Source organism: Pseudomonas abyssi, from assembly GCF_003444685.1.
In the GTDB taxonomy this organism is placed as follows: Bacteria; Pseudomonadota; Gammaproteobacteria; order Pseudomonadales; family Pseudomonadaceae; genus Halopseudomonas; species Halopseudomonas abyssi.
The window spans coordinates 227,918-284,388 of the sequence record NZ_LMAZ01000004.1; the positions used below are offsets into that span (position 1 = coordinate 227,918).

The 56,471-nt window shown below is 63.0% G+C and carries 50 protein-coding genes; 19 read left to right on the forward strand and 31 right to left on the reverse strand.

Features of this window, described 5'->3' with window-relative positions; translation table 11 throughout:
• Window positions 1-151 precede the first annotated feature (151 nt).
• Both ASB58_RS13980 and ASB58_RS13985 read right to left on the reverse strand, forming a co-directional pair.
• On the reverse strand, window positions 152-3,271 hold the full coding sequence (locus ASB58_RS13980; RefSeq protein WP_118131296.1) for an efflux RND transporter permease subunit: 3,120 nt from the start codon (window positions 3,269-3,271) through the stop codon (window positions 152-154).
• On the reverse strand, window positions 3,268-4,512 hold the full coding sequence (locus ASB58_RS13985) for an efflux RND transporter periplasmic adaptor subunit (RefSeq protein WP_118131297.1): 1,245 nt from the start codon (window positions 4,510-4,512) through the stop codon (window positions 3,268-3,270). The genes ASB58_RS13980 and ASB58_RS13985 overlap by 4 nt, the downstream gene beginning before the upstream one ends.
• 377 nt (window positions 4,513-4,889) lie before the next feature.
• Here ASB58_RS13985 and ASB58_RS13990 point away from each other — a divergent pair, with 377 nt between their 5' ends.
• Complete coding sequence (locus tag ASB58_RS13990; protein WP_118131298.1) at window positions 4,890-6,596, forward strand: long-chain-fatty-acid--CoA ligase; 1,707 nt, start codon at window positions 4,890-4,892, stop codon at window positions 6,594-6,596.
• A gap of 26 nt (window positions 6,597-6,622) precedes the next feature.
• Here ASB58_RS13990 and ASB58_RS13995 read toward each other — a convergent pair whose 3' ends face one another.
• Complete coding sequence (locus tag ASB58_RS13995; RefSeq protein WP_118131299.1) at window positions 6,623-8,245, reverse strand: methyl-accepting chemotaxis protein; 1,623 nt, start codon at window positions 8,243-8,245, stop codon at window positions 6,623-6,625.
• A gap of 207 nt (window positions 8,246-8,452) precedes the next feature.
• Here ASB58_RS13995 and ASB58_RS14000 point away from each other — a divergent pair, with 207 nt between their 5' ends.
• Window positions 8,453-9,424, forward strand: a complete 972-nt coding sequence (locus ASB58_RS14000) for a calcium/sodium antiporter (protein ID WP_118131300.1) — start codon at window positions 8,453-8,455, stop codon at window positions 9,422-9,424.
• Window positions 9,425-9,521: 97 nt separating this feature from the next.
• On the forward strand, window positions 9,522-10,235 hold the full coding sequence (locus ASB58_RS14005; RefSeq protein WP_096004519.1) for a VC0807 family protein: 714 nt from the start codon (window positions 9,522-9,524) through the stop codon (window positions 10,233-10,235).
• Between the two features lie 238 nt (window positions 10,236-10,473).
• On the opposite strand, the gene ASB58_RS14010 is transcribed toward ASB58_RS14005, so the two are convergent.
• The 11 genes from ASB58_RS14010 to ASB58_RS14060 all read right to left on the reverse strand — a co-directional run bounded on the left by ASB58_RS14010 (window position 10,474) and on the right by ASB58_RS14060 (window position 22,291).
• Window positions 10,474-11,607, reverse strand: coding sequence for an aminotransferase class V-fold PLP-dependent enzyme (locus ASB58_RS14010; protein WP_118131301.1), 1,134 nt, complete (start codon window positions 11,605-11,607; stop codon window positions 10,474-10,476).
• 344 nt (window positions 11,608-11,951) lie between these two features.
• Window positions 11,952-12,455: a DUF4334 domain-containing protein gene (locus ASB58_RS14015; RefSeq protein ID WP_118131302.1), complete on the reverse strand. Its 504-nt coding sequence runs from the start codon at window positions 12,453-12,455 to the stop codon at window positions 11,952-11,954.
• A gap of 40 nt (window positions 12,456-12,495) precedes the next feature.
• Entirely contained in the window at window positions 12,496-13,086 is a 591-nt protein-coding gene (locus ASB58_RS14020; RefSeq protein WP_165771257.1) for a TetR/AcrR family transcriptional regulator, read from the reverse strand.
• A 229-nt stretch (window positions 13,087-13,315) separates the two neighbouring features.
• The gene (locus ASB58_RS14025) at window positions 13,316-14,182 is read right to left on the reverse strand and encodes an ABC transporter permease subunit (RefSeq protein ID WP_096004515.1); all 867 of its coding nucleotides are present in this window, start codon (window positions 14,180-14,182) and stop codon (window positions 13,316-13,318) included.
• On the reverse strand, window positions 14,179-15,078 hold the full coding sequence (locus tag ASB58_RS14030; RefSeq protein WP_096004514.1) for an ABC transporter permease subunit: 900 nt from the start codon (window positions 15,076-15,078) through the stop codon (window positions 14,179-14,181). Before ASB58_RS14030 ends, ASB58_RS14025 begins: the two co-directional genes overlap by 4 nt.
• Window positions 15,075-16,211: an ABC transporter ATP-binding protein gene (locus tag ASB58_RS14035; RefSeq protein ID WP_096004513.1), complete on the reverse strand. Its 1,137-nt coding sequence runs from the start codon at window positions 16,209-16,211 to the stop codon at window positions 15,075-15,077. The genes ASB58_RS14030 and ASB58_RS14035 overlap by 4 nt, the downstream gene beginning before the upstream one ends.
• Window positions 16,212-16,343: 132 nt before the next feature.
• A complete protein-coding gene (locus tag ASB58_RS14040; RefSeq protein WP_202974639.1) occupies window positions 16,344-17,435 on the reverse strand; it encodes a polyamine ABC transporter substrate-binding protein in 1,092 nt (363 codons plus the stop codon).
• Between the two features lie 114 nt (window positions 17,436-17,549).
• Window positions 17,550-18,644 carry an extracellular solute-binding protein gene (locus ASB58_RS14045; RefSeq protein ID WP_118131417.1) on the reverse strand — a complete coding sequence of 365 codons (1,095 nt, stop codon included), beginning with the start codon at window positions 18,642-18,644 and terminating at the stop codon, window positions 17,550-17,552.
• A 112-nt stretch (window positions 18,645-18,756) separates the two neighbouring features.
• Window positions 18,757-20,121 (reverse strand): aspartate aminotransferase family protein, encoded by a 1,365-nt coding sequence (locus ASB58_RS14050; protein ID WP_096004511.1) that lies wholly within the window; start codon window positions 20,119-20,121, stop codon window positions 18,757-18,759.
• A gap of 60 nt (window positions 20,122-20,181) precedes the next feature.
• Window positions 20,182-21,528, reverse strand: a complete 1,347-nt coding sequence (locus ASB58_RS14055) for a glutamine synthetase family protein (protein ID WP_096004578.1) — start codon at window positions 21,526-21,528, stop codon at window positions 20,182-20,184.
• Between the two features lie 7 nt (window positions 21,529-21,535).
• On the reverse strand, window positions 21,536-22,291 hold the full coding sequence (locus tag ASB58_RS14060) for a gamma-glutamyl-gamma-aminobutyrate hydrolase family protein (protein WP_202974640.1): 756 nt from the start codon (window positions 22,289-22,291) through the stop codon (window positions 21,536-21,538).
• A 285-nt stretch (window positions 22,292-22,576) separates the two neighbouring features.
• Here ASB58_RS14060 and ASB58_RS14065 point away from each other — a divergent pair, with 285 nt between their 5' ends.
• From ASB58_RS14065 to ASB58_RS14095, 7 genes are all read left to right on the forward strand, one after another.
• The gene (locus tag ASB58_RS14065; protein ID WP_118131305.1) at window positions 22,577-23,998 is read left to right on the forward strand and encodes a glutamine synthetase family protein; all 1,422 of its coding nucleotides are present in this window, start codon (window positions 22,577-22,579) and stop codon (window positions 23,996-23,998) included.
• A gap of 67 nt (window positions 23,999-24,065) precedes the next feature.
• Window positions 24,066-25,343 (forward strand): NAD(P)/FAD-dependent oxidoreductase, encoded by a 1,278-nt coding sequence (locus ASB58_RS14070; protein ID WP_118131306.1) that lies wholly within the window; start codon window positions 24,066-24,068, stop codon window positions 25,341-25,343.
• Window positions 25,340-25,966 (forward strand): TetR/AcrR family transcriptional regulator, encoded by a 627-nt coding sequence (locus ASB58_RS14075; RefSeq protein ID WP_118131307.1) that lies wholly within the window; start codon window positions 25,340-25,342, stop codon window positions 25,964-25,966. The genes ASB58_RS14070 and ASB58_RS14075 overlap by 4 nt, the downstream gene beginning before the upstream one ends.
• Before the next feature lies 1 nt (window position 25,967).
• Window positions 25,968-26,747 (forward strand): M90 family metallopeptidase, encoded by a 780-nt coding sequence (locus ASB58_RS14080; RefSeq protein WP_202974637.1) that lies wholly within the window; start codon window positions 25,968-25,970, stop codon window positions 26,745-26,747.
• A gap of 118 nt (window positions 26,748-26,865) precedes the next feature.
• Window positions 26,866-27,744, forward strand: a complete 879-nt coding sequence (aguB, locus tag ASB58_RS14085; RefSeq protein WP_118131308.1) for an N-carbamoylputrescine amidase — start codon at window positions 26,866-26,868, stop codon at window positions 27,742-27,744.
• A 4-nt stretch (window positions 27,745-27,748) separates the two neighbouring features.
• Window positions 27,749-28,846: an agmatine deiminase gene (gene aguA / locus ASB58_RS14090; protein WP_118131309.1), complete on the forward strand. Its 1,098-nt coding sequence runs from the start codon at window positions 27,749-27,751 to the stop codon at window positions 28,844-28,846.
• Window positions 28,847-28,989: 143 nt separating this feature from the next.
• Window positions 28,990-30,339, forward strand: coding sequence for a hypothetical protein (locus tag ASB58_RS14095; protein ID WP_096004504.1), 1,350 nt, complete (start codon window positions 28,990-28,992; stop codon window positions 30,337-30,339).
• A 96-nt stretch (window positions 30,340-30,435) separates the two neighbouring features.
• Here ASB58_RS14095 and argH read toward each other — a convergent pair whose 3' ends face one another.
• Window positions 30,436-31,830: an argininosuccinate lyase gene (gene argH, locus ASB58_RS14100; RefSeq protein ID WP_118131310.1), complete on the reverse strand. Its 1,395-nt coding sequence runs from the start codon at window positions 31,828-31,830 to the stop codon at window positions 30,436-30,438.
• 87 nt (window positions 31,831-31,917) lie between these two features.
• Between argH and ASB58_RS14105 the strand changes: the two genes are divergently transcribed.
• The 6 genes from ASB58_RS14105 (at window position 31,918) to ASB58_RS14130 (ending at window position 37,914) form a co-directional block, all read left to right on the forward strand.
• Window positions 31,918-33,021, forward strand: coding sequence for a sensor histidine kinase (locus ASB58_RS14105; protein WP_118131311.1), 1,104 nt, complete (start codon window positions 31,918-31,920; stop codon window positions 33,019-33,021).
• A complete protein-coding gene (locus ASB58_RS14110; protein ID WP_118131312.1) occupies window positions 33,002-33,757 on the forward strand; it encodes a LytR/AlgR family response regulator transcription factor in 756 nt (251 codons plus the stop codon). Before ASB58_RS14105 ends, ASB58_RS14110 begins: the two co-directional genes overlap by 20 nt.
• Window positions 33,758-33,835: 78 nt before the next feature.
• Window positions 33,836-34,774: a hydroxymethylbilane synthase gene (gene hemC / locus ASB58_RS14115; RefSeq protein WP_118131313.1), complete on the forward strand. Its 939-nt coding sequence runs from the start codon at window positions 33,836-33,838 to the stop codon at window positions 34,772-34,774.
• Window positions 34,771-35,523 (forward strand): uroporphyrinogen-III synthase, encoded by a 753-nt coding sequence (locus ASB58_RS14120; RefSeq protein WP_118131314.1) that lies wholly within the window; start codon window positions 34,771-34,773, stop codon window positions 35,521-35,523. The genes hemC and ASB58_RS14120 overlap by 4 nt, the downstream gene beginning before the upstream one ends.
• 14 nt (window positions 35,524-35,537) lie before the next feature.
• Complete coding sequence (locus ASB58_RS14125) at window positions 35,538-36,692, forward strand: uroporphyrinogen-III C-methyltransferase (protein WP_181977942.1); 1,155 nt, start codon at window positions 35,538-35,540, stop codon at window positions 36,690-36,692.
• Complete coding sequence (locus ASB58_RS14130; protein WP_118131316.1) at window positions 36,685-37,914, forward strand: heme biosynthesis HemY N-terminal domain-containing protein; 1,230 nt, start codon at window positions 36,685-36,687, stop codon at window positions 37,912-37,914. Before ASB58_RS14125 ends, ASB58_RS14130 begins: the two co-directional genes overlap by 8 nt.
• Window positions 37,915-37,923: 9 nt before the next feature.
• Here the strand turns inward: ASB58_RS14130 and ASB58_RS14135 are convergent, their stop codons facing one another.
• The 5 genes from ASB58_RS14135 to trxA all read right to left on the reverse strand — a co-directional run bounded on the left by ASB58_RS14135 (window position 37,924) and on the right by trxA (window position 43,141).
• Entirely contained in the window at window positions 37,924-38,625 is a 702-nt protein-coding gene (locus ASB58_RS14135) for a substrate-binding periplasmic protein (RefSeq protein WP_118131317.1), read from the reverse strand.
• 99 nt (window positions 38,626-38,724) lie between these two features.
• Complete coding sequence (locus ASB58_RS14140; RefSeq protein ID WP_096004495.1) at window positions 38,725-39,696, reverse strand: 2Fe-2S iron-sulfur cluster-binding protein; 972 nt, start codon at window positions 39,694-39,696, stop codon at window positions 38,725-38,727.
• Window positions 39,697-41,163, reverse strand: a complete 1,467-nt coding sequence (ubiD, locus tag ASB58_RS14145; protein ID WP_118131318.1) for a 4-hydroxy-3-polyprenylbenzoate decarboxylase — start codon at window positions 41,161-41,163, stop codon at window positions 39,697-39,699.
• A 173-nt stretch (window positions 41,164-41,336) separates the two neighbouring features.
• Window positions 41,337-42,602 (reverse strand): transcription termination factor Rho, encoded by a 1,266-nt coding sequence (gene rho, locus ASB58_RS14150; protein ID WP_083728235.1) that lies wholly within the window; start codon window positions 42,600-42,602, stop codon window positions 41,337-41,339.
• A 212-nt stretch (window positions 42,603-42,814) separates the two neighbouring features.
• Window positions 42,815-43,141, reverse strand: a complete 327-nt coding sequence (trxA, locus tag ASB58_RS14155) for a thioredoxin TrxA (RefSeq protein WP_083728234.1) — start codon at window positions 43,139-43,141, stop codon at window positions 42,815-42,817.
• 250 nt (window positions 43,142-43,391) lie between these two features.
• On the opposite strand from trxA, the gene ppx reads away from it, so the two are divergent.
• Window positions 43,392-44,897, forward strand: coding sequence for an exopolyphosphatase (gene ppx, locus ASB58_RS14160; protein ID WP_118131319.1), 1,506 nt, complete (start codon window positions 43,392-43,394; stop codon window positions 44,895-44,897).
• On the opposite strand, the gene ppk1 is transcribed toward ppx, so the two are convergent.
• The 3 genes from ppk1 to ASB58_RS14175 are packed head-to-tail and all read right to left on the reverse strand — an operon-like array spanning window position 44,876 to window position 49,399.
• Complete coding sequence (gene ppk1 / locus ASB58_RS14165; RefSeq protein WP_096004492.1) at window positions 44,876-47,089, reverse strand: polyphosphate kinase 1; 2,214 nt, start codon at window positions 47,087-47,089, stop codon at window positions 44,876-44,878. The two genes, ppx and ppk1, sit on opposite strands and share 22 nt — an antisense overlap.
• Window positions 47,090-47,105: 16 nt before the next feature.
• The gene (hemB, locus tag ASB58_RS14170; RefSeq protein ID WP_118131320.1) at window positions 47,106-48,119 is read right to left on the reverse strand and encodes a porphobilinogen synthase; all 1,014 of its coding nucleotides are present in this window, start codon (window positions 48,117-48,119) and stop codon (window positions 47,106-47,108) included.
• Window positions 48,120-48,166: 47 nt separating this feature from the next.
• Window positions 48,167-49,399, reverse strand: coding sequence for a GGDEF domain-containing protein (locus ASB58_RS14175; protein ID WP_165771255.1), 1,233 nt, complete (start codon window positions 49,397-49,399; stop codon window positions 48,167-48,169).
• Between the two features lie 220 nt (window positions 49,400-49,619).
• Here ASB58_RS14175 and ASB58_RS14180 point away from each other — a divergent pair, with 220 nt between their 5' ends.
• On the forward strand, window positions 49,620-50,207 hold the full coding sequence (locus ASB58_RS14180; RefSeq protein WP_118131321.1) for a DUF6436 domain-containing protein: 588 nt from the start codon (window positions 49,620-49,622) through the stop codon (window positions 50,205-50,207).
• A 48-nt stretch (window positions 50,208-50,255) separates the two neighbouring features.
• On the opposite strand, the gene ASB58_RS14185 is transcribed toward ASB58_RS14180, so the two are convergent.
• Window positions 50,256-50,705 (reverse strand): YaiI/YqxD family protein, encoded by a 450-nt coding sequence (locus ASB58_RS14185; RefSeq protein ID WP_118131322.1) that lies wholly within the window; start codon window positions 50,703-50,705, stop codon window positions 50,256-50,258.
• A gap of 14 nt (window positions 50,706-50,719) precedes the next feature.
• Window positions 50,720-52,633 (reverse strand): ATP-binding cassette domain-containing protein, encoded by a 1,914-nt coding sequence (locus tag ASB58_RS14190; RefSeq protein WP_118131323.1) that lies wholly within the window; start codon window positions 52,631-52,633, stop codon window positions 50,720-50,722.
• A 41-nt stretch (window positions 52,634-52,674) separates the two neighbouring features.
• Here ASB58_RS14190 and ASB58_RS14195 point away from each other — a divergent pair, with 41 nt between their 5' ends.
• Window positions 52,675-53,133, forward strand: a complete 459-nt coding sequence (locus tag ASB58_RS14195) for a TIGR02444 family protein (protein ID WP_118131324.1) — start codon at window positions 52,675-52,677, stop codon at window positions 53,131-53,133.
• Here ASB58_RS14195 and ASB58_RS14200 read toward each other — a convergent pair.
• The 6 genes from ASB58_RS14200 to ASB58_RS14225 all read right to left on the reverse strand — a co-directional run bounded on the left by ASB58_RS14200 (window position 53,120) and on the right by ASB58_RS14225 (window position 56,099).
• Window positions 53,120-53,629: a hypothetical protein gene (locus ASB58_RS14200; RefSeq protein WP_096004484.1), complete on the reverse strand. Its 510-nt coding sequence runs from the start codon at window positions 53,627-53,629 to the stop codon at window positions 53,120-53,122. The genes ASB58_RS14195 and ASB58_RS14200 overlap by 14 nt on opposite strands.
• Before the next feature lie 25 nt (window positions 53,630-53,654).
• Window positions 53,655-54,128: a sigma D regulator gene (rsd, locus tag ASB58_RS14205; protein WP_118131325.1), complete on the reverse strand. Its 474-nt coding sequence runs from the start codon at window positions 54,126-54,128 to the stop codon at window positions 53,655-53,657.
• A 109-nt stretch (window positions 54,129-54,237) separates the two neighbouring features.
• Window positions 54,238-54,747 carry a disulfide bond formation protein B gene (locus tag ASB58_RS14210; RefSeq protein ID WP_096004482.1) on the reverse strand — a complete coding sequence of 170 codons (510 nt, stop codon included), beginning with the start codon at window positions 54,745-54,747 and terminating at the stop codon, window positions 54,238-54,240.
• Window positions 54,748-54,878: 131 nt separating this feature from the next.
• Window positions 54,879-55,367, reverse strand: coding sequence for a protein-export chaperone SecB (gene secB / locus ASB58_RS14215; RefSeq protein ID WP_096004481.1), 489 nt, complete (start codon window positions 55,365-55,367; stop codon window positions 54,879-54,881).
• Window positions 55,368-55,417: 50 nt separating this feature from the next.
• Complete coding sequence (grxC, locus tag ASB58_RS14220) at window positions 55,418-55,675, reverse strand: glutaredoxin 3 (RefSeq protein ID WP_096004480.1); 258 nt, start codon at window positions 55,673-55,675, stop codon at window positions 55,418-55,420.
• Between the two features lies 1 nt (window position 55,676).
• Entirely contained in the window at window positions 55,677-56,099 is a 423-nt protein-coding gene (locus ASB58_RS14225; RefSeq protein WP_118131326.1) for a rhodanese-like domain-containing protein, read from the reverse strand.
• Between the last annotated feature and the right edge of the window lie 372 nt (window positions 56,100-56,471).

Here is a 56,471-nt window from a genome sequence, read left to right on the forward strand (position 1 = left end):
GCCTCCAGCCTCCAGCCTCCAGCCTCCAGCCTCCAGCCTCCAGCCTCCAGCCTCCAGCCTCCAGCCTCCAGCCTCCAGCCTCCAGCTCCAAAACAAAACCCGGCACCAAGGCCGGGTTTGCTTGCAGCTTGAGGCTTGCAGCTGACGACCGTCAGGCCGTCCCGCCCGCTCTACGCTCCTTCCACCCCTCCAGCATCGACAGCAGTGCCGGCACCACCAGCAACACCAGCAGGGTCGAGAAGCCGAGACCGAAGGCAATCGAGGTGGCCATCGGGATCAGGAACTGCGCCTGCAGGGACGTTTCGAACAGCAGCGGCAGCAGGCCGCCGATGGTGGTCAGGGAGGTCAGCATGACGGCCCGCAGACGCTGCACCACCGCTTCGTTCAGGGCGTCGTTGACGGCCAGTCCACGCTGGCGTTGCTCCTGATAGAAGCTCACCAGGATGATCGAGTTGTTGACCACGATACCGGACAGACCAAACAGCCCGAACAGCGACAGAATGGTCAGGTTCAGCCCCATCACCCAGTGACCGAGCAGGGCGCCGACCAGCGCCAGCGGAATCACCGACATGACAATCAGTGGCGTACTCCAGGACGAGAACACCCAGACCAGTACCGCGTACATCAGCAGCAGCCCGATGATCAGCCCGTCGCGCATGTCGGCGAGGGTTTCCTGCTGGTCGACCGAGCGTCCTTCGAAGCTGTAGCGCACGTTGTAGCGGCTGGCCAGCGCGGGCAGCTCTTGTGCGGCGGCCTTGAGCACGACGCCTGCGGTGGTCTGGCCGCTGTCGATGTCGGCGGTGACGTCGGTAGCCAACTGGGCATCGGCATGACGCAGCGCCGAGAAGCCCTGATTACTGGTGAAGGTCACCACTTGACGCAGCGGCACGAAGCGGCCGTCATCCAGGCGAATGTTCAGATTACCCAGGCTGGCGAGGCTTTCACGCTCGGCACGGGGTAGCTGTACCCGTACTTCGATTTCATCGCGCTTGTCCTGGTAGATCTGCGCCAGGCGGCCATCGTAGGCCGCACGCAACTGGTTGCCGACGCTCTCGATGCTGAGCCCCAGCGCCTGGCCATAGGGCGTCAGGCTGTAGACCAGCTGCTCGCGCCCCCAGGTCATGTCGTCATCGGTGCTGACCACCCCTTCGATGCCCGCGAGAATGACCGACAGCGCGTCTGCGGCTTCCTTGAGCTGCTGCGGCTCGGATCCGGTCAGGCGAATATCGACGTCCTTGCCGGGCGGGCCGCTCTGCTGCTCGGTGATGTTGATGCGCTCTATGCCCGGCGGTGGCTGGATGCGCCGTTGCCACTCGCGGATAAACGCTTTGTTGCGCACGTCGCGGTGGTCCGGCGAGACCAGCTCGACCATCATCGAACCCAGGTTGTCGCCCTGACGGGCGACCCCGTTGTCTCCCAGCACTTCGCCTTCGCGGGTCAAGGCGGTGAGGATCAGCTCGCCCCCCAGCGCCTGCTCGGTGTCGCTCAGGCTCTGTTCCAGCTCCCGCATGAAACTGACCATGCTGGCGCGGGGGGTGCCGGCGACGAAGCTGACGTTGGCATATAGCACCTGCGGCTCGGGCGTGGGGAAGAAGCTGAAGCCGATGCGCCCGCTGCTGAGCAGGCCGACGGTGATCACCACACTGACCAGGGCGCAGGCCAGCGTGGTGCCGCGATTGGCCAGCGCCGCCTGGGACAGGCGGCGAAACTGGCCATCACGAAAGCGATTGAAACTGCGGTCGAAGCGCGCGCGGACGCTATCAAGGCGGTTGCCGACGGCCGCCAGGCGTCCGGTGCGGGGCTTGCCGGGTCGGAAGGCTTCACGCAGGTGATGCGGCAGCACGACGAAGCACTCCAGCAGCGAGGCGATCAGCACGCAGATCATCACCGTGGGGATGTCGCCCAGAATATTGCCGAAGATGCCGCCGACCATCAGCAGCGGCATAAAGGCGGCGATGGTGGTCAGCGAGGAGGCCACGACCGGCCAGAGCATACGTTTGGCCGCCCCCTCCGAGGCGCGCTCGGACGCCTCGCCATTGCGGTGGTGGGCGTCGGCGTCCTCGCCGACCACAATGGCGTCGTCGACGATCACCCCCAGCGCCATGATCAGGGCGAACAGCGAAATCATATTAATCGATCCGCCAATGACCCAGAACACTGCCATGGCGGCGAGGAAGGCGGTCGGAATACCCACCGCGACCCACAGCGCCACCCGTGCAGGCAGAAACAGATACAGCAGAATCAGCACCAGCACCAGACCGCTCAAACCGTTGTTCACCAGCAGGCGGATACGGTCGTCAATCAGCTGCCAGGCCTGGTCATAGGCATGAATCTGCAATTGCGGCGGCAGGGTGGGGCGGATGTCTTGCAGCCAGTCGTTGAGGATCTTGGCCGACTCCAGGGAGTCGCCGTCTTCGCTGCGCTCGAGCTGCAGCTCCACCGCCGGATAGCCGTCGTAACGCAGCAGCACCTGATTGCGGCGTGGCTCCTGGCGGATATCGGCAATATCGCCGAGGCGCAGGTGGCTATCGCCTTCAGGTTGCAGGGCAATGCTGCCGAAGGCCTGCGGGTCGCGACGTTGCTCGATGGCGCGCAGCTCACGGGCTGAGTCCTGCTCACCGGCCTGGCCGGCGGGCAGATCGCGTGATTCGGCGTTGATGCGAGCGGCCAACTGGTCCAGCGACATGCCCAGACGGCGAAGCTCGGCATTGGGTACTTCGATGCTGATCTGCTGCTCGGGCACGCCGTTGATGACGATGCGGTCCACACCGTGGTTGAGCAGGTCATCTTCCATGCGGTTGGCGATGCTGCGCAGTTCGTGCGGTTCGAACGGCCCGTACAGCAGCAGGTTGGCAATCGGGTCGTAGCGGGCAACCCGGACGACCTCGGGTTTCTCGGCGGCGGCGGGCAGGTTGCGGAACTCGTCGACCTGTTGTCGCGCGTCGTCCAGGGCGACAATCGGATCAGTGCCCTCGCGGAATTCCAGGGTGATGCTGGATACGCCCTGGGCGGAGGTCGACGTCATGGTCTTGAGGTTCTGCAGGCTGCGCAGTCGCTGCTCCAGCGGGATGGTGATGGCCTGCTCGACGTCTTCGGCAGCGGCCCCGTTCCAGATCACTTGTACGGTGACGAAGTCGAGTGCGAAGGTCGGAAAGAACTGGATGTTCATGCGTGACAGGCCGATTACACCGCCCATCAGCATGATCAGCATCAGCAGGTTGGCAGCAACCTTGTGACGAACAAAAAAGCCCAGCGGCCCGGTGCTGCTCATTCCGCCGACTCCGCCGCGGGCTCACCGGTATCGACCCGCAGCCCTGACATGGCATTGGGCAGGTGGGTGGTGACGATCTGCATGCCGCTTTGCAGCGCTTGCGAACGTACCAGCACTCGGCTGTTGCCCTGTTCATCCAGCGTCTCGCCGACACGCTCAACGGCAATCGCCTGCAGACGACTGTCGTTGACCGTGTAGATGGTGTTGTTGCCATACAGGGCGCTGTACGGCAACGCGACACTGTCATTGCGGCTTGGACGGGCGACGCTGACGGCCATCAGGTTGCCCAGGCGCAGGTCGGCACGCGGGTTGTTGACGCGGAACAGCGCCTCGATACCACTGGCGTCTGCCTGGCCGGCAATGCGGGTCAGCGTCAGCTGCAGCGGTGGCTGCACATCCAGGCTGCGGGCTTCGAGCTGCTGGCCTTCGCCGAGGGCGTTGATAAAGTCCTGGCTGTGTACCTGGGGCACCAGTGCGCGCAATTCCATGCCCTCTAGCGGGTAAAAGTCGAGCAGGGCAGCGTTGGCGTTGACTTGATCACCCACGGCAACCTGAACGCTGCCGATTACGCCGTCGAAAGGGGCGATGAAGCGGCTGCGCTCGGCGTCGCGCCGGGTGCTGTCGAGGGCTGCTTCGGCGCGCTCCACGCGCGCCTCCAGAGCGGCCAGCCGGGAAGGGTAGGCGGTCAGGCTGCGCTGGCGGTTGGCGACCGTGAGCGCGGCGCGATCTAGCACGTCCTGGGCGTTGTCCAGCTCGACGGCGGGCACCATCTGGCGCTCGACCAGTTGCTCCATGCGCTCCAGCGCCTTGCGTGCGTTGTCCTCGAGCCGTCGTTCCATGCGCAGCGCCTGGCGATCTGCGTCGTTGGCGAGTTTTTCGCTCTCCAGCTGGGCCTTGGCATCAGCCAGCTCGGCGCGAGCCTGGGCAATGCGTGGCTGAATGTCGGCCTCATCCAGGGCGACCAGCAGGTCTCCCTTGGCAACGCTGGCGCCATCGTTGGCCGGCAGCTCGGCGATGCGGCCTGACAGCGGTGCCACCACGGTAAAGCGGCGCGGTGATTCAAGCTGGCCGTATAGTGTCAGGCGCGGCTGGAAGGCATCAGGGCTGATGGTTTCGGTGGCAACCCGCCAGGCGCGCTCCTGGTTGCCGACGGGCTCGGGTTGGTCGCGGGTGACACGCAGGATGATGAAAACAACGATCCCGATCAGCACGATGATGACGGGCGTAAGACGTTTGCGCATTCCTTATCTCTTGTTCTTTGCTGCGACGTAAAGACGGCGCGATCTGCTCCATCGGGCAGATGGGGACATTTGATGCGCCTGAGGTCCCCCTGTATAGCCTGCGCGCGTGGCCGCACGCAATAGCGTGCCGTGTCTGCGGTGTGTCATTGCCGACATGCGGGGCGAACTGGCCGCCGACCAGGGCAGTGTCGGGGTGTCTGCAGGCGCCAAGCGTCAGTCGCTATCGGCCTCATTGGGGCCGTTGCATGTGGTTTGTCTCTATGGTGAGCCATATGCGCGGTGGATAGGCGTTTTCGCGCGCCTGCTTTCGGGCTACCGTCAGCGGATAAAAACAATCTGCCCCGGACACGGTCGGGGGCCCGGTGTGGAGGCGTGCTGTGACTACTCAACGGCGTTGGCTGAAGTCGTACCCTGACGATATCAACTGGGAACTGGAGCATACTGCCGAGGCAGTACCGAGCCTGCTGGATGCGGCAGTGGCGGAGTTTCCGGACAATCCGGCAATCGATTTTTTCGGTGCCAAGATGAGCTACCGCGAGCTGAGCCAGCAAGTAGCGCGCTTTGCGCGCGGCTTGCAGCAGATCGGCGTGGGCCCCGGCGTTCACGTGGGGCTGTATCTGCCCAATTGCCCGCACTATTTCATCGCCTTCCTGGGTGTGTTGCGCGCGGGTGGCGTGGTGGTCAACTATTCGCCGCTGGATGCCGAGCGCACCCTCGAACACAAGATTGAGGACAGCCAGACCGACGTGATGGTGACCCTCGACCTGGAAGCGTTTTATCCGCGGATGGTCAGCCTGATGAGCCGCACCCGGCTGCGCCATCTGGTGGTGGGCGAGCTGACCGAGTTCTGCGCGCAGGCGAGTGATGAACAGCGCAACCTGCTTGGCCCGCAGGCCCAGGTCGCCTGGGGGGCGGACTGCAGCCGCTTTGCCGCGCTGCTGAACAACGACGGCAACTATCAGAACCACCCGCTCGACAATCCGGCCGATGCCTTGGCGGTGCTGCAATATACTGGCGGCACCACCGGTGTACCCAAGGGGGCCATTCTGACCCACGGCAATATCACGGCCTCCTGTGCGCAGCTGCGGGAGGTCCTCAACTCGGCCATCGTGCCGGGCCAGGAGCGGGTGCTGGCGGTGCTGCCGCCATTCCATATCTACGCGCTGATGGTGAACATGATCTTCGGTCTGCGCGCGGCTGCCGAACTGTACCTGCATCCGCGTTTTGACGTGCCGACCGTGTTGCGTGAGATCAGTCAGAACCGGATTACCACTTTCCCGGGCGTGCCGACCATGTTTATCGGTTTGCTGGCGCATCCGCAGACCGCCGAACACGACCTGACCTCGCTGAAGATGTGCAACTCCGGTGGCGCGCCGCTGCCGGTAGAGGTGCAGCAGCAGTACAGGGTGCGCTCCGGTTGCGCGCTGCGCGAAGGCTGGGGCATGACCGAGACCACCACCAGTGGCACCTTTACCCCGCGTGATGCCGCGCCGCGTCCAGGTTCGTGCGGTATACCGGTGCCCGGCACTCAGATCCGTATTTTGCCGCTGGACGGCGGCGAAACCGAGCTGCCGGCCGGCGAGCGGGGCGAGGTGTGCATTCAGGGGCCGAATATTACTGCCGGTTACTGGAAGCGCCCTGATGCGACCGCCGAGGCGATGACCAGTGAGGGCTTTTTGCGCACCGGGGATATCGGTTACATGGACGAGGACGGCTACGTTTATATCGTCGACCGTACCAAGGACATGATTCTGTGCAGCGGTTACAACGTCTATCCGCGCGTCATCGAAGAAGCCATTTACGAGTATCCGGGTGTCGAAGAAGTGTCCGTTATCGGTGTTGATGACGCCTATCGCGGGCAGGCGCCCAAGGCGTTTATCAAGCTGAAGGACGGGGCCGAGGCGTTTGACTTCGAGACCTTGCAGGCGTTTCTGGCGTCACGGCTGGGCAAGCATGAACGCCTGTCGGCGATGGAGATTCGCCCCGAGCTGCCCAAGACGCCGGTCGGCAAGCTGTCGAAGAAGGAGCTCTACGAAGAAGAGCGCCAGCGTCAGGCGAGCGCCGCCAGCGCGGCGACCGCCTGAGTTCTGCCTAAAGGCCTGGCCGCTGGTCAGGCCGACAGGCGCCCGGTCAGCGTTCCCAGCTCGCCAGACAGTTCGTGCAGGGTCTGACTGGCGCGGGAGGTGCTGTCGACTTCCTTCTGGTTGGCCGCGGCAATATCGGTGATCTCGGTGATATTGCGGCTGATGTCTTCGGCTACGCTGGTCTGCTCGTCAGCGGCAGTGGAAATCTGCCGGTTCATGTCGCGTACCGCCTCGATGGCCAGGGTGATCTGCTGCAGCCGCTCGCCCGCCTGATTGACCTGCTGCATGCTGTTTTCACTCTGCGCCTGACCGCTGGCGATGGCCTTGACCGCTTCGCCGGCGCCGGTCTGCACGTCATTGATGATCTGCTGGATCTCCGAGGTGGACTCGGCGGTACGCTGGGCCAGGGTACGTACCTCGTCGGCAACCACCGCAAAGCCACGCCCGGCTTCGCCGGCGCGGGCTGCTTCGATGGCGGCGTTGAGTGCCAGCAGGTTGGTCTGCTCGGCAATGCCCTGGATCACATCCAGTACCTTGCCAATCCGGCTGCTGTCGCCTTCCAGGCGCTGAATCACCTCCGTGGTGTGGTTGATCTGCTGCAGCATCGCCTGCATGGCGGCGATGGTCTGCTGCATCACCGCAGCGCTCTGCTGGGCGTTGCTGTCGACGTCGTCCGCGGCGTGGGCGGCTTCGGCTGCATGTTGCGCGACCTGCACGGCGGAGGCTGACATTTCCTGCATCGCGGTGGCCACCTGGTCGGTGCGCGAGAACTGATCGCGGCTGCCCTGGGCCATGCGGGTGGCGATGGTGTTGAGTTCACCGCTGGCGCGATCCAGCTCGCCGGTACTGCGCTTGAGCTGGCCAAAGGTATCTTCCAGAAAGTCGCGCAGCTGGTTGGCAGCGCGCGCCAGGGTGCCCAGCTCGTCGGTGCGATGACTTTTGATCGGCTGGCCAAGACGGCCAAGACTCAACTGCTCGATCTGGCGGATCAGGTGGGTGATCGGGTTGACCAGGCGGCGGTTGACCAGCCACTGGCTAAGCACGCCAATCAGCACCGCAGCGACGCAAAGACTCACCAGCCCGACCCACAGCGCGCTGCTGGCCGCCTGATTGATTTGCACGCTCTGCTGCTGGGCCTGTTGATTAAGGCGCAGGGCCAGATCGCTCAGGTGTTCGCTGAAGTCACGATCAATGCCGCGGGCGGCCTGATCACCGGCGGTGGGCTCAAGGCCGGAGGTCTCGAAGGCGCGCAGGCTGTTGCGGTATGCGCTGCCCAGGGCCTGATGTTTTTGCATGAGCTGGCGCGCCTCGGCCTGCTGGGCGCTGTCGATATCCAGCGCGGAAATCTCCTGCAGGGTGGCCTGAACCGCTGCTTCGCTGGCCTCGAACTGGCTCCAGTACTTACTGCGGTCCGCGTTGTTGGCGCCGCGCAGCAGCACGTTCTTCCATTCCTGCACCTGGGTCTTGAATTCCAGATTGGCGCGGTTGATCAGGCTGGCGCTGGTCAGCGGGCGCTCGAGCAGGCTTTGATAGCTGTTGACGCTACCGGCCAGTGTCAGAGTAATCACAAGAGAGACCAGCAGCATCAGCAGCAGGCTGCCGAGCATGAGTGCGAGGGTTTGCTGACGCAGGGAACGGTTGATGGCCATATAGTCACCTGAATAGGGTGGGGATGGTCCTTCATCGCAGAGTGAGCATTGTTTGGCACCAATAGCGTGCCAGCAGGTCGAAACGCCTTAAGCGTTGCGGCCGCGTAGTGTATCGGCGCGCGGCGAGAATTCTGAATCTTTTTGTCACCGTCCGGCGCTTATCATTGATAATGGACGTTATTTTTCAAATGACACAGGAATCTGAAGATGTTGTTGGCTATTGCCGCCGTAATTGCCGGTCTGGCTCTGCTGGTCTGGAGCGCAGACCGCTTCGTGGATGGCGCCTCTGCCACCGCTACCCATGCCGGCATGCCGCCGCTGCTGATCGGTATGCTGATCATTGGTTTTGGTACCTCGGCACCGGAAATGGTGGTCTCGGCGCTGGCCGCCGGGCAGGGAAATCCCGGACTGGCGCTGGGTAACGCCTACGGCTCGAACATCACCAATATTGCGTTGATCATCGGCCTGGTGGCGGTCATCAGCCCGATTCAGGTGCACTCACAGGTTATCCGCAAGGAGCTGCCGATTCTGCTTGGTATCACCCTGCTGGCGGGTTATCAGCTGCTGGATGGCTCGCTGTCGCGCAACGATGCCTGGGTGCTGCTAGGGGCCTTCTTCCTGTTGATGGGCTGGTCTGTGGTGCAGGGCATGCGCGGCAAGGACGATGCCCTGTCCGGCGAATACGCAGAGGAAGTGGCGAGCCATGCCATGCCGCTGAACAAAGCGCTGTTCTGGCTGATTCTGGGGCTGGTGCTGCTGATCGCCAGCTCGCGCCTGCTGGTCTGGGGGGCGGTCTACATTGCCGAGGGGCTGGGCGTCAGCGACCTGATCATCGGTTTGACCATTGTTGCGATCGGTACCTCCTTGCCGGAGCTGGCGTCCTCGCTCGCTGCCATTCGTCGTAACGAACATGACCTGGCGCTGGGTAACGTGATCGGTTCGGGGCTGTTCAACACCCTCGCCGTGGTCGGTATCGCTGCCGGGATCGCCCCGCTGGCGGTCGAGCCGGTGGTGCTCTATCGCGACTGGGTGGTGATGTTTGTGCTGACCCTGGTGCTGCTGGTCATGGGCATCGGCCGCATGGGCAAGCAGGGCACGGTGTCCCGCTTTAACGGGGTGCTGCTGCTGGCGACCTACGTCGGTTATACCGCCTATCTGGTCAGCACCATGCTGGCCTGACGAGCCGGGCCGGATCTCTGCTGGTGCTCCGCTGGGAGCGGGGCGCCAGCCTGTGTATGATGGCCCTTTCCCTCCGCCGGAGACTGTTTTCCCTGCCATGTCCGATGCCAATCCCGCCCCCGCGCAACACAAGCCGCGTCCGCTGATCGACCTGCTGGTCAGCATCATCATTCCCTCGATCATCCTGATGAAGCTCAGTGGTGAGGCTCAGCTCGGTGCCGCCAACGCGCTGATTCTGGCGCTGGCGCTGCCGATTGGTTGGGGCGTGTTCGAACTGGTGCAGTACCGCAAATTCAACTTTATCGCCGCGCTGGGTGTGGTCAGCGTGCTGCTGACCGGCGGCATTGGTCTGCTGCAGCTGGACAACAAGTGGCTGGCCATCAAGGAAGCCGCTGTGCCCGGCGTGCTCGGGCTGGCTGTGCTGATCTCGACCCGCACGCGCTACCCGCTGATTCGTACCATGCTGTACAACGAGAAGGTGATCAATGTCGCGCTGGTTCAGGAACGGCTGCAGGAGCGCGGGCTGGTGGATATATTCAACCTGCGCCTGCTGCGCGCCACCTACTTCCTGGCCGGCACCTTTTTCTTCTCGTCGGCGATGAATTACATCCTGGCCAAGTGGATCGTCACCAGCCCGGCCGGGACCGAGGCGTTCAACGAACAGCTCGGGCAGATGACGCTGGTCAGCTACCCGATGATCGCCATCCCCTCGATGGTGATGATGATGGGTATCCTGTTCTACCTCTGGCGCACCATCCACGGCCTCACCGGTCTGGCGATGGAAGAGATCATGGCGCAGCAAAAGGGCTAGCGGAGCTAGCCAGCTGTAAGCCGCAAGCTTCAAGCTGCAAGCCAAACCCGCGCGGTGTTCAATCGTGCGGGTTTTCTTTTGGCTTCATGCGGAGCATGCAGTGGTAGGTGGCGCCAGCAGAACTGCATGTTGCGCAGCAGCCAATCCCTGCGCACAAACAAAACCCGGCATCGAGGCTGGGTTTGCTTGCGGCTTGAAGCTTGAAGCTTGAGGCTTGCCGCTGCTTTTGCCGCTGCGTTTAGCGCGCCTGCAGCGCGCCAAACGCTTCGCGCAACGTGTCCACAGTGCGCTCTGGGTTGTGCAGCTTGTCGAGGCCGAACAGGCCGATGCGGAAGGTCTTGAAGCTGGCCGGCTCGTCGCACATCAGCGGCACGCCGGCCGCGGTCTGCAGGCCGAGCGGGGCGAAGGCCTTGCCACTCTGAATGCCGTCGTTGTCGGTGTAGCTGACGACGACGCCGGGGGCGCCGAAACCGTCAGCGGCGACACTCTTGTAGCCCAGCTCCTGCATCAGCTCTCGCACTGCAGTGCCGAGCGCCAGCTGCTCCTGCTTGACCTTGTCGAAGCCGTAGTCGCGGGTTTCCAGCATGGTGTCGCGGAAGGCCTTGAGGGCATCGGTCGGCATGGTGGCGTGATAGGCATGACCGCCATTCTCATAGGCCTGCATGATCTGCCGCCATTTCTTCAGATCGGCTGCAAAGCTTGTGCTGGTAGTGGTTTCCAGCACCGCCTCGGCGCGTTCGCTGAGCAGCACCAGTGCGCTGCAGGGCGAAGCGCTCCAGCCTTTCTGCGGGGCGCTGATCAGGACGTCGACACCGCAGGCCTGCATGTCGACCCAGACGGTGCCGGAGGCGATGCAGTCCAGCACGAACAGACCGCCGACGTCGTGTACCGCAGCGGCTACGGCGCGCAGGTAGTCATCGGGCAGGATGATGCCGGCGGCGGTTTCGACGTGCGGCGCGAAGACCACGTCGGGTTTGCTGGCGCGGATCTCGGCGACCACATCCTCGATAGCGGCCGGCGCAAATTGGGGCTGCTCGCTGTCACCTGACTGGCGGGCCTTGAGTACGGTTTCGCTGGCGGGAATGCCACCCATCTCGAAGATCTGGCTCCAGCGGTAGCTGAACCAGCCGTTGCGGATGACCAGACACTTCTTGTCTTGTGCGAACTGGCGTGCGACGGCTTCCATGCCGAAGGTGCCGCCACCCGGCACCACGGCAACCGCGTTGGCGTTGTACACGTCTTTCAGGGTGCCGGAGATGTCACGCATGACCTGCTGGAATGTCTGCGACATGTGGTTCAGGGAGCGGTCGGTAAAGACCACGGAGTATTCGAGCAGACCTTCGGGGTCGATGGCAGGAACCAGTTTGGACACGGGGTTTCTCCAGACGGATGACAGGAAAACGCCGGCGATGCCGGCGTTGATTTACTGTCCATGCTACCCCGATTCGCCGCGCGGCGCAGTCCAGAAAAGCGGCGTTTTGTTATCAGGGGCGGATGCCATTTCCTTTGCCCGTCTGTTGCTGGCTGTAAAGCCGTCCATCAAGCAGCGAGCAGCCCAAGGGTTCAGCGTATCCCTGCGCCGCCCCTTGCCGGCTTGGTGCGCAAAACTGTTTCTGCTCAGCTCACCTGGGCGATGAGCGCCCCCGAGGGATGGCTTTGCAGACGCAATCTCGGCGGCCTTACCCGGCAGGCGGGCGAACGAAACGGCACCAGGCCCTACTGATCGCGTGTCAGGTGAAAGAAAAAGTCCAGTGGCTTGCCCTTGATGTCACCCAGGCCGATAACCACGTCGTCGTTGACCTTGCGGAAGTAGTCGATGATCGGCTGCTGATCGTAGATCAGCGCGGCGGATACCGTGCCGTCAAATACCATCTCACGGATCTGTGCACGGCCCAGCTTGTCATAGTTTTGCAGCGTCCCATCCGGGCCAGGGTAGAGGATAGGCTCGACATCGTTGATGCTGGTGAAGCGTTTGCCGTACCAGTTCAGCGGGTCTGGTTCGGCACCGCCATCAAATTTGCCGCCACGCCAGGTACCGAGCATGAATTCCAGACTGACCGGCTCCAGTTGCTTGAATAACGGCATCAGGGTGTCGGCCGAATAGGCGTCGCCGCTCGCGATCATCTGCAGCATGCGTTCTTCGGTTTCGCCGGCCACTGCTGCGGTGCCAAGCGCGGCGCTCAGGCCCAATGCGCTCAGGGATTTGGTGCTCTTGCTCATGACTGCTGCCTCTTGTTGTTGGTTTGGCAGCAAGGTGTCGTCAGCCGGTAAGCATCGACCAGCAGGTCTCGCAGGCCGCTTCCAGATCGTCGCTCTGCAGTACCAACAAGCCTTCGCGCTCGCACTTGACCAGGTTGGCAAAGGTGCCCCAAACCATGGCTAGCAGCACTTCTGCGCGCAGATCGCTGCGGTAAACGCCTTGCTGCTGATACAGCCGGTACTGCGCGACCAGCGGAGCAAAGAACGTTTGCTCCAATTGGCGGCTTTGCTCGTCCAGGTACGGGCGGTGATCCTGCATCTCCAGAAACCGGTAGGTGTCCGGGTGTTCGCGGCTATAGCGGATCATGCGTTGCCAGACGACAGCAAATTGCTCATGTGCCGACAGGTTCGGCTCCAGCCCTTCGAAAAGCAGGTCCCGTTTGAGCTGACGCTGCTCACGAAACAGCTCGTTGACCAGAGCCTCCTTGCTGCTGAAATAGCGATAGATAGTGCCGGTGCCAACTTGAGCCTGTTCGGCCAAAGCGGGCATGGGAACGCCGTTTACCCCGCCGTTGGCAAAGACCTTCAAGGCCGCATTGAGAATGGCCTGGCGTTTGTCCTTGATGCGCGGACGGGGTGTTTTTGCGGTCATCGAATGAGTGTTCATTCGAGCATTCTAGCGACTATCGCCAGCGTTGTGCAGTACGTAATAGCGCCTTGTCGCGCGCTACCGGAACGCACTGATTTGAATGAATATTCATTCACAAGGGAAGAGTAAACCGATTGACGGTCAAAGCCAACTGTTTTCTTTCGGGAGGGGGCAAGGCAGTCGCGACGGGCAGGGACGAGGCGCTGTGGTTGCCCCGTCCTGCCCGTATGGGTCAGTTGCGACGGCTGTCGATAACTGCCTGCCAGGTGATGGTTTCTTCGTCATCCGGAGGCGTCGCCCGGCGCTTCTCCGCGCTGCGGGCGATGAACCAGCCGATCAGGGTGAAGATCGACACCGCCAGCAGAATCAGACTGGCGACCGCGTTGATTTCGGGCTTCACGCCAAGGCGTACGGCGGAGAAGACTTCCATCGGCAGGGTCGTCGAGCCGGGGCCGGAGACAAAGCTGGCCAGTACCAGGTCGTCCAGCGACAGGGTAAAGGAAAGCAGCCAGCCGGCGGCGATCGACGGCGCGATCATCGGCACGGTGATCAGCAGGAAGGTTTTCCATGGCCGCGCGCCGAGATCCATCGCCGCCTCTTCGACCGATTGATCCAGCTCGCCCAGACGTCCGCTGACCACCACCGCGACGTAGGCGGTACAGAAGGTCACGTGGGCGATCCAGATGGTCACCATGCCGCGCTCAGCCGGCCAGCCGACCAGCTGCGCCATGGCCACAAACAGCAGCAGCAGCGACAGACCGGTGATCACCTCGGGCATGACCAGCGGCGCGGTGACCAGGCCGGAGAACAGCGTACGGCCACGGAAGCGCTTGATGCGGGTCATGACGAAGGCGGCCAGCGTGCCCAGTGCTACTGCGGCGGTCGCTGTGAAGAAGGCGATCTGCAGACTGCGTTTGACCGAGTTCATCAACTGGGTGTTGTCCAGCAGGCCAACGTACCAGTGCACCGACCAGCCGCCCCAGACAGTCACCAGGCGCGAGGCGTTGAACGAGTAGATCACCAGAATGATCATCGGCAGGTAGATGAACGCCAGGCCGAGCCAGAGCATGACGGTGGAGAAGGAGGGACGTTTGCTCATGACTTCTTCTCCATTTCCTTGGCCTGGTTGTAGTGGAACAGCACTAGCGGCACGATCAGGATCACCAGCATGACAATCGCCAGCGCCGAGGCGACCGGCCAGTCGCGGTTGTTGAAGAATTCCTGCCACAGCACCTTGCCGATCATGAGGGTTTCCGGGCCGCCCAGCAGCTCGGGAATCACGAACTCGCCGACCACCGGAATGAACACCAGCATCGAGCCGGCGATGATGCCGGTTTTCGACAGCGGCACGGTAATGCTCCAGAACGCCTTGATCTTGCCCGCACCCAGATCCATGGCCGCCTCCAGCAGGCTGTGATCGTGCTTGACCAGGTTGGCGTACAGCGGCAATACCATGAACGGCAGGTAGGCGTAGACCACGCCGATATAGACGGCGGTGTTGGTGTTGAGGATCTGCAGCGGCTCGCTGATCAGACCGATGCCCATGAGCACCGAGTTGAGCAGGCCGTTGTTGCTGAGAATGCCCATCCAGGCGTAGACGCGGATGAGGATCGCAGTCCAGGTCGGCATCATCACCAGCAGCAGGTAGACCAGCTGCTTTTCCTTGGGCGCACGGGCGATGGCGTAGGCCATCGGATAGCCCAGAAACAGGCAGATCAGGGTCGAGAAGAAGGCGATCTTCAGCGAGCCCAGATAAGCGGACAGGTACAGGCCGTCCTGGCTAAGGAAAATGTAGTTGCCGAGATTCAGCGCGACGTTGAGCTTCTGCTCGACGTACTGAAAGATCGGCTGATAGGGCGGAATGGCGATCGCGGCTTCCGAGAAGCTGATCTTCAGCACGATGGCGAAGGGCAGCAGGAAGAACAGGAACAGCCACAGGTAGGGGACGCTGATAACCCAGAAGCGCCCGGGCGGTGTCAGGCGTGGCATTTTCATGAGTGCAGAATGACCCCGCTGTCGTCATCCCAACTGATATACACCTCGTCGTCCCAGGTGGGGCGGGGCAGCCGGCGTTCGGAGTTGGCAAAGAAGGCCTGCACCAGCTTGCCGCTGTCGAGCTTGATGTAATACACCGAGTGCCCGCCCAGATAGGCGATGTCGTGCACCACACCGTGTGAACTGTTGTGCTCGCCCTCGGGCTTCTCGGCGCTGACCCAGACCTTCTCCGGGCGCAGGGCGTAGATGATGTTCTTGTCCTGAGCGCGGGTGGTGATGCCGTGGCCGACGTAGATCGGCTTGTCCAGGCAGTCGCACTGGATAATGGCGTGGTCTTCCATGTCGGCGGTGATCTCGCCTTCAAAGATATTGACGCTGCCGATGAACTCGGCGACGTGACGGCTGACCGGGCTCTCGTAGATATCCATCGGCGTGCCGACCTGGGCAATCCAGCCCTGGTGCATGATGGCGATGCGCTGGGCCATGGTCATGGCCTCTTCCTGATCGTGGGTCACCATGATGCAGGTCACGCCGACCCGCTCGATGATCTCGACCAGTTCCAGCTGCATCTGGGTGCGCAGCTTCTTGTCCAGTGCCCCCATCGGCTCATCGAGCAGCAGCACCTTGGGACGTTTGGCCAGCGAGCGGGCCAGCGCCACACGTTGACGCTGGCCGCCGGACAGCTGGTCTGGCTTGCGGCGTGCGTATTCGGTCATGTGCACCAGTTTGAGCATTTCCTTAACGCGGGCATCGATCTCGGCCTTGGGCAGGCGGTCCTGCTTGAGGCCAAAGGCGATGTTCTGCTCGACCGTCATGTGCGGGAACAGCGCGTAGGACTGGAACATCATGTTGATGGGGCGTTCATAGGGCGGCAGGTCGGTGATGTCCTGGCCGTCCAGCAGCACCCTGCCTTCGCTGGGGCGTTCAAAGCCGGCGAGGATGCGCAACAGCGTCGACTTGCCCGAGCCCGAGCCTCCGAGCAGGGCGAAGATTTCGCCGCGGTTAATGCTCAGGCTGACGTCATCGACGGCCAGCGCTTCATCAAAACGCTTGCTGATGCGTTCGATCTTCACAAAGTCATTGGGCTCGGCCTTGGCCATCGCCTGTTTCATGGCTCCTGCTGCACCAACCATAGGTTTCTCCGACTCTTTTTCTACTGCTGCGGTGCGTGCCGCATGCCTGTATTGGGACGGGTGACGGCCACCCGCCGGATTGGCTGTTACCGATTCAACAAGGGGCTGTCCGTGGACAGCCCCTTGCTCTGGTTACCGACCGGACTTGATGCGGCTCCAGGTACGGGTCATCAGGCGCTGGGCTGACATCGGGCGCGGTACGTTGACGTACAGGCGCTCAAGCACTTCGTCGGTCGGGTAGATCGCCGGATCGTTGCGGATTTCCGGATCAATCAGGTCGTCCGAGGCCTTGTTCGGGTTGGCGTAGGCCACGTAGTCGGTGATCGGGGCGATCACGTCCGGGCGCAGAATGTAGTTGATGAACGCATGGGCGTTGTCGGCATTCGGCGCATCCTTGGGAATGGCCATCATGTCGAACCACAGGGCGGTGCCTTCCTTGGGAATGATGTAGCTGATGTTGACGCCATTCTCGGCTTCCTCGGCGCGGTAGGCGGCCTGGAAAATATCGCCGGAGTAACCGGCGGCAACGCAGATGTCGCCGTTGGCCAGGTCGGTGATGTAGCGCGAGGAATGGAAGTAGGTAATGTGCGGACGCACAGCGAGCAGCAGCTCTTCGGCCTTTTTCAAGTCGTCAGCGCTGGTGCTGTTCGGGTCCAGGCCCAGGTAGCTGAGCGCGGAGGGCAGCATCTCGTCAGCGGAGTCGAGCATGCTGATGCCACAGCTGGCCAGCTTGCTGGCGTACTGCGGATCAAAGATCAGCGCCCAGGAGTCCAGCGGGGCGTCGTCACCCAGGACTTCCTGTACCTTGTCGACGTTGTAGCCGATGCCATTGGTGCCCCACAGATAGGGGATGGAGTGCTTGCTGCCCGGGTCGATGCTTTCCATCTGCTTCATCAGCTCGGGGTTCAGGTTGCTCATGTTCGGCAGCTTGCTGTGGTCCAGCTCCATATAGACGCCGGCCTGCACCTGCTTGGTCAGGAAGTTGTTGGTGGGCACCACGATATCGAAGCCGGAGTTGCCGGTCAGCAGTTTGGCGTCGACGACCTCGTTGGCGTCATACACGTCGTAGGTCACCTTGATGCCGGTTTCCTGCTCGAAGTTGGCGATGGTGTCTTCGGCGATGTAGTCCGACCAGTTGTAGATGTTCAGCTTGCCTTCGGCCTGCGCGATAGCGGCGCCGCCCAGCAGGGTCGCGGTGGTCAGGGCGAGCAGTGACCGATGCATGGATTGCTTCATGGTGTCTCCTAAAGGCAGGGGTGCCTGAGATAAGTAGTGCTGTTGATCTGGCCGGCGCAGGGAGACTGCAGCCGGCCGCTTGTTATTACCGTCTTTTCCACGTTACTGGCCGGATTTTACCCGCGTCCAGAGACGGGTCCGGGTACGCTCGATGTTGGCCGGCAGTTCGGCCAGAGTAAAGAGCTTGGCCAGGGTCTCGTCGCTGGGATAGACGCCCGGATCGGTCAGTACGCTCTCGTCGATCATCGACTTGGAAGCCTGGTTGCCATTGGCATAGGCGACGTAGTTCGAGATCTCGGCGATCACCTCGGGGCGCAGAATATAATCCATAAACGCATAGGCGTTATCGACATTTTTGGCGTCCTTGGGAATGGCCATCATGTCGAACCACATGGCCGCACCTTCCTTGGGAATCACGTACTTCACTTCGACCCCGTTTTCGGCTTCGTCGGCGCGCGCGGCGGCCTGCAGAATGTCGCCGGACCAGCCCACCGCCACGCAGATGTCGCCGTTGGCCAGGTCGGTAATGAACTTGGAGGAGTGGAAGTAGGTGATGTGCGGACGTACGTTCATCAGCAGTTCCTGCGCCTTCGGATAGTCGTCGGCGCTGGTGCTGTTCGGGTCCAGACCCAGGTAGAACAGGGCAGACGGAATGATCTCGGCCGGCGCATCGAGGAAGGCCACGCCACAGGAGGCCAGTTTCTCCATGTTCTCCGGTTTGAACACCAGGTCCCAGGAGTTGACCGGCGCGTCTTCACCCAGCACGGCCTTGACCTTTTCCGGGTTGTAGCCGATGCCGGTGGTGCCCCACAGGTAGGGAAAGGCGTACTGGTTGCCGGGGTCGTTGGTTTCCAGCGCGCGCAGCAGGGTCGGGTCCAGGTTCTCCCAGTTCGGCAGCTTGCTGCGGTCCAGCGGCATAAAGGCGCCAGCCTTGATCTGTTTGCCGAGGAACTGGTTGGACGGCACAACGATGTCGAATCCGGAGCTGCCCGAGAGCAGTTTGGCTTCCAGTACCTCGTTGCTGTCGAAAACGTCGTAGACCGGGCGAATGCCGGTGGCCTCCTGGAAGTTGTCCAGGGTGTCCTCGGCGATGTAGTCCGACCAGTTGTAGACGTTTACCACTTCCTCTGCCTGCGCCGCTGTACCGATGGATACAACGGTCGCAGTGGCCAGCAGTGTCTTGCCCAGATGCTTCATCATCGTTTCAACTCTCCATCCATTGTTTGGAAACGCGGTGTCCGGGCGGCGCGGGCCGCTCCGGTGGAGTCAAGCGCTCACTGGCCAGCATAGCCGCTGGGCGACCAGGACGTCAGACGCCCAGTTGCTCGGCAACCTGATCGAGCACTGTCCAGGCCTTTTCCACCAGCTCGTCAATCTCGCTGCGGCTGATGATCAGCGGCGGCGACATGATCATGGTGTCACCGACTGCACGCATCACCAGGCCGTTGGCAACACAGAGATCACGACACAGGGTGCCGACGGTGCCCTTGTCCGGAAAGCGCTCCCGGGTGGCCTTGTCCTTGACCAGCTCGATGGCGCCGAGCAGGCCTACACCGCGTACTTCACCAACCAGGCGATGCTCTGCCAGGCCGGCGATTTTCTCCTGCAAATACGGTGCCGCTTCTTCACGAACGTACTCGACGATCTTTTCATCACGCATGATGCGCAGGTTTTCCAGGCCGACGGCAGCCGAGGCCGGGTGACCGGAATAGGTGTAGCCGTGGTAGAACTCACCGCCATGTTCAACCATGGTCTCGACCACGCGATCACTGACAATCACGCCGCCCATCGGCAGGTAGCCGGAGGTCATGCCCTTGGCAATCGGCATCAGGTCAGGCTGCAGGTCGTAGTGCTGGCTGGCGAACCACTGACCGGTGCGGCCGAAGCCGCAGATCACTTCGTCGATCACCAGCAGAATGTCGTACTTGGCGAGGATGCGTTTGATCTCCGGCCAGTAGGTATCCGGGGGAATGATCACGCCGCCGGCGCCCTGGATCGGCTCGGCAATAAAGGCCGCGACCTGATCCTCGCCCAGTTCCTGGATCTTGGCTTCGAGCTGCTGCGCGGCCCAGATGCCGAACTCGTCCGGCGTCATGTCACCGCCTTCGCCATACCAGTACGGCTGCGGAATGTGCACGATGCCCGGAATCGGCAGGTCGCCCTGTTCGTGCATGACCGACATGCCGCCGAGGCTGGCGCCGGCCACGGTGGAACCGTGGTAGCCGTTGATGCGGCCGATGATGGTCTTCTTGGTCGGTTTGCCCTTGAGGTCCCAGTAGCGGCGCACCATGCGCAGCACGGTGTCGTTGGACTCGGAGCCTGAACCGGTAAAAAACACATGATTCATGTGCGCCGGCGCTACCTCGGCGATCGCCTTGGCCAGCTCGATCGCCGGCGGATTGGTGCACTGGAAGAAGCTGTTGTAATAGGGCAGCTTGAGCATCTGTTTATAAGCCGCTTCGGCCAGCTCGGTGCGCCCGTAACCGATGTTGACACACCATAGTCCAGCCATGCCGTCGAGCACCTTGTTGCCCTCGCTATCCCACAGGTAGACCCCTTCGGCGCGTTCAATGATGCGTGTGCCGCGCTCGCCGAGATCCTTGTGGTCGGTGAAGGGGTGCAGGTAGTGGGCGGCGTCCATGGCTTGCAGGGCGGCGGTATTCAGTGTGCTCATGCGGTACTCCGGTATCCGTGAGGTCGCTGCCGATAGCAGCGACGGTGGTCAGGTCAGGGATCAGACAGACAGCAGCAGGAACTCGCGCTCCCAGGAGCTGATCACCCGTTTGTAGTTTTCATGTTCGGCGCGTTTGACGGCGACGTAGCCGCGGCAGAACTTGCTGCCCAGCACCGACTCGACATCGCGGCACTGCTCCATGCGTTCCAGAGCGGATTCGATGGTCAGCGGCAGGCGCAGGTTGCGGCGCTCGTAGGCGCGGCCCTTGACTGGCGCCGACGGCGAGATCTGGTTTTCCATGCCCAGGTAGCCGCACAGCAGGCTGGCGGCGATGGCGATGTAGGGGTTGGCGTCGGCGCCCGGCAGACGGTTTTCCACCCGGCGGTTCTGCGGGTTGGAGTCGGGCACGCGCAGGCCGGCGGTGCGGTTCTCTTCGCCCCATTCCACGTTGACCGGCGCCGAGGTGTCGGGCAGGAAGCGGCGGAAGGAGTTGACGTTGGGGGCGAACAGCGGCAGTACCTCGGGGATATAGCGCTGCAGGCCGCCGATGTGCTGCAGGAACAGCTCGCTCATGCTGCCGTCTTCATTGGAGAAGATGTTCTTGCCGGTCTTGGTGTCGACGATGCTCTGGTGCAGGTGCATGGCGCTGCCCGGCTCGTTGGTGATCGGCTTGGCCATAAAGGTAGCGGTCATGTCGTGCTTGAGCGCGGCCTCGCGCATGGTGCGCTTGAACACCTGAATCTGGTCGGCCAGGTGCAGCGGATCGCCGTGACGGAAGTTGATTTCCATCTGCGCGGTGCCCTCTTCGTGGATCAGGGTGTCCAGATCCAGGCCCTGGGCTTCACACCAGTCGTACATGTCTTCGAACAGCGGATCGAACTCGTTCGCGGCGTCGATGGAGAAGGACTGGCGGCCGGTCTCCTGACGGCCGGAGCGGCCGATCGGCGGCTGCAGCGGCAGATCCGGGTCCGCGTTGCGGCGGGTCAGATAGAACTCCATTTCCGGCGCGACAATCGGTTTCCAGCCTTTTTTCTGGTACAGCTTGAGCACGGTCTTGAGCACGTTGCGCGGCGACATCTCGATGGGGTTGCCCATCTTGTCGAAACAGTCGTGAATAATCTGCGCGGTCGGCTCCAGCGCCCACGGCACCATATACATGGCGGTCTCGTCGGGTTTGCAGATCATGTCGATGTCGGCCGGGTCCAGCAGGTCGTAATAGATGTCATCTTCGACATAGTCGCCGGTCACCGACTGCAGCAGGATGCTCTCGGGCAGGCGCATGCCCTTTTCCGAGATGAACTTCATGGTCGGTGCGATCTTGCCGCGGGCAATGCCGGTCAGGTCGCTGACCATGCATTCCACTTCGGTAATCTTGTTTTCTTTCAGCCAGCTTTCAATCTTGTTCATAACCGCCTCAGGGTTGCCGCGACGCATGGGCCCGGCAGGCGTTACCGAACGCCTGGAAAATGGACAGATACAGCGGATTGCTGCGAACCTGCCATTCGGGGTGCCACTGTACGCCGAGGGCGAATTGGGTTGCCTGGCTGACCGAGAAGGCCTCGATCAGTCCGTCGGGTGCTGTCGCTTCAGGCTGCAGACCGGATGCCAGTGTAGCCACTCCCTGGGTGTGCAGGGAATTGACCTGGGCCGAACTGCAGCCTGCGATCTGGTGAAGCAACCCCCCGGGCTCGAAGCGAACCTCATGGGCGGGGCCATATTGCACCTCGACCGGTTGTGTCTTGTCTTCGCGGTGTTCGATATATCCACCCACCTCGAACAGACGTTGATGCAGAGTGCCGCCGAAGGCGACATTCATTTCCTGGAAGCCGCGACAGATACCCAGGACCGGTACGCCCTGGTCGATGGCCTGGCGAATCAGCGGCAGGGTCGTGGCGTCGCGCTTGGGGTCGTGCTTGGTGCCCTCGGCGCTGACCGGGCCCTGATAGTGATGGGGCTCCACGTTGGAGGGGGAGCCGGTAAACAGGATGCCGTCGAGCATGTCCAGTAACTGCGCGTTGTCGAGGCGCTCGCCGAGGGCCGGAATCAGCAGTGGCAGGCCGTCCGCACCGTCAACCACGCCGAGGATGTACTTCTCGCCGACGATGTTGAAGGGATGGAGGCCGAGCTGCTCGGAGCAGCAGACGATACCGATGACGGGCTTGCGAGCGATGGACATGGACTGTCTTCCAGATGATCCAGTATGAGTAGCGGGTGACCGCATTGTTGTTCGTTTTTTCGTACAATAGCAATAAAAAATATTCAACACAAAGACCGCAAATACTGAACGTTCGTCGGCGCGTATTGACGCATTAGCCGCCCGGAATGACCTTATTTGGTGCGCCTTGCACCGCCTTTGTGCGATGCCTGCTCTATTGACTCTAACGAGCCTTTCGGATTAACTCAGGGCTGGCACGTTTTGTGATTGATATATTTTACAAATAACAGGTGAAACCCCATGCAGCCCCAAGCCGGAGCGGATGCTTTAACAGCCGTAGCCACCGAGATCGGTGCGCAGGTCGGCATCCAGGAAGCGGAGGCCTTTCTGGTCGCGCATCCGGAAATCCACTTTATTGACCTTCTTATTGCTGACATGAACGGTATTGTGCGCGGCAAGCGCATTGATCGTTCGGCGTTGGCCAAGGCTTTCGAGAAGGGCATCGCATTGCCGGCGTCGGTCTTTGCGCTCAACATTCAAGGCACGACCGTCGAAGAGACCGGGCTGGGGCTGGAGATTGGCGATGCTGACCGCATCTGCCTGCCGATCCCGGGCACGCTGACGGTAGAGCCATGGCAGAAGCGGCCAACCGGACAGCTGCTGATGACCATGTACGAGCTGGACCGCAAGACCCCCTTCTTCGCCGACCCCCGCTATGTTCTGCAACGTATCGTAGAACGCTTCAAAGATCTCAAGCTGACCCCGGTATCTGCCTTCGAACTGGAGTTCTACCTGATCGACCAGGAGAACATCACCGGCCGGCCGCAACCGCCGCGCTCCCCCATGTCGGGCAAACGCCCGAACTCGGTTCAGGTCTACTCCATGGACGATCTGGACGAATACGCCGAATTCCTTGAGGACGTCATCGAAGCTGCCCACGAGCAGGGCATCCCCGCTGACGCCATCGTGGCCGAGTCCGCGCCGGGACAGTTTGAAGTCAACCTGCACCACGTCGATGACCCGGTGAAGGCCTGCGATTTCAACGTGCTGCTCAAGCGGGTGATCAAGAACGTCGCCTATGACCACGAGATGGACACCACGTTCATGGCCAAGCCTTATTACGATCAGGCGGGCAACGGCATGCACGTGCACATCAGTCTGACGGATGAGAACGGCCACAATATCTTCGCCCCCAACCCGGACGGCAGCCTGAGCGACACGCTGCGCTGGGCGGTCGGCGGTTTGCTGGAAACCCTGCCGCAGTACATGGCCTTCCTGTGCCCCAACGTCAACTCCTACCGCCGCTTCAGCCCGAGCTTCTTCGTGCCCTGTGCGCCGACCTGGGGTATCGACAATCGTACGGTCGCCGTACGGGTACCGGGCGGTGAGCCTGAGGCGATGCGCATCGAGCACCGCCTGGCAGGTGCCGACGCCAACCCTTACCTGTTGATGGCTGCCTTGCTGTCGGCCATTCACTACGGCATCAGCAACAAGATCGAGCCGCCGGAGATGACCGAAGGTAACGCCTACGATCAGCACGAAGCCTCTCTGCCGACCAACCTGCGTGACGCCCTGCGCGAGCTGGAAGCCTCCGAGGTGATGAAGGAGTACATCGGCGAAGAATACCTGGACGTCTTCGTACTCTGTAAGGAAAGCGAGATGGAAGAGTTTGAGAAGACCATCTCTGATCTGGAGTACATGTGGTATCTGCATACGGTTTGATCGCGGATATGAGCCCATCGCAATCCCGCCCTCCGGCGGGATTGTTCGTTATGCGAGAGCCTGGGTGATGAATGACTCCTGGTATCGGGCCAGCGTGCCCGCTGTTTCGCCCCGCGCCCAGCTGCAGGGTGGGCTGGAGGCGGATGTCTGTATTGTCGGTGCCGGCTTTACCGGGCTCTCGGCAGCACTGGAGCTGGCCGAGGCCGGGCGTAGCGTGATTGTGCTCGAGGCAGAAGATGTCGGCTGGGGCTGCTCCGGCCGCAACGGCGGGCAGATCAACCCCGGGCTGGCCTGTGAGCATGCCCGGGTCGTCAGGGAACTGGGCGAGGCCGACGCGCGCAAGGTCTGGCAGCTCGGCGTAGATGGCGTTTACCTGTTGCGTGACCGGGTGGCGCGGCACGACATCGGCTGCGATCTGAAATGGGGCATCTTGCTGGTGGCCAACAAAGCGCGTCAGGTGCCCGACCTGCATGCCTGGCAGCAGGAGCTGGGTGAGCTGGGCTACGACCGGCTGGAGTTTCATGATCGCGAGGCGCTGCAGGGTTTGTTGCGGGCGGATTATCACGCCGGCGTAATGGACTGGGGCGGTGGCGATCTGCACCCGCTCAAGTACGCGCAAGGCCTGGCCCGTGCGGCTGAACAGGCGGGCGTGCGCATCTTTGAGCGTTCTGCCGTGTTGGGCTATGCACAAGAGGGGGGCGCGGTTGCGGTGCAGACGGCGACCGGTACGGTACGCGCTGGCCATCTGCTGCTGGCGGGCAACGCCTATCTTGGCACGTTGCTGCCGTGGCAGCGCAAGGGCTTTATGCCGATCGGCAGCTATATTGGCGCGACCCGGCCGCTGGGTGAGCTGGCGACCCGGTTGATTCCGTCGCGCGCCGCCGTTTGCGATATGAACACCCTGATCGATTATTACCGACTGACCCCAGACAATCGGCTGCTGTTCGGAGGCCGGGCCAGTGCCCGTGACGCCCGACCGGATGCGCTCAGACAGACCATGCGTCAGCGCATGGCGCAGGTGTTCCCGCCGTTGGCGGAAGAGGACTTTGAGTATCTGTGGGGCGGGCAGGTGGCAATGACGATGAGCAAGGCGCCGGTGTTCGGTCGCCTTGGTCAGCGCGTGCTCTACACGCAGGGCTACTCCGGGCAAGGCGTGGCATTGGCTGGGCTGGCCGGCAGGCTGATGGCCGAAACGGTGCTGGGTGATGCGCGCAACTTTGACCTGCTGGCGCGCTGGAAGCACTGGCCGGTGCCGCCAGGAGCGCCACTGCAGACAGCTATCCGGGCGCTGGCGTTGCTGTGGTATCGTCTGCAGGACAGTCGCCAGTTAGAGAGAGCTTTATGAGTCGGGTCGCCCCGAAACGCCGTGCCAGCAGTCAGGAGCGAATCGACCGTATCCTTGAGGCGACCATCAGCTTGCTGGATCAGGGCGAGCTGAGCGAGCTGTCGATTTATGCCATAGCCGAGCAGGCGGACATTCCACCGTCCTCGGTCTACCACTTCTTTCCGCAGATCAGCGATGTGCTGGCGGCGTTGGCCGAACGGCTGTTCGTTGATCTGGACGCCGTGCTGCAGCAGCCACCGAGTTCTGCGCCCGACAACTGGGTCGCCCTGGTGGCCGAGATTGAGGCGCGCTTTCAGAATTATTACCGTCGTCACCCGGCAGCCTGCGAGTTGCTGCTGGGCGGTCACGGGCTGGCCGCGATACGACAGGCCGACCAGCAGCATGACCAGTTGCTGGCCCAGCGTTTTCAGCAATGCCTGGCAGAGCGCTTCGTGCTGCCGGCACTGCCGCAGGATGTCGATATTTTCGCACTGGCCATGCAGGCAGCGGACAAGCTGCTGGCGGTCGGATACCAGCAGTCTGGTGAGTTGTCTGACCCGATCTGTCGTGAAGCGACGCGGTTGATGACGGCCTATCTGGGCGTGTATCTGCCGCCGGTGCTAGCGCCGGCAGAAGGGGGCTGACATGGGGCTGTTCAGCTGGTGGCGCGACCGCCGTGAGGCCCGGCAGCTGAATGAGCTGCAACAGCAGCTTGATCCAGAGCTGTGGCAGCAGGCGCTGGGTGACTGGCCCTTCTATCAGCGCAGTACGCCGGCCAGCCGCGCGCGGCTGCAAGAGCTGGCACTGCGCCTGTTGCTACGCAAGAACCTGCACGCCACCGAGGGTGTCGAGCTGGACGATGTGCTGCGTCTGCGGGTGGCCGGCATGGCGGTGGTGCCGGTGCTGGAGCTGGGGCTCGACTGGTACGCGGGCTGGCAGACACTGATCTTTTACGACGGTCCCTTTCGCGCGCGTCACCAGTGGCGTGACGAGGCCGGTGTGGTCCACCAGGGTGAGCGCGAACTGAGCGGCGAGGCCTGGTTGCGTGGGCCGGTGGTGCTGTCGCTGGATGACGTACGGCATTCCGGGCGGGCGGATGGCTTTAACGTGGTGATTCACGAACTGGCGCATACGCTGGATATGCGCTCGTCCACTGCCAATGGCGCGCCGCCCTTGCATCGGGGGATGAGTCGGGCGGACTGGGCGCGCGACATGCAGGCGGCCTGGGACGATCTGGGCGAGCGTTTTGAGCGCAACGAGCCGCTGCCTCTGGACCCATATGCGCTGGAGGCGCCGGCAGAATTCTTTGCCGTGCTGTCAGAAAGCTTCTTTGAGCGCCCGGCAGTGTTGAGCCGCGAGTGGCCGGCGGTATATCGACATTTGGCCGATTTTTATCGGCAGGACCCGGTGAAGCTACTGGGTTGATACGACGCGTAGCGCCTATTTGCCGATAATTATCTATTTATGGAATGCCTTGTAGCTTGCCAATGCTGCCGGGCTGGGCTATAAGTCGATTTTTATCCAACTCTCACCGGAGTGTGCCATGACTCGTACCGTGACCGTTGCCGCCACCCAGATGGGTTGTACCTGGGATAGTCAGGCCAATATTGCGCAAGCTGACAAGCTGGTGCGCGAGGCCGCCGCCCAGGGCGCGCAGATCATCCTGATTCAGGAGCTGTTCGAAACGCCGTACTTCTGCCAGAAGCCGAACCCGGAGTATCTGCAGTTGGCCACGCGGGTTGAAGACAACCCGGCGATCAAGCACTTTCAGGCGCTGGCCAAAGAGCTGGCGGTGGTGCTGCCGATCAGCTTCTTCGAGCTGGCCGGTCGCGCGCGCTTCAACAGCATCGCGATCATTGATGCCGACGGCAGCAACCTCGGCATCTACCGCAAGAGTCATATTCCGGATGGCCCCGGTTATCACGAGAAGTATTACTTCAACCCGGGCGACACCGGCTTCAAGGTCTGGCAGACCCGCTATGCCAGGATTGGCGTGGGTATTTGCTGGGATCAGTGGTTCCCCGAGTGCGCGCGCAGCATGGCCCTGATGGGCGCGGAGCTGCTGTTCTATCCGACTGCCATCGGCAGTGAGCCGCACGACCACAGCATCAACTCCCGTGACCACTGGCAGCGGGTGCAGCAGGGCCACGCCGGCGCCAACCTGATGCCGCTGATCGCCAGCAACCGCATCGGCCGCGAAGAGCAGGACGGCTACGACATCACCTTCTACGGCTCGTCGTTTATTGCCAACCAGTTTGGCGAGAAGGTGCAGGAGCTGAACGAGACGGACACCGGCGTGCTGGTGCAGTCCTTCGACCTCGACGAGCTGGAGCGTATCCGCAGCGCCTGGGGTGTGTTCCGCGACCGTCGCCCGAACCTGTACGGTCCGCTCAAGACCCTGGATGGCGAGCTGGAGTCCTGAGGCCATGTACAACCTGCACAGCACGCCGCAGCATGACGGCTACTTCATGCCCGCCGAGTGGGCGCCGCACAGTCAGACCTGGATGATCTGGCCGGAGCGCCCGGATAACTGGCGGCAACAGGCGGAGCCGGCGCAGGCGGCGTTTGCTGCGGTGGCGCAGGCGATTGCCGGGTTTGAGCCGGTGACCGTTGGCGTCTCGGCGGCGCAATACGCCAATGCCTGCGCGCAGCTGGATCATCCGGCGATTCGGGTGGTGGAGCTGAGCAGCAATGATGCCTGGGTGCGTGATACCGGGCCGACCTTTGTGATCAATGGCCAGGGCGGCCTGCGTGGTGTGGACTGGACCTTCAACGCCTGGGGCGGCGGGCTGGGCGGTCTGTATGCTGATTGGGTGCTGGATGATCAGGTGGCCAGCAAGATCCTGTCGATGGAACGCTGTCCGCGTTATCGCACTGAGGGTTTTGTGCTGGAGGGCGGTTCGATTCACGTGGATGGCGAAGGCACCCTGATCACCACCGAGGAGTGCCTGCTCAACCCCAACCGCAATCCGCACCTGCAACGCATAGAGATAGAGCAGCAATTGGCGGCGCAGCTGGGTATCAGCAAGGTGATCTGGTTACCCGAGGGCCTCTACAACGATGAGACTGATGGCCACGTCGACAACTTCTGCTGCTTTGTGCGCCCCGGCGAAGTGCTGCTGGCCTGGACCGATGATCCGCAGAACCCCAACTATGAGCGCTGCCAGGCCGCCGCGGCGGTGCTGGCCGCCGCGCGCGATGCGCAGGGGCGGGCGCTGCTGGTACACCACATACCCATTCCCGGGCCGTTGCATGCCACCGCCGACGAGTGCGCGGACGTGCAGGTGGTCGAGGGCAGCCAGAGCCGCGATCCAGCCATTCGCCTGGCCGGCTCCTACGTCAACTTTCTGATCGTCAACGGCGGGGTGGTGGCGCCCAGCTTTGCCGATCCTCATGACGAGGAGGCGCTGGCGATTCTGCAGGGGCTGTTCCCCGAACGCCGCGTGGTTGCGGTGCCGGGCCGGGAAATCCTGCTTGGGGGCGGCAACATCCACTGTATCACCCAGCAACAGCCGGCGGTCTGAAAGACAAAACGGACATGGCGCACATACCACGTTTCGGTACTGGAGCCGGGCGTGGGGGAAGAGGCATAATCGCGGGGCAAGAATGCGGCGCCGGGCTCAAGTTCGGCGGTTTCAGGAGGTTTTTCCGTCCAGAAGGAATTTATATGCAGTTCTCCTCACTTTTTCCCTCTTCCCTGTCTCGCACCGCTCTGGCGGTGGGCATGGTCGTCACACTGGCCGGTTGTGCGGCCACCCAGGGCGGCGCCGTGGATACCAACGGCGCTACACGCCTGCAGGGCGAGCTCACCAGCAGCAGCCCGGTCAACCTGAACGACGGGTCGCAGTATCAGGTATTCAACCTCAAGCTCAAGGCAGGTGAGCTGGTGCGCGTAGAGCAGGGCGGCGCCCTGGAAGGCGCGGTGCTGACCCTGCTGGATTCACGCAACCAACTGGTCAGCGGCCCGCGTCACGGTTCCCTGCACCTGTCCCCGCAGGCCGATGGTACTTACCGCCTGGGTGTCAGCGGCAGCACGGCATCCTCCTACGGCCCGTTCGACCTGACGCTGGAGCGCGTCACGCCGCGCAATAGCGGTGCGCTGGAGCTGAACGACTCGGTCTTTGGCCTGCTGAGCCGTGGCAACGATGCCAACACCTACACCCTAACGGTTGCAGAAGCCGGTCTGTACGAGATTGCCCTGGGCTCCGAGGAGCTGGACACCGTGCTCAAGCTGAACGGTGGCGGTCTGTCGCTGGAAGATGACGACGGCGGTGATGGCACCAACTCGCGCATGACCGTTATGCTCGATCCGGGTACCTACCAGGTAACAGCGACTGCGCTGGACTCCCCGGCCGAAGGTGGCTACGACCTGAGCCTGAGCAGCCGCGCGCTGCCTGAGGGCGTTGAGCTGGTCAACGGCGGCGAGATTGCCCTGGGCACCACCATCAGCGGCCTGGCTGACAGCAACGACAAGGTCTATACCCTGGCTGTGCCGGAGCGTTCGCTGCTGCGCATTGTCATGAGTTCGGATGAGGTCGACAGCTTCCTCAAGCTGCAAGGTCCTGGCGTTGACACCAGCGACGACGATGGTGCCGGTCGTAATCTGGATGCGGCCATCACTACGCTTGCCAACCCGGGCAGCTACCGTATCAGCGCATCGACTGTCGATGGCAGCGCCGGTATCTTCACCCTGAGCACTGCCGTGCAACCTGTCAGCAGCAACAGCGCGCAGGTGCGTCCGGGCGAAGGGGTTTCCGGTACGTTGTCGGGCAACAGTGTCGACAAGACGCTGGTGATCGCTGAAGCCGGCCACTACACGGTTGACCTCTACGCCACCGAGTTTGATGCGCTGCTGCGTATGAGCGGTAACGGTGTTGAGCTGGAAGATGATGATGGCGCCGGTGGCACCAACTCGCGCATCAGCACTTACCTGGAGCCCGGCCGCTACACTCTGAGCGCGCGCAGCTACGACAACAGTGGTCGTGGCAGCTTTGTGATCAGCGTCGAGCGCGAGTAAGCAAGCAGGACAGCACCGATCCTGCGCGAGTGCAATGGATCAGTGCTTGTTGAAAGGCCGGCAGCCCGCCAGGGCTGCCGGCCTTTCTTTTGCGCGTCAGGCGCCGAGCAGAGCGCGGCCGCGCTGAACCGCTGCCAGCACCTGCGCCGGTGCGGTGCCACCGATGTGGTCACGGGCGTTCACCGAGCCTTCCAGTGTCAGCACCTCAAACACGTCCTGCTCGATCTGGTCGCTGAAGCGGCGCAGCTCCTCCAGCGACATCTCCGCCAGATCCTTGCCTGAATCCACACCGTACTTCACCGCGTGCCCGACGATCTCGTGGCAGTCGCGGAACGGGATGCCCTTGCGCACCAGATAGTCCGCCAGGTCGGTTGCCGTGGAGAAGCCGCGCAGGGCTGCTTCGCGCATGGCCTCGACCTTGGGCTCGATGGCCGGGATCATGTCGGCAAAGGCGCGCAGGCTGTCACGCAGGGTATCGACAGCGTCGAACAGCGGCTCCTTGTCTTCCTGATTGTCCTTGTTATAGGCCAGCGGCTGGCTCTTCATCAGGGTCAGCAGGCCCATCAGGTGGCCATATACGCGGCCGGACTTGCCGCGCACCAGCTCGGGTACGTCCGGGTTCTTCTTCTGCGGCATGATTGAGGAGCCGGTGCAGAAACGGTCGGGCAGGGCGATGAAGTTGAACTGCGCACTGGTCCACAGCACCAGCTCTTCGGAGAAGCGCGACAAGTGCATCATCGCCAGTGCGGCGGCGGCGCAGAATTCGATGGCGAAGTCGCGGTCGGACACGCCGTCCAGCGAGTTGCCGGAGATGGCTTCAAAACCCAGCAGCTCGCAGGTAATGCTACGGTCGATCGGGTAGGTGGTGCCCGCCAGCGCGGCGGAGCCCAGCGGCATGCGGTTGACCCGCTTGCGGCAGTCGATCAGGCGTTCGCGGTCGCGCTGCAGCATTTCAAACCAGGCCAGCAGATGGTGGCCGAAGGTCACCGGCTGGGCGGTCTGCAGGTGCGTGAAGCCCGGCATGATCACCGCGTTGTGGCGCTCGGCCTGGTCCAGCAGACCGGTCTGCAGGCGAATCAGCTCGCCGAGGATGACGTCGATTTCCTCGCGCAGCCAGAGGCGGATATCGGTCGCGACCTGATCGTTGCGCGAGCGGCCGGTGTGCAGCTTTTTGCCGGTGATGCCGATACGCTCGGTCAGCTTGGCCTCGATGTTCATGTGCACGTCCTCGAGGTCGACGCGCCAGTCGAACTGGCCTGCTTCAATATCGCCACGAATGGCGTTCAGCCCTTCGATAATGGCGTCGCGCTCGGCCTCGGTCAGTACGCCTACTTTGGCCAGCATGGTGGCGTGGGCGATGGAGCCCTGGATGTCGTGCTTGTACAGGCGCTGGTCAAAATCCACCGAGGCGGTGAAACGGGCAACGAAGGCGTCGACCGGTTCGCTGAACCGGCCACCCCAGGATTGGTTGGTTGTCTTGTCTTGGCTCATGTCTCGGATGGGTCCGCTGCGTGAAGAGGCGCATAGCATAGCATTTCACGCTTGCGCGATGGCGGTCGGCTGGCAGACACTGGCGCGATGAAGAACGGATTCTGGACCCTGCTCAAACGCCCCTATGAGGGAGAGGATTTCTTCCTCCCTGATCTTTGTTCGTCCGTTGCCGTTTTTACCCTGGTGGTGCTGGCCCAGCTGGTGGTGCTGGTATGGGTATTGGCACAACCTGCCGACGGCGGTTTTGACTGGCTGCAGTTGGCCATGGCCTCGCTCTTTGTGCAGTGGATTGTGCTGCTCTCGGCCGCAGCCTTGTGCCGCCTGCGCGACTGGATGCGCCGACGCCCGCTGGGGCTGGCAGTCGCCGCCTGTCACGCCGTGGTGGTGGGGCTGACACTGTTCTTTACGGTGCTGGGTGACTGGGTGGTATACCGCGGCATGACCGGTGCCCTGCAATGGGAAGCCGGGCAGTTGCTGCGCCATGGTCTGATCGCGCTGATCATGACCAGCCTGTTGCTACGTTACTTTTATCTGCAGCAGCAGTGGCAGCACCAGCAGCAGGCCGAGCTGCGCTCGCGCCTGCAGGCGCTGCAGTCGCGTATTCGTCCGCACTTTCTGTTCAACAGTCTGAACAGCATCGCCAGCCTGATCGAGGTTGCTCCGGCCAAGGCCGAACAGGCGGTGCTGGATCTGTCCGATCTGTTTCGCGCCAACCTGTCCAGTAGCGAAGCGCTGTCCTGCTGGGGCGAGGAGCGTCGCCTGTGTGAAGGCTACCTGCGTATTGAGCAATACCGGCTGGGTGAGCGGCTGCGCGTGCAATGGGATGTTGCCGAGCTGCCGGATACCTTGCCGATACCCTTGCTGACCCTGCAGCCGTTGCTGGAGAACGCCATCCTGCATGGCTTGCAGCCACGTATTGATGGCGGTGACGTGCTGATTCGTGGTCGTCTTGAGAACGGGGTAGTTGAACTTCTGGTGAGCAATACCTGTCCTCAGCAGAACGACACGCATCAGGGTGAGCGCATGGCCATGGCCAACATCCGGGCGCGGCTGCAGGCACTGTTTGGCGAGCGGGCGCAGCTGATCGGCTGGCGCCAGGGGGAGTGCTTCTTCAGCAGGCTGGTCTATCCTGTTACACAAGATTCAACAACGGCAGAGAAGTCATTATCGAATGAAAGTACTGATCGCTGATGATGAGCCGCTGGCCCGCGAGCGGCTGGCGCGACTGGTTGGTTCGCTGCCGGGGTACCGGGCGTTGCCCGAGATGGCCAGCAATGGGCATGAAGCCCTGCAACTGGTTGAGGCGCATCATCCGGATATCCTGCTGCTGGACATTCGCATGCCCGGGCTGGACGGCCTGCAAACCGCCGCCAAGCTCTGCGAAAACGCCGAGTCGCCGGCGGTGGTGTTCTGTACCGCGCACGGTGAGTATGCGCTTGATGCCTTTGCCGTGAGCGCGGTGGGCTATTTGCTCAAGCCGGTGCGTAGCGAGGCGCTGGCCGATGCGCTGGCCAAGGCCCAGCGGCCCAATCGCCTGCAGCTGGCCAATCTTGGCAAGGCCACCGCCCAGCCGGAGGGCGCTCAGGCGCGCAGCCACATCAGCGCGCGCACCCGCAAGGGGATCGAATTGATCCCTATTGAAGATGTGCTGTATTTCATTGCCGATCATAAGTATGTGACCTTGCGTCACCTGGGCGGTGAGGTGCTGCTGGACGAACCGTTGAAGGCGCTGGAGGAAGAGTTCGGCGATCAGTTTGTCCGTATTCACCGCAACGCGCTGGTGGCACGCAGCCGCATTGAATGTTTGCAGCGTACAGCCATGGGGCATTTCGAGTTGTGTCTGAAAGGGCTGGAGAGCGAAACCCTGACGGTCAGCCGCCGTCATGTACCGGGCGTGCGCCGTCTGATGGAGCGTTTGTGTCTCTAACCGTGCTGCGACAGTCACCCGCGTGGATGCCCGTTTGACCATGGCGTATGATGCGACCTGGTTTGAAGCGAGAGTTCCATGAGTCGACATCTACGAATTGCCACCCGTAAGAGCGCCCTGGCCCTGTGGCAGGCCGAATACGTCAAGGCGCGTCTCGAACAGCTTGACCCCAGCGTCGCTGTTTCCCTGGTACCCATGGTCAGCCGCGGCGACCAGCTGTTGGATTCGCCGCTGGCCAAGATCGGCGGCAAGGGGCTGTTCGTCAAGGAGCTGGAAACCGCCATGCTCAACGACGAGGCCGATCTGGCCGTGCACTCGATGAAGGACGTGCCCATGCAGTTCCCCGAGGGGCTGGGGCTGTACGCCATCTGCGAGCGCGAAGACCCGCGCGATGCCTTTGTCTCCAATCACTATGCCGATCTGGATGCGCTGCCGGCGGGTAGCGTCGTGGGCACCTCCAGTCTGCGTCGTCAGGCGCAGATCATGGCACGCCGTCCGGATCTGCAGATTCGCTTCCTGCGCGGTAACGTCAATACCCGTCTGGCCAAGCTCGACGCCGGTGAGTACGACGCTATCGTGCTGGCGACCGCCGGGCTGCTGCGTCTGGGCTTCGATGCGCGCATTCGCTACCCGATGCCGCCGGAAGTCAGTCTGCCGGCAGGCGGTCAGGGCGCGGTAGGCATCGAGTGCCGTAGCTCGGATACCGAATTGCAGGCGCTGCTGGTGCAACTGAACGATGAGGACAGTGCGCTGCGCGTGCGTGCCGAGCGCGCCCTCAACACGCGCCTCAATGGCGGTTGTCAGGTGCCGATTGCCTGTTATGCCGAGCGCGAGAATGGCGAGCTCTGGTTGCGCGGGCTGGTCGGTGATCCGGATGGCCAGCGCATGCTGCGTGCCGAAGCCCGAGGCCCCGAGGCGGAGCCCGAGGCGCTGGGTATCGCCGTGGCCGAGGATTTGCTGGCCCAGGGCGCCCAGGCGATTCTGGATGCGGTTTACGAGGAGGCGCCGCCACGGTGAGCGGCTGCCTGCTGCTGACCCGCCAGCCGGCGGAGAATCAGCGACTGGCTGCCAGTCTGGCCGAGCATGGCATTGCCACCTGCAGCTTGCCGCTACTGGCGCTGGAGCCTTGCCCGGAAGGGCCTCGGGAGCGCCAGCGTATGCTGGATCTGGATCTTTACCAGGCCGTGGTCGTGGTCAGCCCGGTGGCAGCACGTCTTGGTTTGGAGCGGCTGGATCACTACTGGCCACAGCCGCCGCAGGGCGTTGCCTGGCTCGCGGTGGGGGGCGGCACGGCCCAGGTACTGCGTGATTACGGGCTGCCTGCCGAATGTCCGGCGCAAGGGCAGGACAGTGAGGCACTACTGGCCATGCCGTTATGGCCGCCCTTGTTGGCCCGTCCCGATCTGAAGGTGCTGATCTGGCGTGGCGAGGATGGACGCGAGCACCTGGCCGACCAGTTGCGCGCCGCGGGCGCGCGGGTGGATTACCTGCCCCTCTACGCCCGCCGCATGCCGGCCGGTCTGGAGGCCGCACTGGTCGAGCTGGCGCCGCAGATCGATCGGGTGCTGGTGCTCAGCGTGCAGGCCCTGCGTCACTGGCGCGAGGCGGCGGGCGGGCACTGGCAGGCGCAGCGGCAGTGGCGCTGCTTTGTGGCAAGTGAACGGATTGCGGCGCAGGCCCGGGAGTGGGGCTGCACGGATGTAGTAACCTGTCGAGGTGCAGATGACGCGGCCGTCGTGGAGGCCGTGCTCTCGTCGTCGGGATGACAAAGGGGAAGCGCGTGGAACCGAGCGAAGCGAACAACAAGACCGAACAACAGCCTGCAGCCGCTGCGGCGACCAAGCCCGCAGAGCCGTTGGCGGCAGCCAGCGGCAAGCAGGGCGGTGACGCCAAACGCCCGAAACCGGACAAGCCGGCCGCAGGCGGTGGTGGTCGGGGTGTCAGCTGGCTGGCGCTGCTGCTGGCGCTGATCGCGCTGGCTGCCTCGGGCTGGCAGCTGTGGCAGGCGCAGGCTCTGCAGCAAGGACAGCGCGACGCACTTGAGCAGCAGCAGCGCCAGCTTGACGGTGCCAACACGCGCCTGGATCAGCGCCTCGAAGGCGTGCCCCAGGCGGATGACTGGCGCGCGGCGCAGCGCCTGATCGCCGACATGCAGCGCAGCCAGCAGGCGCTGGGCGAGCGCCTTGACGTGCTGCAGGGCGATGGCCGGGAAGAGTGGAAGCTGGCCGAAGCGCAGTATCTGCTGCGCCTCGCCGCGCTGCGGCTGCAGGCGGTGCAGGATGTCGCCGCCGCTCGCGAGTTGCTGGACACCGTCGACGGTATTCTGAAATCCATGCCTGATAGCGGACTGTTCGGCGTACGTGAACAGCTGGCCGGTTATCAGGCCGAATTGGAAGGCTTGCCTGAGCTGGATCGCGCTGGCGTGTTCCTGCGTCTGGGCGCCCTGCGTGATCAGGTCGATCGTCTGGTGGCGCTGCCGGTGCCGGAGTTTGATCCGACCGAAGTCAGCGCCGAGGAAGAGTACGCCGACCGTCTGCAGCGTCGCGACCGCTGGGACCGCGTGCTGATGAGGCTGGAACGCTATGTACGGGTGGACTTCCAGCGTGGCAAGGTGATCACCCCGCTGCTGGATGAAGCGGAGATGCAGCGCGTGCGTCGCACCTTGCAGCTGACGCTGGAGCAAGCCCAGTGGGCCGCCCTGCGTGGCGAGGAGACGGTGTACCAGGCCAGCCTGGAGCGGGCCGAGCAGATCCTGACCCAGTATTTCGAACTGGAGAATCCCAAGGTGCAGGCCATGCAGAGTCAACTGCAAGGATTGCACGGCCGTGCTGTAAGCCTGTCGCCACCTGATCTGGCGCCGCTGCAGCAGAGCCTGGCCAACTACCTGCAGAGTCGCCGCAGCAGTGCGCCGGCCGAGGAGGCGGCGGATGAGTAAGAGTTATGTAGCCATCCTGCTGGTGGTGCTGGTCGCCGCGCTGCTGGGGATGGCGATTGCCCAGGATCCCGGTTATCTGCTGATTGCCTGGCGGCATTTCTCCATCGAGACCAGCATTTGGGTCGGAGTGGGCTTCCTGCTCGCCTTCTGGCTGCTGCTGATGCTGACGCGCACGCTACTGCGGATGCTGACCGCGTCCGGTCGGCGCATCAACCCCTGGTCCCGTCGTAACCTGCAAAACCGCGCCAACCTGCTGGCAACCCGCGGCCTGCTGGAGTTTGCCGAAGGTCACTGGCAGCAATCACTGCGCTTGCTCAAGCGCTCGGCGCCACACGCCGAGCTGCCGTTGATCAACTACCTGGCGGCAGCGCGCGCGGCCAACGAGCTGGAAGACTATCCCGAGTGTGACGCCCTGCTGCGCGAAGCCTATGAAACCACCCCCAAGGCGGATGTGGCCATTGCCGTCACTCAGGCCCAGCTGCAGATTGCCCGTGGCCAGCTGGAGCAGGCGCTGGCGACGCTGACCCGGCTGCGCAAGGAGCACCCCAAGCACCTTTACGCCCTGAAGCTGCTGAGCCAGGTGTATGTGCGTCTGGAAGACTGGCACAGCCTGCTGGATTTGTTGCCGGAGCTGCGCCGGCAGAAAGTGCTGCGCGAGGATGATCAGCAGGCGCTGGAGCGTCAGGTGCATGTTGCCCTGCTGGCCCAGGCTGGGCAGCGCACGGCGTCGCTGGACAGTGATCCGGCCAGCTTGGTGATCGCGGCCTGGGAGCGCATGCCCAAGCGCCTGCGCGAGGAGCCGGAGTTGCTCGAAGCCTATGCCTTGCAACTGCGTACCCGTGGGCGGGACGAACTGGCTGAGGAGGTGCTGCGCAACGCCTTGCAGCAGCAGTTCAACGAACGTCTGGTCAATCTCTACGGCTTGCTCAAGGGCAAGGATGTGGCACGCCAGCTGGCAACCGCCGAGCAGTGGCTCACCCAGCATCCGCATAACGCCAGCCTGTTGCTGGCCGCCGGGCGTCTGGCGCAACGCAATCGCTTGTGGGGCAAGGCGCGCGACTATCTGGAAGCAAGCTTCTCCAGTCGTCGGGATATACAGACCTGTGCCGAGCTGGCGCGTCTGCAGGAGCGCATGGGAGATTCGGGCGCTGCCGAGCGCACCCTGCGCGACGGCTTCGAGATGATCGAGGACCAGTTGCCGACCCTGCCGCTGCCAGAATGAGCGGCGCGCTTAGCGCTTGAATTCGCGCAGCGCCTGGTTGAGCTGACGCCGGGCCTGCTCGGCGTCAGGACCCTCTACGAAGCAGACGTGCAGGGTCAGTTCGCCGAGCAGTCTGGGGGAAAACGCCAGCTGTTCGGCGCTGTCGCCCAGCTCCTCTGAGGCCTCCAGCCAGTACTGCATGACCGCCTGATCAATCACCACCAGGTCTACCCGACCATGCAGCAGCTTCAGCAGGTTGAGCTGGTCGCTGGTTGCCTGTTCAACCTGCAAGACGCCATGGGCGACCGCCTGGTCAAAGGCCGGTGTGTTGCGATAGCCGCTGACGACCCCAATACGATACGGTGCCAGGTCCGTCAGCTGTTGCCAGTCCAGCGGTTCGCTGCTGCGGTGAGCCAGGCCCAGGCGGCTGGTGCCCAGGCTGTCCGAGTAGGCGCAGGGCAGGTCTGGGGCGCGGTATTCGGGGAAGTAGCCAAGGGTTTCAGCTTTAGTGTTGGCGGCCTTGACGGCCCGATTCCAGGGCAGGAAGCGGATGCTCAGCGCGATGTCCTGCTGCGCCAGTGCGCCGCGTAGCAGGCTGGGCAACTGCCCGTGTTCCGGGAGCTCGGTGCCGGTGTAGGGCGGCCACTCAAGGCTGTTCAGCTCAAAGGCGCTGACCGGGATGGCGCTCAGCCAGAGTGCAAAAATCCAGCTTGAGTAGGGCAGTGCCCGCATCTTGCGTATCCCCAATGATGGCGAATTTGCCTGCCGAGTCCGATCGCTGTGGGCGGGCTGGGCAGGTTTTCGTCAGTATAGGGAGGCTGGCGGGCGCTGTCAGCGCGGCGCGTAGGCGAAGGCGTCAGCCTGCATCTGCTGCGCAGGCATGCCGGCGGCGACCAGGGCATCAAGGGTCGCGTAGACCATGCCGGGTGAACCGCTGACGACAAACCGGTAGTCGGCCAGGTCGGTCAGGTCCTCGCAGACGGCCTGGTGCAGCAAGCCCTGGCGTCCGCTCCAGTCAGCCTGGTCGCTGACCACGCGGTGCAGGTAGAGGTTGGGGGCTTGCTCCCAGCGCTGCCAGTGCGGTGCGTTGTACAGGTCGTCGCTATGGCGCACGCCCCAGTACAGGTGAATCGGCTGGGTGACCCCCTGCTGCAGGCAGTCCTCGATGATGCTCTGCATCTGCGCCAGGCCGGTGCCGGCGGCAATGAGTACCAGCGGCTGGGTAGGCGGGGCAGTCAGACAGGCGTCGCCGAACGGCACCTGCACGCGTGCGATGCGGTGGTGCTGCAGGTAGTCGATGACGGCCTGGGTTAGCGGGTCGCGGGTAAGAATGTGCAGCTCAATCATGCGCTCCTCACCCGGGGCCGAGGCGATGGAGAAGGCCGCCGGTTCAGCGCCTTCGCGCTCCAGTAGCAGATACTGGCCGGAGTAATAGCGCAGTGGCTTGCCTGCCGGGGTGCGCAGGCGCACGCGCCAGACGTCGCCGCCGATCGGACTGCACTCGGCAACCTGACACGCCAGGGTGCGCACCGGGAGTTGCCCGGGCGCCAACACGCCTTCCCAATGCACGGTGCAGTCCTCGAGTGGCGTGGCCACGCAGGTGTAAATCTCGTCGCCGGCCTGGGCCTCTCGGTCTCCAGGCAGGCTAACGCGGCCTTTCAGTAGTACCGCCGTGCAGACATGGCAGTTGCCGTTACGGCAGCTATTGGGTGCATCAAAACCCTGGCGGCGTGCGGCGGCGAGAATGGTCTCGCCCTGGTCAATCTCCAGGCTCAGGTCGCCTGGCTCCAGCGCTACTCTCATCTAGTCGATACCCAGTTCAGCCCAGATCGCGTCGACTCGCTGGCGCACGGCGGCGTCCTGCTCGATGGCGACGCCCCATTCCCGGGTGGTTTCGCCGGGCCACTTGTTGGTGGCGTCCAGCCCCATCTTGCTGCCCAGCCCGGAGATCGGCGAGGCAAAGTCGAGATAGTCGATCGGGGTGTTGTCGATCATCACGGTGTCACGCTTGGGGTCCATACGCGTGGTAATGGCCCAGATAATGTCGTGCCAGTCGCGGATGTTGATGTCGTCGTCCACCACGATCACGTACTTGGTGTACATGAACTGGCGCAAAAAACTCCAGACCCCGAGCATGACGCGCTTGGCATGCCCCGGGTACTGTTTTTTCATCGACACCACCGCCAGGCGGTAGGAGCAGCCTTCCGGGGGCAGATAGAAGTCGGTGATTTCGGGGAACTGCTTCTGCAGCAGCGGCACGAAAACTTCGTTCAGCGCCACACCCAGTACGGCAGGCTCATCCGGCGGGCGGCCGGTGTAGGTGCTGTGGTAGATCGGTTTTTCGCGTTGGGTGATGCGCTCAATGGTAAAGACCGGGAAGCGGTCGACTTCGTTGTAGTAGCCGGTGTGATCGCCGAACGGGCCTTCCTCGGCCGTCTCGCCGGGATGGATCACGCCCTCCAGCACGATCTCGGCGCTGGCGGGCACCTGCAGGTCAGAGCCACGGCACTTGACCAGCTCGGTGCGCTGGCCGCGCAGCAGGCCGGCGAATGCGTACTCGGACAGGCTGTCCGGTACCGGGGTCACCGCGCCAAGAATGGTCGCCGGGTCCGCGCCGAGCACCACGGCAACCGGGAAGGGCTCGCCCGGATGCTGCTCCTGCCATTCGCGGAAGTCGAGTGCGCCACCACGGTGGCTGAGCCAGCGCATGATGACCTTATTGCGCCCGATCACCTGCTGGCGATAGATACCCAGGTTCTGCCGCTCCTTGTGTGGCCCCTTGGTAACCACCAGGCCCCAGGTGATCAGCGGGCCGGCGTCGCCGGGCCAGCAGGTCTGTACCGGAATGCGACCAAGATCGACGTCGTCACCCTCGAATACCTGCGCCTGGCAGGGGGCATCGCGCAGCACCTTGGGGGCCATGTTGATGACTTTCTTGAAGATCGGCAGCTTGGACCAAGCGTCCTTCAGACCCTTTGGCGGGTCCGGTTCCTTGAGAAAGGCCAGCAGCTTGCCGATCTCGCGCAGCTCGCTGATGCTCTCGGCACCCATCCCCATCGCTACACGCTCGGGCGTGCCGAACAGGTTGCCGAGAACGGGCATGTCAGAGCCGGTGGGGTTTTCAAATAACAGCGCCGGACCACCCTTGCGCAGGGTACGGTCGCAGATCTCGGTCATCTCCAGCACAGGGGAGACAGGCGTCTGGATGCGCTTGAGTTCACCGCGCTGTTCCAGACCCTTGATGAAATCGCGTAGATCGGAGTATTGCATTTGAGCTTCAAGCCTCAAGCTTCAAGCTGCAAGCAGTGCGTGGTATGCCGCAGCCTGGGGTGTCTGGTCAGAAGCACACTGAATTGACAGTCAGGCCGCCTTGGCGGCCTGACCTGCTGAAAGCGACCAGCTACAGCGGACTGCTTGCAGCTTGTCGCTTCCAGCTTGCCGCTTTAATTTTTGCTGCGCTTCATCGACTGGAAGAATTCGTCGTTGGTCTTGGTGTCTTTCAGGCGATCCAGCAGGAATTCGATCGCGGCGATCTCGTCCATTGAGTGCAGGATCTTGCGCAGAATCCACATGCGCTGCAGCTCGTCTTCGCTGGTCAGCAGTTCTTCGCGGCGGGTACCGGAGCGGTTGATGTTGATCGCCGGGAAGGTGCGTTTCTCGGCAATCTTGCGATCCAGGTGGATCTCCATGTTGCCGGTGCCCTTGAACTCTTCGTAGATCACCTCGTCCATCTTCGAGCCGGTGTCGACCAGCGCGGTGGCGATGATGGTCAGGCTGCCGCCTTCTTCGATGTTGCGCGCGGCGCCGAAGAAGCGCTTGGGCTTTTCCAGGGCGTGGGCATCGACACCACCGGTCAGCACCTTGCCGGAGCTCGGGATCACGGTGTTGTAGGCACGGGCCAGACGGGTGATGGAGTCGAGCAGGATGATCACGTCTTTTTTGTGTTCAACCAGGCGCTTGGCCTTCTCGATCACCATTTCAGCGACCTGTACGTGGCGCGCCGGCGGCTCGTCAAAGGTCGAGGCAACGACTTCGCCGCGCACAGTGCGCTGCATTTCGGTTACCTCTTCCGGGCGCTCGTCGATCAGCAGGACGATCAGGTGGCACTCGGGGTTGTTGCGGGCGATGTTCGAGGCGATGTTCTGCAGCATCAGCGTCTTACCGGCTTTGGGCGGCGCCACCAGCAGGCCGCGCTGGCCTTTGCCGATGGGGGCACACAGGTCGATGATGCGCGCCATCAGGTCTTCGGTAGCGCCGTTGCCGGCTTCCATCACCAGACGCTGATCGGGGAACAGCGGCGTCAGGTTCTCGAACAGGATTTTGTTCTTGGTGTTTTCCGGCTTGTCGAAGTTGATCGAGTCAACTTTCAGCAGAGCAAAGTAGCGCTCGCCGTCTTTGGGCGGGCGAATCTTGCCGGAAATGGTGTCACCGGTACGCAGGTTGAAGCGACGAATCTGGCTGGGCGACACGTAGATGTCATCCGGGCCGGCCAGGTAGGAGGAGTCGGCCGAGCGCAGGAAGCCGAACCCGTCCTGAAGGATCTCCAGTACGCCGTCACCGAGGATGTCTTCGCCGCCTTTGGCATGTTTTTTCAGGATGCCGAAGATCACATCCTGCTTACGCGATCGGCCCATGTTTTCCAGGCCCATCTGGTTGGCGATTTCCAACAGTTCGGTAATAGGTTTTTGTTTGAGGTCAGTCAGGTTCATAGGGGTCGGTGAGTGATGTCAGAGTGTCGGCAGGAAAGATGTGTTTCGGCCACCATGGAGCATGGGGCGATCAGCTTGGCTGCGGGTTTGGGAAGCCGCTGCGCAGGGTGCGTCAGGGCGTTGGTCAGCAAATCTAGCACCGCAGGCGGGTAACGTCCAGCGTTGCGGCTGTAAAAACAGCCGCCCCGGCACGGAGGCCGGGGCGCGATACATCAGATGTTGCTGTCAAGGAAGGCTGCCAGCTGCGACTTGGACAGCGCGCCGACCTTGGTCGCTTCGACGTTGCCGCCCTTGAACAGCATCAGGGTCGGGATGCCGCGCACGCCATACTTGGGCGGGGTGTCGGCGTTTTCGTCGATGTTCAGTTTGCAGATTTTCAGCTTGCCGCTGTAGTCCTTGGCGATCTCGTCCAGAACCGGGGCTATCATTTTGCAGGGGCCACACCATTCGGCCCAGTAATCAACCAGTACAGGGGTGTCAGACTTGAGCACTTCGTCGTCGAAGCTGCCGTCAGTGACGTGCACAATCAGATCGCTCATGTGTTTCTCCAGAGGGATAAAAAGGCGGAATGGCAGCATCATAGCACCACCCGGCGCGCCAGCGAAAGGCGGTGCGCGGGGCGGTCGCGCTGCTCGCCAGCCGCTCGCGGCGGCGGGTCTGCCGCCGGTTTGAGCAGTAGTGTAGATGCGTCATGTAGCCGCGCACGGGGCAGTCTGTCTCGCCGTGCGGGTAAATGTCATTCGCGCGGTGCTAGAATCGGGAGCATTTGAAAATCCACGGGAAGAGCGCATGGCAGAGGCAGAAGCGAACGATTTTTCACTGGTGGCCGCGATTGACCTGGGCTCCAACAGCTTCCACATGGTGCTGGCGCGCGTTGAGCAGGGCGAGATTCGCATTCTCGAGCGGTTGGGCGAGAAGGTGCAGCTGGCCGCCGGGCTGGATGATGACAACATGCTCAGCGATGAGGCCATGCAGCGCGGGCTCGATTGTCTGCGGCGCTTCGCTCAACTGATCAATGGCCTGCCGCCGGGCGCGGTGAGGGTCGTGGCCACCAGCGCATTGCGTGAAGCGCGCAACCGCGGGCAGTTCATTCGTCAGGTGCAGCAGGTGCTGGGCCACCGCGTTGAAGTGATTTCCGGGCGCGAAGAGGCCCGGCTGATCTACCTCGGCGTGTCGCATACCCTGGCGGACGATGAAGGCAAGCGCCTGGTGGTGGACATCGGCGGTGGCAGCACCGAGTTTATCGTGGGCGAGCGCTTCGAGTCGCTGCTGCGCGAGAGTCTGAATGTCGGCTGTGTGGCCTTCAGTAAGCAGTTTTTCCCCGACGGGCGCATTACCGCCGCGCGCTACAGCCAGGCCTATACGGCGGCGCGACTGGAACTGATGAACATCGAACAGGCCATTCAGCGCCTGGGCTGGAGCGAGGCGGTGGGCGCCTCGGGCACCATCCGCTCGGTCGGGCAGTGCATTCAGGCCGGTGGGCGTGGCCAGGGTGAGGTCAACCGCGAAGGGCTGCAGTGGCTAAAACGCAAGGTGCTCAAGGCCTCGCATGTCGACAAGCTGGACATTCAGGGGCTCAAGCCGGATCGCCAGCCGATCCTGCCGGCGGGCCTGGCAATTCTCGAAGCGTTGTTCGACGCCCTGGGCGTTGAAGCCATGCCGCACTCCGAGGGCGCGCTGCGTGAAGGCGTACTGTATGACCTGCTGGGACGATACTCCCATGAGGACGTGCGTGAGCGCACCCTGAGTGCGCTGATGGAGCGCTACCACGTTGATCTGGACCAGGCGGCGCGGGTCGAGAACAAGGCGCTGCGGCTGTTGCACAAGGTTGAGCCGGCCTGGCAGCTGACGCAGAGCAAACTGGCAGCGATGCTGGTGTGGGCCGCGCGGGTGCACGAGATTGGTCTGGACATTGCGCACAACCAGTTCCACAAGCACGGCGCCTACCTGATCGAGCACTCGGATCTGCCGGGCTTCTCCCGACCGGACCAGCAGACGCTGGCGCTACTGGTACGCGGACACCGTCGCAATCTGCCGAGCAGTGATCGTCTGAGCGAGTTCGGTGATGAGGCTGTGACGCTGTTGCGCCTGTGCATGGTGCTGCGCCTGGCCATCCTCTACCACCACATCCGTGGCTTTCAGGACATGCCGGAAATGACCGTGGAGGCGGCGGAGGATGCGTTGGCGGTGACCTTCCCGGCTGGCTGGCTCGAAGACAACCCGCTGACGCAGGCTGACTTCGAGCGCGAGGCCCAATACTGGGCCAAGGCCGGTTACAGGTTGACGGTACGCTGAGGCGAGGCCAGCTTCTCCAGCAGCGTCGCCTGGGCGCTGCGGGGGATCTGGTTGCCGCTCGGTGAGCTGAGCAGGTAGGTGCCGTCGGGCTGCAGAATCCAGCTGCGGGTGTTGTCGGTGAGAAACACCTGCAGCTCCTGCTTGGCGCGGGTAATCAGCTTTTTGCCTTCCAGCGGGAAGCAGGTCTCGACGCGCTTGTCGAGGTTGCGCTCCATCATGTCGGCGCTGGACATCCACACCTGTTCCTGACCGTCGTTCAGGAAGTAATAGACCCGGCTGTGTTCCAGGAAACGGCCGATGATCGAACGAACGGTAATGTTGTGCGACACGCCCGGGATACCGGGGCGCAGGCAACACATGCCGCGCACGATCAGGTCGATCTTCACGCCGCACTGTGAGGCTTTGTACAGGGCCTTGATGATCTTGGCGTCGGTCAGGGAATTGGCCTTGGCGATAATGTGCGCCGGCTTGCCCGCCTGGGCATTCATGGTTTCGCGGTTGATCAGCTCCAGCAGGCGTTTTTTCAGGGTAAAGGGTGCCTGCAGCAGCTTTTTCATGCGCTGGGTCTTGCCCATGCCGATCAGCTGGTTGAACAGCTTGTGCACGTCCTCGGTGAGTGCCACGTCTGAGGTCAGGATGCTGTAATCGGTGTACAGGCGGGCGTTGCCGGCGTGGTAGTTGCCGGTGCCCAGGTGTACGTAGCGTTTCAGGTTCTTCTCTTCGCGGCGCAGAATCAGCATCATCTTGGCGTGGGTCTTGAAGCCCACCACGCCGTAGATCACCACCGCGCCGGCCTGCTGCAGGCGGCTGGCCAGCTGCAGGTTGGACTCTTCGTCAAAGCGTGCGCGCAGCTCGATCACCACGGTCACTTCCTTGCCATTACGGGCGGCATCGACCAGCGCGTTGACGATCTCGGAGTTGGCGCCGGTGCGGTACAGGGTCTGCTTGATCGCCAGCACATTAGGGTCCTGCGCCGCCTGACGCAGCAGGTCGACCACCGGGCTAAAGGACTCGTACGGGTGCTGCAGCAGGATGTCCTGCTTGCTGATCGCCTGGAACAGGTTGTCGGCGCTCGACAGCACCCGCGGCAGCCCCGGGCTGAAGGGCGGGAATTGCAGCTGCGGGTGATTTTCCAGGCCGGTAATGGAGAACAGGCGCGTCAGGTTGACCGGGCCGTTGACCTCGTACAGCTCCGCCTCGGTCAGGCCGAACTGCTTCAGCAAGAAGTCGGTCAGCGGTTTCGGGCAGTTGTCGGCCACCTCCAGGCGCACCGCGTCACCGTAGCGGCGTGACAGCAGCTCACCGCGCAGGGCGCGGGCCAGGTCATCGACCTCGTCCGGGTCGACAAACAGGTCGGCGTTGCGGGTCAGGCGGAACTGGTAACAGCCAAGGACCTTCATGCCGGGGAACAGCTCGTCGGCATGGGCGTGAATCATCGATGACAGGAATACAAAGTTGTCGCCACCGTCGCACAGCTCGTCGGGCAGGCGAATCAGGCGCGGCAGCGAGCGCGGCGCCGGGATGATCGCCATGCCGGAGTCGCGGCCGAAGGAGTCGATGCCCTCGAGCTGAACGATAAAGTTCAGGCTCTTGTTCACCAGCAGCGGGAAGGGGTGCGTCGGGTCCAGCCCGATCGGGCTGATGATCGGCGCGACCTGCTGGCGGAAGAAGCGGCGAATCCACAGGGTTTGCTTGTGCGTCCACTGGTAGCGGCGCAGAAAGCGAATGCCCTTTTCGTTCAGCTGGGGCAGCAGGATATCGTTGAGAATGCTGTACTGGCGGCTGACCTGATAGTGCGCGGTCTCGCTGATCTTGCTCAGTACCTGTTGAGGCTGCAGTCCGTCCGGGCCGGTTTGCTCGCGCGCGAAGGTAATCTGTTTTTTCAGGCCGGCAACGCGGATTTCAAAAAACTCATCCAGGTTGCTGGAGAAGATCAGCAGGAACTTCAGGCGCTCAAGCAGCGGGTAGGACTCATCCAGCGCCTGCTCCAGCACGCGGATGTTGAACTGCAGCTGCGACAGCTCGCGGTGAATGTAGAGCTCGGGCGCACCCAGATCTGGAACCGGTGCCGGTTCGGCCACCTTTTCGCTGACCTGGGCTGGTCGGGTTACCAGATCGGTACGCGGGCTGGCCTCGGGGGCTGGCGCCGCGCTGTCCTTGGTGGTGTCTCGGGTGCTGTTGAGCTCTGCCATGATCTCCTCGTTACGACTACTGTCGGCTCCGCAATTGGCGTGCTGCCGTCTTGGCAAAATAGGTCAGGATGCCGTCGGCTCCTGCGCGTTTGAAGGCGGTCAGTGATTCCAGAATCACCGCTTCACTGAGCCAGCCGTTGTTGATGGCGGCGCAGTGCATGGCGTACTCGCCACTGACCTGGTAAACAAAGGTGGGCACCTTGAAGGTGTCCTTCACCCGGTGCAGTACATCCAGATAGGGCATGCCCGGTTTGACCATGACCATGTCGGCTCCCTCTGACAGGTCGGCAGCGATTTCGTGCAGGGCCTCGTCGCTGTTGGCCGGGTCCATCTGGTAGGTGGCCTTGTTGCCCTTGCCGAGGTTGCCGGCCGAGCCGACCGCATCGCGGAACGGGCCGTAGTAGGCGCTGGCGTACTTGGCAGAGTAGGCAAGAATGCGGGTGTGAATGTGGCCGGCGGCTTCCAGCGCGTCGCGCATGGCACCCACCCGACCGTCCATCATGTCGGAGGGGGCGACAATGTCTGCGCCGGCGGCGGCGTGCGACAGGGTCTGTTTGACCAGCGCCTCGACGGTGATTTCATTCATCACGTAGCCGTCGTCATCAATGATGCCGTCCTGCCCGTGGGTGGTGAAGGGGTCCAGCGCGACGTCGGTAATCACCCCCAGCTGCGGATAGCGCGCTTTCAGGGCGCGTACGGCGCGTTGCGCCAGTCCGTCCGGGTTCCAGGCCTCGGCAGCGTCCAGTGACTTCTTCTCCAGCGGCGTCACCGGAAACAGGGCGATGGCCGGAATACCCAGCTCGACCAGCTCAGCGGCTTCATCCAGCAGCAGGTCGATCGACAGCCGTTCAATACCGGGCATGGAGGCAATCGCTTCGCGCTGTTGCTCGCCCTCAAGGACAAAGACGGGGTAGATCAGATCGTCCGCGGTCAGGGTGTTTTCACGCATCATGCGGCGGGAAAAATCATCCTTGCGCATGCGACGGGGACGGCTGGCAGGGAAGGGGCGCGGAACAGGGGAATAGCTCACAGGGACTCCAGGGGGGTGCGGGTCGCAGTGCACCTGTCTGACTGACGTTATACGTCAAGATTGTGACTGAATTGTGACAAGAGGCGCAGGGCGACCTGCTCCTGATCAGTCTGGCCGGGGGGCGGGGCCAGCTCGACGCGGTTGCGGCCTAGCGTCTTGGCACGGTAGAGCGCGGCATCGGCAGCGCCGAGCAGCGTGTTGAAATCATAACCGTGATGCTGCGAGCAGGCTACACCGAGACTGGCGGTGAGACTGATTGTCTCACCTGCGAGGCGCCAGGGAGCCTGGCTGATGCCGTGCCGGATGCGCTCGGCGACAGGTCTGGCCTGCTCGCTGTCGAGCCCCGGCAACAGCAGGGTGAACTCTTCGCCGCCAAAGCGGCCCAGCAGGTCGCGTGTGCGCAGGTGCTGGCTGATACGGTTGACCAGGTGGCAGAGCACGGCATCACCGGTTTGATGGCCAAAGTCGTCGTTGATGCGCTTGAAGTGGTCGGCGTCGACCATGATCAGGGTGACCGGCTCACCGCCGTGCTGCATGCGCGCCAGCAGGGCGCCCGCCTGCTGGTGCAGGCTGCGACGGTTCAGGGTGTCGGTCAGCCCGTCGCGCTCGGACAGGCGGTGCAGCGCTGCCAGATTGCGGTAGTGGGTCATCAGGATAAAGCCGGTGGCCATACCGATCTGTGCGGCCATCGCGCCGAGCAGAGTGATCAATTGCAGCGGACCGCCGAGCAAACTGGCGGCGCCGTTCCAGCCGAGTAGCGAGGCGACCGGTCGGGCCAGCAGCATCAGGCCGTAGAGCAGGGCGATAGCGCCGCTGAACCAGCAGGCCGAGCGCAATGGCGGTTCGGTGGGGCGCAGCAGCTCGCTGGCACACAACAAGCACAGGCCGCCGAGAATCACTGAGCTGATCGCGTAGCGCACGGCGTTGCTGTCAAACTGGTAGCGGAATAGGCCCAGCAGTATAACGATCAGCAGGGTGGCCAGCAGCGGCACCAGTTGTGGCTGACTCCGCTCAAAGAAGGCGCGGATGCCCAGCCAGACCAGCCCCAGCCCCAGCGTCATCAGGCCGTTGGCCAGCAGGATCGACAGCGTGTGATGCAGGTCGTCCTGGTTGACGTTGAGCATCAGGCCAAACATCAGCGCCAGATTGCCCAGCGCCCAGTGGCGCAAGCCGCGCTCGGCGCCCGCGTGCCAGGCGGCCAGCCCCAGCAGCAGTGTCATCATCAGAGTGACCAGACTGAGCGATAGCGTCAGGGTCTTGAGGTCAAGATCGGCAAGCATGCGCAGCAATATCCCTGGCCGTCGCGGCAGCCGTTTGTGCGGGTTCGTCCATGGCATTGGTGCTGCCAGGGAGGCAGTCTGCCAGCATGGGGACGGTAAACCAGTGCTGAGACAGAGCCAACCGCTCTGGCTTCAGGTTGTGGAGGGGTTTGCACAAATAGATTATCTACGACTGTGGCACAATGGTCGGCTATCTCTTTGTGTGGCAAGCGGTGGCGCAATGAATCTCTGGGTACGCAGGTTGCTGGTCTCTCTGGCGCTGCTGGTGTGGGTGGCCGGGCTAGGCTGGGCCTACTGGTGGTTTGAGGGGCGTTACATCAAGTCCTTCGAGCGACCGGTTTTTTTTCAGGCCGAGCAGGTTGCGCCGCCCTTCGCGCCAGGACAGGTCCAGGTGGTGCATGTGTGGCAGTCCAACTGCCCGTGCAGCGCCGGCCATGAAGCCTATGTTGAGGAAATGACCGCGCGCTTTGCCGCGCGCGGCGTGCGTTTTGCCCGCTCGGGGCAGCGCTTGGCAGCAGGTATGCCGACGGGGTTGGGGCAGCTGGACTATTGGGCATTGCCGGCGGCGTGGTCAGATTGGCCCGGCGCGCCTTCCATTGCCATTTGGTCTGCCGATGGCAGTCTTGCCTACGTGGGGCCCTATAGCGATGGCGCCCATTGCAGCGCTGACAGCAGCTTTGTCGAGCCGGTGCTGCAGGCGTTGCTGGACGGCCGCCGCGTCAACATCACCCAGCAGGACTCCGTCTCCTGTCTGTGTGATCTGCCCGCGGACCAGGAAGGTGCCGACGCCTCTCCGGTCAAACCGTAAGCCAGGCCGCCGATCGGTTGCAGCGAGCCGTCAGTGCCGTTGCAGCGATCAGCCCAGTCGCGCGATCAGGCGGTCCAGTGCGTTGGCAAAGGCCTGTTTATCCTTGTCGCTGTAGGGCGGTGGGCCGCCACGGCCGGCCAGTCCGGCGCCGCGCAGTTCGTCCATCAGGTTGCGCACGGCCAGGCGTTCGCCAATGCTGCCCTTGTCATAGATCTGTCCGCGCGGGTTGATGGCGGTGACCCCGCGGTCGACCAGGCCGGCGGCCAGCGGAATGTCGGCGGTGACCACCAGGTCGCCCGGGCGGGCGTGCTCGATGATGTAGTGATCCGCGGCATCGGCGCCTGAGGCGACGATCACCTGACGCACGCCGGGCCCCGGCGGCAGCTGCTGCGCGCTGTTGGCTACCAGCACCAGCTCGATCTGCTTGCGGCGTGCCGCCTTGACCGTTACATCGCGTACCGGTCTTGGGCAGGCGTCGGCGTCAATCCATAGGGTCATTAGGGCTCCCGGCGTCAGTCGCCATTGAGTTCGGTCTGCAGGGCTTCCAGCTCGTCCTGCGCCTGTAGCCAGTCTTCTTCCAGCTGGGCGATACGCTGGCGGTAGTCGGTCTGCTGGCTCAGCAGGGTTTTCAGGCGGTCCTTGCTGTCGGCCTCGTAGAGGCTGCTGTCGGCCAGCGCGTTTTCCACCTCCGCATTCAGTTCGCTGACGCGGTTCAATTCCTGTTCCAGCTTGTCCGCGGCCTTTTTCAAGGGTGCCAGGCGTTGGCGCTGTTCGGCGGCGGCACGGCGCTGGGCCTTGGCGTCGACCTTGGGGGCGCTGCTGGTGGGCTCGGGTGCGTTGGCGGCCGCCTGTTGCTGGCGGAACTGCGCCAGCCAGCGAGTGTAGCTGTCCAGGTCTTCGTTGTAGGTCTGGACGCGGCCGTCGGCGACCAGCCACAGCTCGTCGGTGGTGTCGCGAATCAGTGCGCGATCGTGTGAGACCAGCAGCATGGCACCCTCAAAGGCCTGCAGGGCAACTGTGAGCGCGTGACGCATTTCCATGTCGAGATGGTTGGTCGGTTCGTCGAGCAGCAGCAGGTTGGGCCGCTGCCAGGCAATCAGCGCCAGTGCCAGCCGGGCTTTCTCGCCACCCGAGAAGTTCAATACCGGCTCCTCGATGCGATCGCCCTTGAAGTCGAAGCCGCCGAGGAAGTTGCGCAGTACCTGGTCACGCTCCTCCGGTGCCAGGCGCGCCAGATGCAGCAGCGGGCTGGCTTTCGGGTCCAGGCTGTCGAGCTGGTGCTGGGCGAAGTAGCCAATGGCTAGATGTTCTCCCGTTTTCAGCTCGCCGCCGATCAGCGGCAGGCTGCCGGCCAGTGACTTGATCAGCGTCGACTTGCCGGCGCCGTTCGGCCCCAGCAGGCCGATGCGCGCGCCGGGAGCCAATTGCAGTTTGACCTGCTCAAGAATGGCCTTGCCGTCGTAGCCAAGGGTGCCCTGATGCAGGTCCAGCAGCGGCATTGACTGGTTGGCGGCCTCGCGAAAGCTGAAGGAAAAGGGCGAGTCGACATGCGCCGGGCCGAGCTCTTCCATGCGCTCCAGAGCTTTCAGTCGGCTCTGCGCCTGCTTGGCCTTGCTCGCCTTGGCGCGAAAGCGGGCGATATAGCTCTGCATGTGTTCGCGCTGGGCCTGTTGTTTCTCGAACGCCGATTGCTGCTGGGCCAGACGTTCGGCGCGGGTGCGCTCGAACTGGCTGAAACCGCCGCGGTACAGATGCAGGCTGCGGTTCTCGAAATGCACGATATGCTCGACGACCGCGTCGAGGAAGTCGCGGTCGTGGGAAATCAGCAGCAGGGTGCCGGGATAGCTGCGCAACCAGTCTTCCAGCCAGAGGATGGCGTCCAGATCGAGGTGGTTGGTCGGCTCGTCGAGCAGCAGCAGATCGGAGGGGCACATCAGCGCCTGCGCCAGGTTCAGGCGCATGCGCCAGCCGCCGGAGAAGTCGCCGACCCGGCGCTCGCATTGCTCGGTGCTGAAGCCCAGGCCAGCCAGCAGGGTGCGGGCCCGGGCGTCGGCGCTAAAGCCGCCGTGGCTGTCCAGCTCGGCGTACAGCGCGCCAAGCGCTTCGGCCTGCTCCTGTTGCTCGGCGGTGGCCAGGCGTTGCTGGATGTCGCGCAGCCGCTGGTCGCCGTCGAGGACATAGTCCACGGCGTTGCGCTCCAGCGCGCTGACTTCCTGCTGCATGTGGGCGATGCGCCAGTCAGCGGGAATGCTGCAGCTGCCGGCGTCGGGCTCGATCTGCCCGCGCAGCAGCGCGAACAGGCTGGATTTTCCGGCACCATTGGTGCCCAGCAAGCCGACCTTCTGGCCGGCATGCAGGGTAAGATTGGCGTGTTCAAGCAGTCGCAGGGGCCCGCGCTGCAGAGTAAGAGAGTCGATGCTGATCATGGGGCGGGAGTATATCAGCGCCGCCGGTTGGGAGAAGAGCAATGAGTAAGGGAGCGTTGGCGCGGTGGAGCGAGCAGGTGTACGCACGTGAGGGCGTCGCGCCGACGCTGCTGGCGCTGCAGGACGAGAGTGGCGAGGATGTATTGCTGCTGTTACTGGCTGCCTGGCTGCAGCAACAGGGGCGGACCTTGTCCACCGATGTCTGGCAGCAGGTGCATGCGCAGCAGGCTTGCTGGCGTGAGGAGCTGATGCTGCCGCTGCGTCAGGCCCGTCGCGCGCTTGCGCAGCAGATCGCCTTGCAGGCGCAATATCAGCGGCTCAAGGCGATAGAGATCGAGGTCGAGTTGCAGCGCTTGCAAGTGCTGGAAGACAGCCTGGGGCGGGGCGATTGCGCTGATCAGGCGGTGCAGGCAGCGTTGGGCGCTGCCTGCTCAGGGCCGGTGAACGGTCGGCGTGCGCAGCTGCTGGTGCAGCTGGCCGGGCTGCTCAGCCTTCGCTAGCTGCCGGAGCTGGCTTGCTGGTAGCAGGCTTGCGGCGGGCCGGGGCGCGGCGGCTGCGGGGCTTGGCGGCCGGTTTGGGCGCGTCGCGCTTCTCCAGTGCCTGGCCAACCTGGGCGTCGATGCGCTCGAGCCCTTTGGCCAGGCGCAGGGTCTGGCGCACGTCGGCTTCGAGTTGCTTGATGTAGCTTTCGGCGCTATCGCGCGCGGTCTTCAGCTCGTCTAGCGCCGCCTGCAGGTCAGCCAGTTTGCGGCGGGTCTTGCTGGCGGGCTTGTCCGGGTCTTCGGCGGTGCGGTTGGCGAGTTTCTCTTCGGCCTGGCGCAGCTTGAGTTCCAGTTTTTCCTGCTGACGCAGCAGCTTCTCGTGGGCCTTGCGCGCATCCTTCTCAGCCGTGCTGCAGGCTTCTGCCAGATGCTCATTGAGCGTGCGGGTCAAGGTCTGCAGCAGGTGCAGCGGAGAGGAAACCTTGTCGTTGGAGCTGGGAGTGTCGGTGGTCACGCGTGATCTTCCTGTGCCTGGCCCCTCAGACGGCGCTGAGCAGGTCCTTGTGAGCGTTGTGGAGTACTTCGATCAGACAGTCTTCAAGCTCAAATCGTTCATGCAGCATGCCGCCAAGTTGCTGCAGCTGCGTCTGCATGGCCGCTTCGTCGTCGGCACGAGCGCTTTGCCCGTACTGATCATTGAAGCCAACGGCCTGCAGGGTAATGGTTTCGATGCGCGGGTAGACCCGATGCGCCAGCTCGATGCCGCGCTGGTCGTCGAAGTCCTGCGCTTCGCGTAGTAATTGTTCGTAGATTTCGAAATGTCCGGCCGACACGTAGTCGACCAGGATGTCGCAGAAGGCAGTCAGTTCGCTGTCCGTTTGCGTGCTTGGCTCGGGACGCTCGCGCAGCTGGCGGTAATTGAGGATCAGCTGTTGGCGCTCCGCCAGCCAGCGGTCGATCAGCTGGTGGACGCCGCCCCAGCGCTCCTGGGCATTTGTGCAACTGTCCAGCATCTTCCACCTCTTCTTCCGGTGTCGGTCGGGCCGACTTGGGTGTATGTGTTCCGGGTCGCAACAGAATAGGCCAGTGGGCGTGACGGCATCAAGACTTCTGTGCAGTTGCTCAGTCGACCTTGCGCACCAGCTGCATCAGGCCGAACAGCGTAAAGCAGATAAAAGCGATCAGGGTGCCCTCGGCGATACTCAGGCCGAGGAAGGTCCAGGTCACTTCGGCACACTGAGCGGTGCCGCTGAGCACCTGACTGAGCACGTCCCACAACGGCAAGGTTTCAAGCATGTAGTCGAGCGGCAGGATGCAGGACGGCACCTGATCCGGCGGCAGGTGCTGCAGCCAGACCTGACGCGCGGCGGTGCCGGCGCCGAGCAGGCTGGCCACGGTGATCAGTGCGCCATAGATGCGCGCGCCCGTGCGTTTGCCGTTGCGCGGTTCGGGATTGTGCAGCACGGCAGCCAGGCAGATAACACCAATGACCATCACCGCGATGCGTTGCAGAATGCACAATGGGCAGGGTTCCAGCCCGACGCCATGCTCCAGATAGAGTGCGGCGGTCATCAGCAGCACGCAGACAATAAGGGCTAGCAGATACAGGGGGCGAGAAGCCGGGAGGGTCATGCGTGATTCCGTCTGTTGGTGGCTGTGCGGTTGCCTACCTTAGAGCATGCGCTACAGGGCGCACAAGACGAATTATGTGGCGGGGTGTCGCAGTGACTGCCGGGCAGGCTGGCTGCCCGGCAGCAGGCCGATCAGGCGGTGCCGGCGGCTTCGCTGGCGCGGCGCTGTTCGGATTGGGCGAACAGGGCGTCGAAGTTGACCGGCGACAGCATCAGGGGAGGGAAGCTGCCACGCAGGACCAGGTTGTCGATCGCTTCGCGTGCGTAGGGGAACAGGATGTTCGGGCAGAAGGCACCCAGGGTGTGGCGCAGAGACGCGTCGTCCAGGCCGTTGATGGCGAAGATGCCGGCTTGCTGCACTTCAGCAATGAAGCAGGTTTCGTTCTCGCCGGTGGTGACCGTCGCGTTGACCGACAGCACGACTTCGTAGATGCCGGGCTGCAGTTCGCTGTTGCGGGTATTCAGGTCCAGATTGACGTGGGGGCTCCACTGGGTCTGGAAAATGGCCGGCGCCTTGGGCGACTCAAAGGAAAGGTCTTTGACGTAAATGCGCTGTACGCTGAATTGTGGCTGGTTAGCCTGAGCGCCGTTGGCAGCTTGATTGTTCTGTTCTTCGGCCATCGTGAAAATCCTTGGTGTGATGGTAATTGATGCGTGTTGGAAAGAGCTGCTTACCCTGCCAGCAGCGCATCCAGTTGTCCAGCGCGTGCGCAGGCATAGAGTTCGTCGCAGCCGCCAACGTGGGTGTCGCCAATCCAGATCTGCGGCACCGAAGTGCGCCCACCGGCAAGTCGGGTCATTTCTGCACGGACGGCGGGCTGGCCGTCGACGCAGATTTCTTGGAAGTCGACGCCCTTGCTGGCCAGCAATTGCTTGGCGCGCATGCAGAAGGGGCAATAGTCGCTGCTGTAGATGACAACGTCAGCCATGTTATTTGACCAATGGCAGATTGTCGGAGCGCCAGCTGGCGATGCCGCCGGACAGGCGCACTACGTTGTCGTGGCCAGCGGCCTTGAGTTGCTTGGCGCAGCTGCCGGCGTGCTGGCCAGCGGCGCAGACCAGCAGCAGCGGCTTGCCCTTGTGCTTGTCCAGTTCGCCCATGCGGCTGGTCAGCGACTCATAGGGGATGTTCAGCGAGTCGACAATGTGGCCGGCACTGAAGTCTTTCTTGGGGCGCAGGTCGATGACCACCGCGTTCTCGCGGTTGATCAGGGTAGTCGCTTCGCCGGTGCTCACGGCCTTGCCGCTCTTGCGGCCTTCGGTGAACAGCAGCAGGGCCAGTACGACTAGAAAGGCGCTGGTCAGCAGGTAGTGATTGCCGATGAATTCGATCAGATGTTGAAGAAACTGCATTGACGGGCTTCCGGGCGGTAAAAAGAGGGCGAGTATACACTAAGGGAAGCACTGATTAATTCCGCATTCCCTCTGGCTTTCAGGTCGGTCCCCAACCAAGGCGCAGGTTCGAGGGCATGGCGCAGAGCACGGCGCAGCATGAGTGCCCCTCCGGGCGAGCGTTCAAGCATGCATATGCGGCGTTGCGCTGCTTGCCAATAGAACCACTATTGACCGCACCGCGCGCCTTGCATCTACACGCTTGAGCACTCGCAGAGGGCGCGCGGAAGTAGTCAGTGCTTCCCAAGGGCGCATTGATTAATTCCGCATTCCCTCTGGCGTTTAGGCCTGGTTGCAATCAATGCGGGGTTCAGGGCTGCCCAGGACCGAGCC

Excerpts from the sequence above, each read along its gene's own strand:
- ASB58_RS13980 (WP_118131296.1), bottom strand. The coding sequence starts at position 3,271 with ATGAGCAGCACCGGGCCGCTGGGCTTTTTTGTTCGTCACAAGGTTGCT.
- ASB58_RS13985 (WP_118131297.1), bottom strand. The coding sequence starts at position 4,512 with ATGCGCAAACGTCTTACGCCCGTCATCATCGTGCTGATCGGGATCGTT.
- ASB58_RS13995 (WP_118131299.1), bottom strand. The coding sequence starts at position 8,245 with ATGGCCATCAACCGTTCCCTGCGTCAGCAAACCCTCGCACTCATGCTC.
- ASB58_RS14000 (WP_118131300.1), top strand. The coding sequence starts at position 8,453 with ATGTTGTTGGCTATTGCCGCCGTAATTGCCGGTCTGGCTCTGCTGGTC.
- ASB58_RS14005 (WP_096004519.1), top strand. The coding sequence starts at position 9,522 with ATGTCCGATGCCAATCCCGCCCCCGCGCAACACAAGCCGCGTCCGCTG.
- ASB58_RS14015 (WP_118131302.1), bottom strand. The coding sequence starts at position 12,455 with ATGAGCAAGAGCACCAAATCCCTGAGCGCATTGGGCCTGAGCGCCGCG.
- ASB58_RS14020 (WP_165771257.1), bottom strand. The coding sequence starts at position 13,086 with ATGACCGCAAAAACACCCCGTCCGCGCATCAAGGACAAACGCCAGGCC.
- ASB58_RS14025 (WP_096004515.1), bottom strand. The coding sequence starts at position 14,182 with ATGAGCAAACGTCCCTCCTTCTCCACCGTCATGCTCTGGCTCGGCCTG.
- ASB58_RS14030 (WP_096004514.1), bottom strand. The coding sequence starts at position 15,078 with ATGAAAATGCCACGCCTGACACCGCCCGGGCGCTTCTGGGTTATCAGC.
- ASB58_RS14035 (WP_096004513.1), bottom strand. The coding sequence starts at position 16,211 with ATGGTTGGTGCAGCAGGAGCCATGAAACAGGCGATGGCCAAGGCCGAG.
- ASB58_RS14040 (WP_202974639.1), bottom strand. The coding sequence starts at position 17,435 with ATGCATCGGTCACTGCTCGCCCTGACCACCGCGACCCTGCTGGGCGGC.
- ASB58_RS14045 (WP_118131417.1), bottom strand. The coding sequence starts at position 18,644 with ATGAAGCATCTGGGCAAGACACTGCTGGCCACTGCGACCGTTGTATCC.
- ASB58_RS14050 (WP_096004511.1), bottom strand. The coding sequence starts at position 20,121 with ATGAGCACACTGAATACCGCCGCCCTGCAAGCCATGGACGCCGCCCAC.
- ASB58_RS14055 (WP_096004578.1), bottom strand. The coding sequence starts at position 21,528 with ATGAACAAGATTGAAAGCTGGCTGAAAGAAAACAAGATTACCGAAGTG.
- ASB58_RS14065 (WP_118131305.1), top strand. The coding sequence starts at position 22,577 with ATGCAGCCCCAAGCCGGAGCGGATGCTTTAACAGCCGTAGCCACCGAG.
- ASB58_RS14070 (WP_118131306.1), top strand. The coding sequence starts at position 24,066 with ATGAATGACTCCTGGTATCGGGCCAGCGTGCCCGCTGTTTCGCCCCGC.
- ASB58_RS14075 (WP_118131307.1), top strand. The coding sequence starts at position 25,340 with ATGAGTCGGGTCGCCCCGAAACGCCGTGCCAGCAGTCAGGAGCGAATC.
- ASB58_RS14080 (WP_202974637.1), top strand. The coding sequence starts at position 25,968 with ATGGGGCTGTTCAGCTGGTGGCGCGACCGCCGTGAGGCCCGGCAGCTG.
- aguB (WP_118131308.1), top strand. The coding sequence starts at position 26,866 with ATGACTCGTACCGTGACCGTTGCCGCCACCCAGATGGGTTGTACCTGG.
- aguA (WP_118131309.1), top strand. The coding sequence starts at position 27,749 with ATGTACAACCTGCACAGCACGCCGCAGCATGACGGCTACTTCATGCCC.
- ASB58_RS14095 (WP_096004504.1), top strand. The coding sequence starts at position 28,990 with ATGCAGTTCTCCTCACTTTTTCCCTCTTCCCTGTCTCGCACCGCTCTG.
- argH (WP_118131310.1), bottom strand. The coding sequence starts at position 31,830 with ATGAGCCAAGACAAGACAACCAACCAATCCTGGGGTGGCCGGTTCAGC.
- ASB58_RS14105 (WP_118131311.1), top strand. The coding sequence starts at position 31,918 with ATGAAGAACGGATTCTGGACCCTGCTCAAACGCCCCTATGAGGGAGAG.
- ASB58_RS14110 (WP_118131312.1), top strand. The coding sequence starts at position 33,002 with ATGAAAGTACTGATCGCTGATGATGAGCCGCTGGCCCGCGAGCGGCTG.
- hemC (WP_118131313.1), top strand. The coding sequence starts at position 33,836 with ATGAGTCGACATCTACGAATTGCCACCCGTAAGAGCGCCCTGGCCCTG.
- ASB58_RS14130 (WP_118131316.1), top strand. The coding sequence starts at position 36,685 with ATGAGTAAGAGTTATGTAGCCATCCTGCTGGTGGTGCTGGTCGCCGCG.
- ASB58_RS14135 (WP_118131317.1), bottom strand. The coding sequence starts at position 38,625 with ATGCGGGCACTGCCCTACTCAAGCTGGATTTTTGCACTCTGGCTGAGC.
- ASB58_RS14140 (WP_096004495.1), bottom strand. The coding sequence starts at position 39,696 with ATGAGAGTAGCGCTGGAGCCAGGCGACCTGAGCCTGGAGATTGACCAG.
- ubiD (WP_118131318.1), bottom strand. The coding sequence starts at position 41,163 with ATGCAATACTCCGATCTACGCGATTTCATCAAGGGTCTGGAACAGCGC.
- rho (WP_083728235.1), bottom strand. The coding sequence starts at position 42,602 with ATGAACCTGACTGACCTCAAACAAAAACCTATTACCGAACTGTTGGAA.
- trxA (WP_083728234.1), bottom strand. The coding sequence starts at position 43,141 with ATGAGCGATCTGATTGTGCACGTCACTGACGGCAGCTTCGACGACGAA.
- ppx (WP_118131319.1), top strand. The coding sequence starts at position 43,392 with ATGGCAGAGGCAGAAGCGAACGATTTTTCACTGGTGGCCGCGATTGAC.
- ppk1 (WP_096004492.1), bottom strand. The coding sequence starts at position 47,089 with ATGGCAGAGCTCAACAGCACCCGAGACACCACCAAGGACAGCGCGGCG.
- ASB58_RS14175 (WP_165771255.1), bottom strand. The coding sequence starts at position 49,399 with ATGCTTGCCGATCTTGACCTCAAGACCCTGACGCTATCGCTCAGTCTG.
- ASB58_RS14180 (WP_118131321.1), top strand. The coding sequence starts at position 49,620 with ATGAATCTCTGGGTACGCAGGTTGCTGGTCTCTCTGGCGCTGCTGGTG.
- ASB58_RS14185 (WP_118131322.1), bottom strand. The coding sequence starts at position 50,705 with ATGACCCTATGGATTGACGCCGACGCCTGCCCAAGACCGGTACGCGAT.
- ASB58_RS14190 (WP_118131323.1), bottom strand. The coding sequence starts at position 52,633 with ATGATCAGCATCGACTCTCTTACTCTGCAGCGCGGGCCCCTGCGACTG.
- ASB58_RS14195 (WP_118131324.1), top strand. The coding sequence starts at position 52,675 with ATGAGTAAGGGAGCGTTGGCGCGGTGGAGCGAGCAGGTGTACGCACGT.
- rsd (WP_118131325.1), bottom strand. The coding sequence starts at position 54,128 with ATGCTGGACAGTTGCACAAATGCCCAGGAGCGCTGGGGCGGCGTCCAC.
- ASB58_RS14210 (WP_096004482.1), bottom strand. The coding sequence starts at position 54,747 with ATGACCCTCCCGGCTTCTCGCCCCCTGTATCTGCTAGCCCTTATTGTC.
- secB (WP_096004481.1), bottom strand. The coding sequence starts at position 55,367 with ATGGCCGAAGAACAGAACAATCAAGCTGCCAACGGCGCTCAGGCTAAC.
- grxC (WP_096004480.1), bottom strand. The coding sequence starts at position 55,675 with ATGGCTGACGTTGTCATCTACAGCAGCGACTATTGCCCCTTCTGCATG.
- ASB58_RS14225 (WP_118131326.1), bottom strand. The coding sequence starts at position 56,099 with ATGCAGTTTCTTCAACATCTGATCGAATTCATCGGCAATCACTACCTG.